This is a genomic window from Terrabacter terrae (assembly GCF_039529575.1).
Lineage (GTDB): Bacteria > Actinomycetota > Actinomycetes > Actinomycetales > Dermatophilaceae > Terrabacter > Terrabacter terrae.
In genome coordinates this window covers 127,641-184,665 of the sequence record NZ_BAAANB010000002.1, presented here as the reverse complement: position 1 = coordinate 184,665, position 57,025 = coordinate 127,641, and the positions used below count along the sequence as shown (strand labels likewise).

Genomic DNA, 57,025 nt, shown 5'->3' with positions numbered 1-57,025 from the left:
GCTCCTCGTCCGTGAACGGCAGGACACCGGCCATTCGGCTCAGGCCTCCACCGGCGCGGCCGACGCGGGCTGCGCGGCGGTGAGGAAGCGGTCGTAGCCCTCGTCCTCGAGGCGGTCGGCCAGCTCGGGGCCGCCCTGCTCGACGACCTTGCCGTCGACGAAGACGTGGACGAAGTCGGGCTTGATGTAGCGCAGGATGCGCGTGTAGTGCGTGATGAGCAGGACGCCGAGGTCGCTCGAGTCCTTGGCGCGGTTGACGCCCTCGGAGACGATCTTGAGGGCGTCCACGTCCAGGCCGGAGTCGGTCTCGTCGAGGATGGCCACCTTGGGCTTGAGCAGCTCCATCTGGAGGATCTCGTGGCGCTTCTTCTCGCCGCCGGAGAAGCCCTCGTTGACGTTGCGCTCGGCGAACACGGGGTCCATGCGCAGGTTGCCCATGGCCTCCTTGACGTCCTTGACCCACGTGCGCAGCTTGGGCGCCTCGCCGTCGATGGCCGTCTTGGCGGTGCGCAGGAAGTTGCTGACCGTGACGCCGGGCACCTCGACGGGGTACTGCATGGCGAGGAAGAGGCCCGCGCGAGCGCGCTCGTCGACGCTCATCGCGAGGACGTCCTCGCCGTCGAGGGTCACGGTGCCGCCGGTGACGGTGTACTTGGGGTGGCCGGCGATGCTGTAGGCCAGCGTCGACTTGCCGGAGCCGTTGGGGCCCATGATCGCGTGCGTCTCCCCCGACTTCACCGTGAGGTCGACCCCGCGCAGGATCTCCTTGGGGCCGTCCTCGGTCTCGACCGAGACCGTCAGTCCCTTGATCTCGAGCGTGCTCATGGGTCAGTTCTCCTTGTTCGTGATGCTGGGGGTCTGCTGGGTGGGAGTCGCGTATGCCGTCGACGCGAGCTCCTCCTCGATCGCCGCGGTGATCTCGTCGCGCAGGTCGGCGAGCGGGATCTCGCGGATGATGTCGGCGAAGAAGCCGCGCACGACGAGACGCTTGGCCTCGTCCTCGGTGATGCCGCGCGACTGGAGGTAGAACAGCTGCAGGTCGTCGAACCGGCCTGTGGCAGAAGCGTGCCCGGCACCCTCGATCTCACCGGTCTCGATCTCGAGGTTGGGCACGGAGTCGGCGCGCGCGCCGTCGGTGAGCACGAGGTTGCGGTTGAGCTCGTAGGTGTCGGTGCCCTCGGCCTCGGCTCGGATCAGCACGTCGCCGACCCACACGGTGCGAGCCGTCTCGCCCTGGAGCGCGCCCTTGTAGGTGACGCGGCTCTTGCAGTGCGCGGCGTTGTGGTCGATGTACGAGCGGTGCTCGAGGTGCTGGCCGGCGTCGGCGAAGTAGACGCCGAGGAGCGTCGCGTCGCCTCCGGGGCCGGCGTAGCGCACGTTGGCGTTGACGCGGACGACCTCGCCGCCGAGCGTCACGGACAGGTGCCGGTAGCGGGCGTCGCGGCCGACGAGCGCGTCGTGCTGGGCCAGGTGCTGCGCGTCGTCGTCCCAGCGCTGGACGGAGACGACCGTGAGGTCGGACCCGTCGCCGGTGACGGCGGAGACGAGCTGCGAGTAGCGGGCCGTGCCGGTGTGCTCGAGGACGACCGTCGCCTTGGAGAAGCGGCCGGCACGCACGACGAGGTGGCCGTGCACCGGCTCGCCGTCGCGGCCGGAGAGCGAGATGCGGATCGGCTGGTCGAGCTCGGCCTCGGCCGGGATGTCGAGCAGCAGGGCGCCGTCCCTCGCGGCACCGGCGACGACCGCTGCGCGGTCCTGCGGGGGCAGGACGCCGAGCGCGCGGGCCTCGTCCGACCCGATCGTGGACGTCGTGACGCCCTCCGGCAGCTGCGTGCCGAGGTCCAGGCGGCCCGGGGCCCCCTCGGCCAGCAGGTCGCGCAGCTTCTTCACGGGCGTGAAGCGCCAGTCCTCCTCGCGGCCCGTGGGCAACGGGAAGTCGGCGACGTCGAACGACGCCGTGCGCTCGGCCCGTGACTGGTCGGGCACGAAGGCCGCGGCCGAGTCGGTGTGGGCGGTCGAGCCGGGCAGGGTGGTGGTGCTGGTGGCGGCGTCGGGCACCGTGGTCTCGCTCTGCTGGGTCTCGGGGGTGTCGGGCGTGTGGGTGGTCGTGTCAGCCAGGAGGCCCATCAGCCGACGGCTCCTTCCATCTGCAGCTCGATGAGGCGGTTGAGCTCCAGGGCGTACTCCATCGGCAGCTCGCGCGCGATCGGCTCGATGAAGCCGCGCACGATCATCGCCATCGCCTCGTCCTCGGCCATGCCGCGGGACATGAGGTAGAAGAGCTGGTCCTCGGACACCTTGGAGACCGTGGCCTCGTGACCCATCGAGACGTCGTCCTCGCGGATGTCGACGTAGGGGTAGGTGTCGGAGCGGCTGATCGTGTCGACGAGCAGGGCGTCGCAGCGCACCGTCGAGGCCGAGTGCGAGGCGCCCTCGAGCACCTGCACGAGACCGCGGTAGCTCGCGCGGCCGCCGCCACGGGCGACGGACTTGCTGATGATCGAGCTCTTCGTGTTGGGAGCCGCGTGGACCATCTTCGAGCCGGTGTCCTGGTGCTGGCCCTCGCCGGCGAACGCGATCGACAGGGTCTCGCCCTTGGCGTGCTCGCCCATCAGGAAGACAGCCGGGTACTTCATCGTGACCTTGGAGCCGATGTTGCCGTCGACCCACTCCATCGTCGCGCCCTCCTCGCAGGTGGCGCGCTTGGTGACGAGGTTGTAGACGTTGTTGGACCAGTTCTGGATCGTCGTGTAGCGCACGCGGGCGTTCTTCTTGACGATGATCTCCACGACGGCCGAGTGCAGCGAGTCGGACTTGTAGATCGGCGCCGTGCAGCCCTCGACGTAGTGCACGTAGGAGCCCTCGTCGGCGATGATCAGGGTCCGCTCGAACTGGCCCATGTTCTCGGTGTTGATGCGGAAGTACGCCTGGAGCGGGATGTCGACGTGGACGCCCTTGGGCACGTAGATGAACGAGCCGCCGGACCACACGGCCGTGTTGAGCGCGGCGAACTTGTTGTCGCCGGCCGGGATCACGGTGGCGAAGTGCTCGCGGAAGAGGTCCTCGTGCTCCTTCAGCGCCGTGTCGGTGTCGAGGAAGATGACACCCTGCGCCTCGAGATCCTCGCGGATCTGGTGGTAGACCACCTCGGACTCGTACTGCGCGGCGACACCGGCGACGAGGCGCTGCTTCTCGGCCTCGGGGATGCCGAGGCGGTCGTAGGTGTTGCGAATCTCCTCGGGCAGCTCCTCCCAGGAGGTCGCCTGCTTCTCGGTCGACTTCACGAAGTACTTGATGTTCTGGAAGTCGATGCCCGTGAGGTCCGAGCCCCAGGCCGGCATGGGCTTCTTGCCGAAGAGGGACAGGCCCTTGAGGCGCAGCTTCGTCATCCACTCCGGCTCGTTCTTGCGGGCGGAGATGTCGCGCACGACCTCCTCGTTGAGCCCGCGACGCGCGGTGGCTCCGGCCACGTCCGCGTCGGCCCAGCCGTACTCGTAGGTGCCGATGCCCTTGAGGCCGGGGTTCAGCTCTTCGATGTGGGTGGTCATGAGGAACCTTCCTGAACGTGCGTGAGCGTGTCGGTTCGTGTGGTGGTGGTGCGGTTCGTTGCGTCCCGGTGGTCAACACCGGCGGGCGGCGTGGTCTTCCGGGCCCGTAGGCCCATTCCGCCGGTCGGGACGAACGTCGTGCAGACGTGGTGCCCACCGGCGAGGGTGGCGAGGCGCTGGACGTGCACGCCGAGCAGTCGTGAGAACGCGTCGGTCTCGGCCTCGCAGAAGGCCGGGAACTCGGCCGCGACCTGCTGCACCGGGCAGTGGCCCTGGCACAGCTGGACCCCCGTGAGGCCACCGGCACCGACCGGTCGGGCCGTGGCCGCGAAGCCGTCCTCGCTCAGCGCCTCGACGAGCGCCTCGGTGCGAGCGGCGGGCTCGTCGCCGGCTGCGGCGAGGCGGGCGGCATACCGCTCCTCCAGGGCACGCACGCGGGTGCGCGCGAAGTCACCGACGGCGGACGGGCCGCCGTGCGCCTCGAGGTAGCGCAGCACCTCGACGGCGAGCGAGTCGTAGTCGGCCTCGAGGGCACTGTGGCCGGCGCCGGAGACGACGTAGGCGCGGGCCGGGCGTCCGCGGCCCCGGCGCCCACCCGTGGGCTCGTGGGGGACGACCGCGCCCTGCTCGACGAGCGCGTCGAGGTGGCGGCGGACGGCGGCGGGTGTCAGGTCGAGGTGGCGGCCCAGCTCGGCCGCCGTGATGGGGCCGTCGGCGGAGACCATGTGGAGCACTCGCGAGCGCGTGCGCGACTCGAGCGGCGAGACGTGCTGGCCGTCCTCGCCGTCCTTCGCCACCCGCGCCGGGCGCTCATCGAAAAACACCACACCATTGTGACGTAATTGGGCGCGCTACTCCAGTTAGGGGGTCCTTACCCGTCGGTACCGGGACCAACGGCACCGAGCGCACACCACCAGCGCACACCAGGACGCATCGGCTCCCGGCCACCACGGACGACCGCGGGACGCGTCAGGACTCCCCTGCCCCGCGCCGGTGACCGACTCCCGGCCGCTTGCACGACCCGCCGTCTAGGCCGTCGGAGTCGTTCTCGCAGTCCTCCGCATCGTCGGACTCATCGGCCTCGTCGTCGGCCTCCGGGGGCATGATCACCGACGGCATGGGCGTGCGCGGCGGAGCCACCGCGCCCTCGCCGAACCACCGTCGGCGCAGCGGTGCGGTCACCCACCCGAGCGGACAGGTGAGGACGTAGCCGTAGGCCAGGGCCATGCCCGTGGCGCCGGGGAACAGGACCAGGCCCAGCACGACCACCACGGCGAGCGGCGCGGTGATGCGCAGGTGCCGCGGCGACAGCAGGTCGCGGAAGGACCGGAACCGGAAGGACGACGCCATCAGCGCCGCCGGGACCACCCCTGCCGCGACCGGCACGAGCGGTGCCCAGTCGTAGAGCGGGTCCCCGATCGCGAGCACGGTGGAGATCACGACGCCGGCTGCCCCGGGACTGGCGAGACCGACGAAGTAGCGCTTGTCGGCGAGCGGGTCGATGGTGACGTTGAAGCGCGCCAGCCGGTAGGCGGCGCACGCCAGCCAGAACATCGCCCCGGCCCAGGCCCAGACGGGGTAGGCCGGCAGCGCCCACGTGTAGACGAGGACGGCTGGCGCGATGCCGAAGGAGATGAGGTCGGCCAGCGAGTCGAACTGCAGGCCGAACGGCGTGATGGCCCCGACCGCACGAGCCACGGCCCCGTCGCAGATGTCGAGGACGATGGAGATGCCGACGAGCACGGCCGCGGTGCGGAAGTGGCCCTGGAACGAGAGGAGCACGGACGAGAACCCGCACAGCATGTTGCCGAGGGTGAACAGGCTCGGCAGGGTGGCCCGGGCGCGCACGCGCGGGTTGAGCCGCTCGAGCGGGATGACCCGGGCGCCCGTCGCCGAGACGAGCCGCATGCCCCTGCTCATGCGGTCGCGCCTTCGTGGCCGCCCCTCCGACGTCGTGTCACCGGTCACGGGAGCTCCGCCTCGCTGCACGGCAGCGGCATGGCGGCCATGGCGGTGGAGGGCCTTGCGGCGGCTGGGTGGGTCTTCACGGGAGGGGTCTCCGTCGGTCGAGGCGGATGCATGCCGGATGAGTTGGTCGTTGGCCCCGAGCCTAGACTCATGAGCCATGACCGCCGCGGTGACACTGTCCGACCTTCGCCGCTCCTTCGGCCCGGTCGCGGCGCTCGACGGCCTCACGTGGTCGGCCCCCTCGGGGCGCATCACCGCGGTGCTCGGCCCCAACGGCGCGGGCAAGACGACCGCCATCGAGTGCGCAGTCGGGCTCGGGCGCCCCGACAGCGGCACCGTTCGCGTCCTCGGCAGCGACCCGTGGCAGGCCGGCGCCGACCACCGGGCCCGTGTCGGCGTCATGCTGCAGGCGGGAGGCCTCCCCAACGGCACGAAGCCGCTGCGCCTGCTCCACCACCTCGCGCGCCTCTACGCCGAGCCCGTCGACGTCGACGCGGTCGCCCGTCGGCTCGGGGTCACCGACTTCGCCTCGACCACCGTCCGCCGGCTCTCCGGGGGCCAGAAGCAACGGCTCGCCCTCGCCGCGGCGCTGCTCGGCAGGCCCGAGCTGCTCTTCCTCGACGAGCCGGCCGCGGGCCTGGACCCCCACGGACGTCTGGACGTCTGGGACCTCGTCGCCGAGCAGCGCGACGCGGGCACGACCGTCATCGTGACGACCCACTCCTTCGAGGAGGCTGAGCGGCTCGCCGACCACCTCGTGATCATGAACGCCGGACGCACCGTCGCCGAGGGAACCCCCGGGTCGGTGACCGGCGGGCGCTCCCTCGAGGACGTCTACTTCAGCCTGACCCGCAAGGGAGCCGCGTGAGCACCTCCGACACCACCGCGACACCGACGGTCTCGCGTGCCGCCTCTGCCCGGCGGCGAGTCCTGGCCCAGGCCGGTTTCGAGGTCGGCAGCCTGCTGCGCAACGGCGAACAGCTCCTCGTCTCGCTCGTCCTGCCGGTCATGGCCCTGGTGGGGCTGCACGCCACGACGTCGCCGTCCCTCGGCCCGGGGTCGCGCATCGACCTCGCGGTGCCCGGCGTCATCGCCCTGTGCGTCATCTCCTCTGCCTTCACGGCGCAGGCGATCTCCACGGGGTTCGACCGCCGCTACGCGGTGCTGCGCTACCTCGGGGTGACACCGCTGGGTCGCGGCGGCCTCGTGGCCGCCAAGGTCCTGGCCACGCTCGTCGTCGAGGCCGTCCAGATCGCTGTCATCAGCGCCCTGGGCCTGCTCCTCGGCTGGCGCCCGCAGCCGTCCGGCATCCCGTATGCCGTCCTGTTCGTCCTCGCGGGCACGTGGACCTTCGTGGCGCTGGCGCTCCTGCTCGCCGGCACCCTCCGGGCCGAGGCCGTGCTGGCAGTGGCCAACCTCGTGTGGGTGGTCCTGCTGGCGCTCGGTGGGGTCATCGTGCCCCGCACCGAACTGCCGGTGGGACTGTCCCACCTCGCGAGCGTCCTGCCCTCCGCAGGCCTCGCGGACGGCCTGAGGTCGGCCCTCGTCGAGGGTCGGCTGAACCTGCCGGCCCTGGGCGTCGTCCTCGCATGGGGCGTCCTCGCCACCGCCCTCGCGGCGCGTCTGTTCCGTTTCGACGACTGAAGCGGCGAGACTGCAGCCACGGCATCGAAGGCTCAGCGCGGGCCCCGACGCCTTCAGGCGACCCGACGGTTCGGAGGGCATGTGTTCGACTACATCTTCGGACTCCCGATGCACGCGCTCGTGGTCCACGCCGTCGTCGTCCTCGTGCCGCTGTCCGTGCTCACCGCCATGGCCTACGCCGTGCGGCCGGCCTGGCGACGACTCCTGCGCTGGCCCACGGCCGCCGGCGCTGTCATCTCGGGCATCTCCGCCTTCGTGGCCGCCGAGAGCGGTGAGGCCCTGCGGCGCCGCGTGCTGGCGGCGCGCGCCGCCACCACCGACGCGCAGCTGCTGGGCCAGCACGTGGAGTGGGGCGACCGCGCCAAGGTGGCCTGCGCCGTGTTCATGGTCGTCGCGCTGCTGGCGGTGTGGTTCGCCCGGCCCCCGGAGGAGGAGGCGCCTCGAGGCCACACGAGCGACGTGGTCGCGAGCACCGCCGTCGTCGTGGCCGCCCTGGCCTCCCTGGTCACCGTGGTGCTCGCCGGACACGCCGGCTCGGCCGTCGTCTGGCACGGGCTGGCCTGAGCGCGGCAGGCGCGCCCGTCACCCCGCGCGCCTCTCCGAGACCGCCGGGCGCGCTGTCCAGCGATTCGGTCAACGGCAGCGGGCGGCATACCCTTTGCTCGTGTCATCCACGCGTACCGTGACCGAGGCCGCCCCCGGGACGAGCCCCAGTCGCCTCGCCCGCGCAGCGGGCCGGCTGCCCTCAGCACCTCCCCGCTGGGTGCGCCCCCTGCTCCTCGCCAACCTCGTGGCCGAGGTGGGCATCGTCGTCACCGGCGGCATCGTGCGCCTGACCGGCAGCGGCCTCGGCTGCAGCACCTGGCCCGAGTGCCAGCCGGGCTCCTTCACGCCGGTGCGCCACGCGGCGAGCGGCTACCACGAGCTCGTCGAGTTCGGCAACCGGCTGCTCACCTACGTGGTCGTCATCCTGGCCGTCGCCACCTTGTGGGCCGTGCTGACGCACTGGCCCGCGCGCCGCCGCCTGCACCTCGCGGCCATCGGTGTGCTGGCCGGCATCCCCGCCCAGGCCGTCCTCGGGGGCATCTCGGTCCTGACCGGCCTCAACCCGTGGACCGTCATGGGTCACTTCCTGCTCTCGATGGTGCTCGTCGCGTTCTCGACCGTCGTGGTCCGGGGCGCCCGGGACAGCGAGTCGGGCCCGGGCGAGCTCGTCGTGCACCCCCTCGCGCGCACACTGGCGTTCGTCACGAGCGCCCTCGGTGCGGTGGTCCTCGTGCTCGGCACCGTCGTCACCGGTTCCGGCCCGCACTCCGGCGACGCCGAGCGCCCGGCGCGCACCGGGTTCGATCCCCAGGCCGTGTCGTGGTTGCACGCCGACGCGGTCATGCTCTTCTGCGGGCTCGTCGTCGCGACGCTCGTGGCCGTGCGCATCGCCGAGCACACCGAGCAGGCGAGCCGCGCCTGGACCATGGTCCTCGTCGTCACGCTGGCCCAGGGCGTCGTCGGCTACGTCCAGTACTTCACCAGGCTCCCCGAGCTGCTCGTCCTCGTGCACATGCTCGGCGCCAGCCTCCTCGTCGTCGCCCTGACCTTCGGAGTGCTGTCGACCAGACGCCAGCCGGTCTGACCACGCCCGGGGGTTGCCCCGTCCCTACGCTGGGGTCGTGACCGCCCAGCCGACCGTGCGTGACGGAGAGCTCGTCCTGCGGCCGTGGCGGCTGGAGGACAGCGACGCCACCAGGCACCTGCACGACGATGAGATCGCGCGGTGGTTCGACGTCCCTGCGGCGCACCCCTCCGAGCAGGAGCACCGGTCCTGGATCGAGCGCACGGGCACCGAGTGGGCCGAGCGGTCCAGGGCCACGTTCGTCGTCGAGTGGCGCGGTCACGCGGCCGGGACGGTCGACGTGCGGCTCCAGGACCCGGCAGTCGGCGTCCTGTCGTGGGCCGTCTACGCACCGTTCCGCGGCCGGGGACTGGGGTGGCGAGCAGTCCGGCTGCTCGTCGAGTGGTCCTTCGACGCCCTCGCCCTCGACCGCGTCGAGGCGCACGTCAACCCCCGCAACCGGGCCTCCGTGCGCACCGCGTTGCGCGCCGGCCTGCGCCGGGAAGGACTGCTCCGGGGCAACGCGCGGCTCGCCGGGGTCACCCAGGACACGCTCGTCCTCGGGCGGCTGCGCGGTGACGCACACCCCGACTCGCGCGAGGGTTTCACCGCGATGCTCGACTCGACGCTGCCCACCAAGCGTGCGATCGCCCAGGGGGTGCTCCGCTCGACGACCGGCAGGATCCTGCTCTGCGAGCTCGTCTACAAGGGCGAGTGGGACCTGCCCGGCGGGGTCGTGGACCGGCACGAGTCCCCCGCCGCCTGCGTGGTGCGCGAGGTCCGCGAGGAGCTCGACCTGACCGTGGTCGCCGGTCGCCTGCTCGCGGTCAACTGGCTCCCGGCGCTGCTGGGCTGGGCCGACGCCACCGTCTTCGTCTTCGACCTCGGCACCGTGGACGCGGCGGTGGTCGACCGGGCGCGACTGCAGCAACGGGAGATCCGTGCCGTCCACTGGACGGGGCCCCTGGACTGGGCAGGACGGGTCGCCCCCTACAACGAGCGCCTGCTGAGGAGCCTGCACGAGCACACCGGCGGGACGCTCTACCTCGAGGACGGTACGCCGACAGGCTGAGCCGCGCGGATGGCATACGCCCTCGGAAGGGGAGGGAGAGCGCCCGGGCAGGTCAGGAGAAGAAGGGCAGCGGGAGGTGCCACACCGGGTCCACCGCGACACCCACGAAGAGGATCGTGAGGTAGGTGATGGAGAAGTGGAACAGGCGCATCGGCTTGAGGACGTCCTCGGCCGCGCCTGCGCGGGCCCGCCGAAGGAGCCGGTGCGCCTCGGTGAGGAACAGGCCTCCCGAGACGAGCGCCGCGACGGTGTAGACCCACCCGACGTGCTGGACGGGGATGAGCGCGAGCGACGTCAGGACCATGGCCCACGAGTAGGCGACGACCTGCTTGGCCACGACGACGAAGCGCTCGACCACCGGCAGCATCGGCACGTGGGCGGTGGCGTAGTCGTCCTTGTAGCGCATCGACAGCGGCCAGTAGTGCGGCGGCGTCCAGAAGAAGATGACGAGGAAGAGGATGAACGCCGACCAGCTGAGGGAGCCGGTGACCGCCGACCACCCGATGAGCACCGGCATGCACCCGGCGGCGCCGCCCCACACGATGTTCTGCGACGTGCGGCGCTTGAGCAGCAGCGTGTAGCCGAAGACGTAGAAGAGCAGCGCGCCCAGCGCCAGCCAGGCGCTCAGCCAGTTGACGAGCAGCCCGAGCCAGAGCGTCGACCCGACGGCCAGCGCGACCCCGAAGACGAGCGCACCCCGCGGCGTGACCGTGCCGGTCACGAGCGGACGGCGGCTCGTGCGGTGCATGACGGCGTCGATGTCACGGTCGATGTAGCAGTTGAGGGTGTTGGCCGCGCCCGCAGAGAGCGTGCCGCCCAGCACCGTCGCGACGACGAGCCACAGGTTCGGAACCCCTTGGTCCGCAAGGAACATCACGGGGATCGTCGTGATGAGGAGCAGCTCGATGATGCGCGGCTTCATCAGCGACACGTACTGTCCGACGAGGAACTTCAGCCCACTACCGTCCGGACCGTGCAGCGCCGAGAGGTCGGCGCGGGGGTCCACCGTTGTCACGAAGATCCTCACCGCTGGTACGTCGCTCCGACCCGGGGGTACGAGAGCATTGCGTCGCAAGTCTAGACCGTCGAGGAAGACGGCTGGCACCGCACCAGCAGAGCACCGAGACGGCCCTCGGGCGGAGGTGTCCTGCCTCACAAGCCGGGGACTAGGCTCGTGGCCGTACGCGATCAACGCTGCCGAAGGAGACCCGTTCCGTGCCCACTGCTGCGTCCAGCGCCGCCACCACGGCGACCAAGCCCAACCGAGCCCGCACCCCCAAGAATGCGACCACGAAGGGCCTGCTGGCACAGCGCGATCCGGGCCTGCCCCTACCGGTCGCGAAGAAGGCGGGCTGGGGCGACCTCGACGTGCGCGCCGTCGACACCGTCCGGCTCCTCGCCGCCGACGCCGTGCAGAAGGTCGGCAACGGACACCCCGGCACCGCCATGTCCCTGGCACCGCTCGCGTACCTGCTCTACCAGAACGTGATGACGCACGACCCGTCCGACCCCACCTGGCTGGGCCGCGACCGCTTCGTGCTGTCGTGCGGGCACTCGAGCCTCACCCAGTACATTCAGCTCTACCTCAGCGGCTACGGCCTCGGTCTCGACGACCTGAAGGCGCTGCGCACCTGGGGTTCGCAGACCCCCGGCCACCCCGAGGTGCACCACACCCCCGGCGTCGAGATCACCACCGGCCCGCTCGGCTCCGGCCTGGCCTCGGCCGTCGGCATGGCGATGGCCCAGCGTCGCCAGCGCGGTCTCTTCGACCCCGACGCCAAGCCGGGCACCAGCCCGTTCGACCACCACGTCTACGTCATCGCCTCCGACGGCGACATGCAGGAGGGCGTGAGCCACGAGGCGTGCGCACTCGCCGGCCACCAGGAGCTCGGCAACCTCACGGTCGTCTACGACGCCAACCAGATCTCGATCGAGGACGACACCGACATCGCCTTCAGCGAGGACGTCGCCGCCCGCTTCGAGGCGTACGGCTGGCACGTCGTCGAGGTCGACTGGCGCCAGGACGCAGACGGTGCCACCTACGTCGAGGACGTCGACGCGCTGCTCGCCGCGATCCGCTCGGGCGACAGGGTGTCCGACAAGCCGACCCTCGTCGTCCTGCACACCATCATCGCGTGGCCCGCGCCCACGAAGCAGAACACCGGCAAGTCCCACGGCTCGGCCCTCGGCGACGAGGAGGTCGGCGCCACCAAGGAGCTGCTCGGCTTCGACCCGAAGAAGAGCTTCACCGTCGAGCCTGCGGTGCTCAAGCACGCCCGCGACGTGGTCAAGCGCGGCAAGGCCGCCCACCGCGAGTGGGACAAGTCCTTCAAGGCGTGGTGCAAGGCCAACCCCGACCGCGCCGAGCTGCTCGACCGCATCCTCGCGGGCAAGGCTCCGGCCGGGCTGCAGAAGGCCCTGCCGACCTTCCCGGCCGACGAGAAGGGTGTCGCCACCCGCGCGGCCTCCGGCAAGGTGCTGACCGCCCTCGCCGACGTCATGCCCGAGCTCTGGGGCGGCTCCGCCGACCTCGCCGAGTCCAACAACACGACGATGGAGGGTCAGCCCTCCTTCATCCCCAAGGGCAAGCAGACCCGCGAGTGGAAGGGCGGCCCGTACGGCCGCACCCTCCACTTCGGCATCCGCGAGAACGGCATGGGCATGATCCTCAACGGGATCGCGCTCGAGGGCCTGACCCGCCCGTACGGCGGCACGTTCCTCGTCTTCTCCGACTACATGCGCCCGGCGGTGCGCCTCGCCTCCATCCAGCAGGCGCCGGTGACGTACGTGTGGACGCACGACTCCATCGGCCTCGGCGAGGACGGACCCACCCACCAGCCGATCGAGCACCTCGCCGCACTGCGCGCGATCCCCGGGCTCGACGTCGTGCGCCCTGCCGACGCCAACGAGACCGCGGCCGCGTGGGCGCAGATCCTCACCAACACCGACGGCCCCGCGGCTCTCTGCCTGACCCGCCAGCCGGTCCCGACGTGGGACCGCACGAAGCTCGGCAAGGTGAGCGGCGTCGCGAAGGGTGCCTACGTGCTCGTCGAGGAGTCGCGCGCGGGTGACCCGGACGTGATCCTCGTGGCCACCGGGTCGGAGGTCCAGCTCGCCGTCCGAGCCGCCGAGCGGCTGGAGAAGTCGAAGGTCGCCACACGTGTCGTGTCGATGCCGTGCCGGGAATGGTTCGAGAAGCAGAGCCGTTCCTACCAGGACAAGGTCCTCCCCCCGGCGGTCCGCGCCCGGGTCAGCGTCGAGGCAGGCGTCTCGATGGGCTGGCACGACGTGGTCGGCGACGCCGGCCGGTGCGTGAGCATCGAGCACTTCGGCGCCTCCGCAGACCAGGCCACGCTGTTCCGCGAGTTCGGCTTCACGCCCGAGGCCGTCGTCAAGGCGGCGAAGGACTCCATGAAGGCTGCGCGCGGGGGCAGCACCAAGGCGCCGGGGGTCACCGAGACCAGCCCGGCCCGCGCAGCCCAGAGCGCCTCCACCGACGTCATGGGCGGCGACGCGCAGACCGGCAGCGGCAACGCAGCCGGCGCAGCAGCCGCATCCGCACCGAGCAAGGAGTGAGCATGACCAACCCGAACACCCAGGCCCTCAGCGAGGCCGGAGTCTCCATCTGGCTCGACGACCTGTCCCGCGAGCTGATCGAGACCGGCAGGATCTCGGAGCTGATCGAGGAGCGCAACGTCGTCGGAGTCACCTCGAACCCGTCGATCTTCCAGGCGGCGCTGTCCAAGGGCGAGCGCTACAACGACGACCTCGCCGCCCTGACGAAGGCCGGCAAGAGCGTCGACGAGGTCGTGCACGAGCTGACGACCTCCGACGTGCGCAGCGCCTGCGACCTCTTCCTGCCGCTCTACGAGTCGACGAAGGGGGTCGACGGTCGCGTGTCCATCGAGGTGGACCCGCGTCTGGCGCACGACACCGACAAGACCGTCGAGCAGGCCAAGCAGCTGTATGCCGACATCGACCGGCCGAACGTCCTCATCAAGATCCCCGCGACGAAGGCGGGTCTGCCGGCCATCACGGCGACGATCGCCGAGGGCATCAGCGTCAACGTGACCCTGATCTTCTCCCTGGAGCGCTACCGCGCCGTCATGAACGCCTACCTCGAGGGTCTGGAGAAGGCGCACGCGAACGGCAAGGACCTCTCGCAGATCCACTCGGTCGCCTCGTTCTTCGTCTCGCGCGTCGACACCGAGATCGACAAGCGCCTCGATGCCATCGGCACCGACGAGGCCCGTGGCCTCAAGGGCAAGGCCGGTCTGGCCAACGCGCGGCTCGCCTACCAGGCCTTCGAGGAGGTCTTCGCGACCTCGCGCTGGGGTTCCCTGGCCGAGGCCGGCGCCAACGTCCAGCGCCCGCTGTGGGCCTCGACCGGCGTCAAGGACCCCGCCTACCCCGACACGATGTACGTCGACGAGCTCGTCGCCGCCGACGTCGTCAACACGATGCCCGGCAAGACGCTCGAGGCCACTGCCGACCACGGCGACATCCACGGCGACACGGTGACCGGCGGCTACGAGCAGGCGAGCAACCTGCTCGACGAGCTCGAGCGCCTCGGGGTCTCCTACACCGAGGTCGTCGAGCTGCTCGAGACGGAGGGCGTCGACAAGTTCGAGAAGGCGTGGGGCGAGCTGATCGACGGTGTCACCGCAGAGATGGAGAAGGTGACCGCATGAGCTCGCTGTCCGTCAGCGCAACAGGGGCAGCGGCGGACGCGATCGGGAGGCACGTGCCGACCCTCGTCGAGGACTCCGTGGCGAGCCGGCTCTTCGCCCAGGACGCCACCCTCTGGGGACCCGAGGCCGAGTCCGAGTCCCGGATCCGCCTGTCGTGGGTCGGTCTGCCGCGCTCGTCCCGGCCGCTCGTCGGCGAGATCGCCGCTCTGCGCGAGTCCTTCGCCGAGCAGGGCCTGACCCACGTCGTGCTCTGCGGCATGGGCGGCTCCTCGCTCGCGCCGGAGGTCATCTGCGCCACCGCCGGCACGCCGCTGGTCGTGCTCGACTCGTCCGACCCGGACTACGTCCGCCGTGCCCTCGGCGACGACCTCGCGCACACCGTCGTCGTCGTGTCGAGCAAGTCCGGCTCCACCGTCGAGACCGACTCGCAGCGCCGCGCCTACGAGCAGGCGTTCACCGACGCCGGCATCGACCCGGCCGCGCGCATCGTGGTCGTCACCGACCCCGGGAGCCCGCTCGACAAGGAGTCGCGCGAGAAGGGCTACCGCGTCGTCAACGCGGACCCGAACGTCGGGGGGCGCTACTCGGCCCTGACCGCCTTCGGCCTGGTGCCGAGCGGTCTCGCCGGCGTCGACATCGAGGCCCTCCTCGACGACGCCGAGTCCGTTGCCGACCTCCTCGCCGCCGACGACGACGCCAACCCGGGCCTGCGCCTCGGCGCCGCCATCGGTGGCACCGAGCCGCTGCGCGACAAGCTCGTCCTGGTCGACGAGGGGTCGGGAATCGTCGGCTTCGCCGACTGGGCCGAGCAGCTGATCGCCGAGTCGACCGGCAAGAACGGCACCGGCCTGCTGCCCGTCGTCGTCGGCGGTGTCGACGACCCCGAGGTGAGCTGGCCCGCGTCGGACGTGACGGTCGCCCGCCTCGTCGCCGTCGACGCGGAGTCGTCGCAGTCCGAGGCCGACTCGGAGGTACGCGTGGGCGGCGCCCTCGGTGCCCAGCTGCTCCTGTGGGAGGTGGCGACCGCCGTCGCCGGCCGCCTGCTCGGCATCAACCCGTTCGACCAGCCCGACGTCGAGAGCGCCAAGAAGGCCGCCCGAGCCCTGCTCGACCAGGGCACCGGGGCCACGGCCGAGGCTGCCGCGACCGACGGCGCGGTCGAGATCCGCGCACTCGGCGGCTCGGGTGACTGGCTCGGCGACGCGCAGACGGTGCCGGCCGCGCTCGAGGCACTCTTCGCACAGCTCGACCCGGCCCACGGCTACGTCGCCGTGATGGCCTACCTCGACCGGCTCGCCGACGCGGACCTCGCCGAGTGCCGCGTGGCACTGGCCAGGCGCACCGAGCGGCCGACCACGTTCGGGTGGGGCCCACGCTTCCTGCACTCGACCGGCCAGTTCCACAAGGGTGGACCCGCGGTCGGGGTCTACCTGCAGGTGACCACGGCCCCCAAGGAGGACCTCGCCATCCCGGGCCGGGACTTCACGTTCGGTGACTTCATCGCCTCGCAGGCGGGCGGGGACGCGGCGGTGCTCGCCGACCACGGCCGTCCCGTCCTGCAGCTGCACCTGACCGACCACGACGCAGGTCTCGCCCAGCTGCGCGAGGCACTGCTGGCAGGAGGACATGCATGAGTCCGGCCCGCGTCTCCCACGGGCACAACCCGCTGCGCACCGCCGAGGACAAGCGCCTCCCCCGCATCGCGGGGCCGTGCGGCCTGGTGCTCTTCGGCGTCACCGGTGACCTGGCCCGCAAGAAGCTGATGCCGGCGGTCTACGACCTCGCCAACCGCGGGCTGCTCCCGCCGGGCTTCTCGCTCGTCGGCTTCGCACGGCGCGACTGGGCGACCCAGGACTTCGGCCAGGTGGTGCACGACGCCGTCAAGCAGCACGCGCGTACGCCGTTCAGCGAGGACGTCTGGCGCAACCTCTCCGAGGGGTTCCGTTTCGTGCCCGGCACCTTCGACGACCCGGCGGCCTTCGACCTGCTCGCCAGGACGGTCGCCGAGCTCGACCAGGACCGTGGCACCGGTGGCAACCACGCCTTCTACCTGTCGGTCCCCCCGAGCTTCTTCGCGACCGTCTGCGAACAGCTCGAGCGGTGCGGCCTCACCCGGTCCGAGGGCGACAGCTGGCGGAGGGTCATCATCGAGAAGCCGTTCGGCCACGACCTCAAGAGCGCCCAGAAGCTCAACGAGATCGTGGAGGGCGTCTTCCCTCCCGACGCCGTCTTCCGCATCGACCACTACCTCGGCAAGGAGACCGTCCAGAACCTCCTGGCGATCCGCTTCGCCAACCAGCTCTTCGAGCCGGTGTGGAACGCCAACTACGTCGACCACGTGCAGATCACGATGGCCGAGGACATCGGCATCGCGGGACGCGCGGGCTACTACGACGGCATCGGCGCGGCCCGGGACGTCATCCAGAACCACCTGCTCCAGCTGCTCGCCCTGACCGCGATGGAGGAGCCGGTCTCCTTCGACGCCAAGGACCTTCGGGCGGAGAAGGAGAAGGTGCTCTCCGCGGTCCGTCTCCCGGCCAACCTGGACAAGGGCGCCGCCCGCGGCCAGTACGCCGGTGGCTGGCAGGGCGCCGAGGAGGTCGTCGGCTACCTGCAGGAGGACGGCGTCGACCCGAAGTCGACGACCGAGACCTTCGCCGCAGTCACCCTCGACGTCGACACCCGTCGCTGGGCCGGGGTGCCCTTCTACCTGCGGGCGGGCAAGCGGCTCGGCAAGCGAGTCACCGAGATCGCCGTGGTCTTCAAGCGCGCCCCGCACCTTCCGTTCGAGCACACCGCCACGGAGGAGCTGGGGCAGAACGCCATCGTCATCCGCGTCCAGCCCGACGAGGGCGTGACCCTGCGGTTCGGCTCCAAGGTGCCCGGGGCGCAGATGGAGGTCCGTGACGTCACGATGGACTTCGGCTACGGATCCTCGTTCACCGAGGCCTCGCCCGAGGCGTACGAGCGCCTCATCCTCGACGTGCTCCTCGGCGAGCCCCCGCTCTTCCCACGGCACGAGGAGGTCGAGCTGTCCTGGCGGATCCTCGACCCGCTCATGGAGCACTGGGCCAGCAACGGGAAGCCCGAGCAGTATCCCGCCGGCACCTGGGGGCCCCCGTCGGCCCACGAGATGCTGGCGCGGGACGGACGCGTCTGGAGGATGCCGTGATCAGGGACCTGTCGGACACCACCACCACCGGCATCAGCAAGACACTCGTCCGGCTGCGCAACGAGGTGGGCGCCATGGCGCTCGGCCGCGTGCTGACCCTCGTGGTGGTCGTCGAGGACACCGACGCGCAGGAGGCCATCGACGCGGCCAACGAGGCCAGCCGCCAGCACCCGTGCCGCATCATCGTGGTCATCCCGGGCGAGCGGCGGGGCAAGAATCGTCTCGACGCCCAGATCCGGCTCGGCGGTGACGCCGGCGCCTCCGAGATCGTGGTCCTCCGGCTCTACGGGGCACTGGCCAACCACGGCCCGAGCGTCGTCATGCCGCTGCTGCTGGCCGACTCCCCCATCGTCGCCTGGTGGCCGGGCAAGGCCCCCGACGACGTCGCAAAGGACCCGATCGGGGCGATGGCCCAGCGCCGCATCACCGATGCCGCGGAGACCCACAACCCGCGCCTCATGCTCAAGAAGCGTGCGGCGACGTACGCCCCCGGGGACACCGACCTGTCGTGGACACGCCTGACCCACTGGCGCGGCCTGCTCGCAGCGGCCCTCGACCAGCCGCCGTACGAGCCGATCACCGGCGCGGTGGTCAGCGGTGCACCGGACTCGCCGTCCTCCGACCTGCTCGCCGGGTGGCTGAGCCGGCGCCTCAAGGTGCCGGTGCGGCGCGTGTCCACCCCCCGAGGGTCCGGCATCGCGTCCGTGCGCCTCGAACGCGAGAGCGGACCGATCGACCTCGTCCGTCCGGGAGACGTCGTCGCGACGCTCTCGCAGACGGGGCAGCCGGACCGCCGGATCAACCTGCCACGCCGAGAGCTGCCCGAGTGCCTGGCCGACGAGCTGCGACGCCTCGACCCCGACGAGGCCTACGCCGAAGCCCTGTGCAAGGGAGTGGCCGAGCTCCGACCGGTCCGGCTGTCGGCTGCCGACGCCGCGAAGGCAGGCAAGGCGCCCGACATCGCCGCCGCGCGGAGGCTTGCCAGCCGTCTGGGACGCGACGAGTCCGCCCAGGACGCCAACGCGATGATCTCCGCACCGCCGGCACCCGCGCATGCCGAGACGTCCGAGGTCAAGGAGGCGACCGCCCGCAAGCTCGCCGGCAAGCGCACGCCCCGCGAGAAGCAGGCCGCCAAGGACCGCAAGAAGGCGGCCGCGGCAGCGAGTGCACACGACACGGCCGGCGGCGACGCCGGGTCCGAGGGCACGTCCGGCTCGTCCGACAGCTCCGGCACGGCGACGGGTCGGCCAGCGGCGCGAAAGACGGCCAAGCGCTCGGCGGCAGCCACCTCGGCCGCCAAGAAGACGACGAGCCGCAGCACCGCCGGCACGCGAAAGGCCACCGCCAAGAAGACCGCGGCCACGCGTGCATCGTCGGCCCCGACGACGAGCGGGACGTCGGACGAGGCGGCGTCCTCGTGACCGCTGGGCCGCGTGTCGTCGTCCACCCGGACAAGCAGTCCCTCGCCGACGCCGCCGCAGCCCGGCTCGTGACGGCGGTCCTCGACGCGCAGACGCGCAACCCGGAGGCGCAGGTGGCCCTCACGGGCGGTTCCATGGGCTCGGCGATCATCGCCTCCCTGGCGAGGACCCCGGGTCGCTCCGCCGTGGACTGGTCCAGGGTCCGCGTCTGGTGGGGTGACGAGCGCTACCTGCCCGCCGGCGACGCCGACCGCAACGACACCCAGAACGACGAGGCAGGCCTGAGCGTCCTGGGCCTCGACCCGGCGAAGGTGCACCGCGTGGCCGGCCCCGAGGCGTCTGCCAGTGCCGAGGCCAGCGCCGACGCCTACGCCCAGACGATCCGTCAGCACGGGCAGAAGGCGTGGGACGTCGTGCTCTTCGGGGTGGGCCCCGACGGCCACGTGGCCTCGCTCTTCCCGCACCACCCGGCGCAGCGCCAGACCGACGCGATCGCGGTCGCGGTCCACGACTCCCCCAAGCCGCCGCCGGACCGGGTGAGCCTCACCTTCGAGTGCTTCGAGCGCAGCCACGAGGTGTGGTTCCTCGTCGCCGGCGGTGACAAGGCCGAGGCCGTGGCCGCCGCGCTCGCTCCCGGTGCGGACCGCTGGGACGTGCCGGCCGCCGGCCCCCGTGGCACGGACGCGACGCTGTGGCTCGTCGACACCGACGCGGCATCGGCGCTGGACCGAGCGGCGCTGGACTGAGCGCGCTGGGCTGCCCGGTGCGTAACGGCATACGGCACAACGGCATACAGCACGACGAAGGGCCCGGGACGATGTCCCGGGCCCTTCGTCATCGGGGTCCCTGCATGGGGACTCCTCAGCTCACTGGATGAGCCCGCGCTGGCGCAGCGTGCTCAGTGCCTCGTCGAGGATGGCCTCGCCGTCAGCGTCGCTGCGACGCTCCTTCACGTAGGCCAGGTGCGTCTTGTAGGGCTCGACCTTCGGCGGGGCCGGGGGGTTGGCCTTGTCCTGGCCCGCGGGGAAGCCGCAGCGCGGGCAGTCCCACGTCTCGGGCAGCACCATGCCGGGCTCCTCGGCGAAGCTCGGGCGCGTCTCGTGCCCGTTGGAGCACCAGTAGGAGATGTGGACGCGAGGGGCGGTGTCGCCGCGCTCGGCCTCTCCCATCGGGCCGGCGCCGACCCGACTTCCACGAATGGCGTTACCGCCTGCCATCTGCTCGTCCTCTCAGCTCGCGAAACGGGCCAGCAGGCCCAGACCGATGATGGATGCCGCCCAGACCAGCGCCACGCCCACCGTGAAGCGGTCGAGGTTGCGCTCGGCGACGGACGAGCCACCGAGGGAGGTCGACATGCCACCACCGAACATGTCGGACAGGCCGCCACCCTTGCCCTTGTGCAGCAGGATGAACAGCGTCAGGACCAAGCTGGACAGCACCAGCAGGACCTGCAGCACGATGCGAACCGCATCCACGTGGTCACTCCAAATCGTCGGGATCTCGGGGGTCGTCGGGCCGGTCGGCCACTCCCCCTCGTGTTCCGGGGCTCGGGCAAGGATACCTGCCCGAGTGCCGATCGGCCGAACGCCGGGGTCCGCGTCCGGTCCGCGGCGATCGGCCGACGGTCGTGAGTCAGGACGTCGCGAGGTGGTCGCGGTAGCGGCAGATCGACGCGAACCCGGTCGGGTCGATCGAGGCGCCGCCGACGAGCGCGCCGTCGACATCCTCCTGCGCCATGATCGCGGCCACGTTGCCCGCCTTGACGCTGCCGCCGTAGAGGAGGCGTATGCCGTCCGCGACGTCGCCGCTGTAGAGCTCGGCGAGCAGGGTGCGGATGGCCGCGCACACCTCCTGGGCGTCGTCGGGGGTGGCGACCTCGCCGGTGCCGATGGCCCAGATGGGCTCGTAGGCGATGACGACCGAGGCGGCCTGCTCCTTGGTGACCCCGTCGAGGTCGGCGCGCAGCTGCTCGAGGACGTGCTCGACCTGGCGACCCTCCTTGCGGACGTCGAGCGCCTCGCCGCAGCACAGGATCGGCGTGAGGCCGTGGGCGTAGGCCGCCTTGACCTTGGCGTTGACCACGGAATCGGTCTCGCCGTGGCCCTCGCGCCGCTCGCTGTGCCCGACCGTCACGTAGGTGCAGCCGAGCTTGGCGAGGAACGCGCCGGAGATGTCACCGGTGTAGGCCCCGGAGGTGTGGGGCGACAGGTCCTGCGCGCCGTAGCGCAGGTCGAGCTTGTCGCCCTCGACGAGGGTCTGGACCGAGCGCAGGTCGGTGAACGGCGGCAGCACCGCCACCTCGACCGCGGTGTAGTCGTGCTTGGCGTCGCGCAGCGTCCAGTCGAGCTTCTGCACGAGGTGCGTCGCCTGGAGGTGGTCGAGGTTCATCTTCCAGTTGCCCGCCATGAGGGGCACACGCCCGACCGGCTTGGTGCTCTTCGCCATCAGGCGTCGCCCTCCTCGAGCACGGTCAGGCCCGGCAGCTCCTTGCCTTCGAGGTACTCGAGGCTCGCGCCGCCACCGGTCGAGATGTGGCCGAAGTCGTCGTCCGCGAAGCCGAGCTGGCGCACCGCCGCGGCGGAGTCGCCGCCCCCGACGACGGTGAGCGCGCCGCGCCCGGTGATGTCGACGAGCGCCTCTGCCAGTGCCTTGGTGCCGGCGGCGTAGGGCGCCATCTCGAACGCGCCCATGGGTCCGTTCCAGAAGACGGTGCGGCAGTCGGCGAGCTTCTCGGCGAAGAGCCGGCTCGACTCGGGGCCGATGTCGAGGCCCATGCGGTCGGCCGGGATGGCGTCGACCGCCACGACCTCGTGGGCGGCGGCGGCGCTGAAGGCGTCGGCGGCCACGACGTCGACCGGCAGCACGATCTCGACGCCCTCCTTCTCGGCACGCGCGAGGTAAGCCTTGACGGTGTCGATCTGGTCGGCCTCGAGCAGGCTCTTGCCCACCTCGTGGCCCTGGGCCGCGAGGAAGGTGAAGACCATGCCGCCGCCGATGAGGAGGCGGTCGGCGGTGCCGAGCAGGTTGCCGATGACGCCGAGCTTGTCGGACACCTTCGCGCCCCCGAGGACGACGGCATACGGCCGCTCGGGGTCCTTCGTGAGGCGGCGCAGCACGTCGACCTCGGTGGAGACGAGGTCGCCCGTGGCGTGCGGCAACAGGCGGGCGACGTCGTAGACGGAGGCCTGCTCGCGGTGCACGACGCCGAAGCCATCCGAGACGAACACGTCTGCGAGAGAAGCGAGCTCACGCGCGAAGTCGGCGCGCTCCTCGTCCGTCCTGGCCGTCTCGCCGGCGTTGAAGCGCAGGTTCTCGAGGAGCAGCACCTGCCCGTCCTCGAGCACGGCGGCCTTGGCCCTGGCGTCGTCGCCGACGGTGTCCTCGGCGAAGACGACATCGGTGCCGAGCACCTCGCCGAGGCGCTTCGCGACCGGGGCGAGGGAGTACCTGGCCTCGGGAGCGCCCTTCGGACGGCCGAGGTGGGCGCACACGAGGACGCGGGCGCCGCCGTCGGCGAGGGCCTTGATCGTGGGGGCGGAGGCGCGGATGCGGCCGTCGTCGGTGATCGTGGAGCCGTCGAGCGGCACGTTGAGGTCGGACCGGACGAGGACGCGCTTGCCGCGCAGGTCCCCGAGGTCGCTGATGGTCTTCACGCGGGATGCCTCTTGATCAGTTGGCGGTGCCGGTGGGCACCGGGGGCACGGATGACATGGCTGCGGCCACCGCCCCGGCCGCTCCCCGCATGACGGCGGGAGCGCCGGGCGCGGTGGCCGGGTGGCTCAGAGCGACTGGCCGACGAGCTTCACGAGGTCGACGAGGCGGTTGGAGTAGCCCCACTCGTTGTCGTACCAGCCGACGACCTTGACCTGGTTGCCGATGACCTTGGTCAGGCCCGCGTCGAAGATGCACGAGGCCGGGTCGGTCTCGATGTCCTTGGAGACGATCGCGTCCTCGGTGTAGACGAGGTAGCCCTTGAGCGGGCCCTCGGCGGCGGCCTTGACGGCGGCGTTCACCTCCTCGACCGTGGTCTCACGGCCGGCCTCGAAGGTGAGGTCGGTGGCCGAGCCGGTGGGCACCGGGACGCGGAGGGCGTAGCCGTCGAGCTTGCCCTTCAGCTCCGGAAGGACGAGCGAGACGGCCTTCGCGGCGCCCGTCGTGGTCGGGACGATGTTGAGCGCGGCGGCGCGGGCGCGACGCAGGTCCTTGTGCGGGGCGTCCTGCAGGTTCTGGTCCTGCGTGTAGGCGTGGATCGTCGTCATGAGGCCCTTGACGATGCCGAACTCGTCGTTCAGCGCCTTGGCCATCGGGGCCAGGCAGTTCGTCGTGCACGAGGCGTTGGAGATGACGGTGTGCTTGGCGGAGTCGTACAGGTCGTCGTTGACGCCCATGACGATGGTGATGTCCTCGTTCTTGGCCGGGGCCGAGATGATGACCTTCTTGGCGCCACCGTCGATGTGTGCCTTGGCCTTGGTGGCGTCGGTGAAGAAGCCGGTGGACTCGACGATGACGTCGGCGCCGACGCCGGCCCAGTCGATGGCGGCCGGGTCGCGCTCCTCGAAGACGCGGATGGCCTTGCCGTCGACGATGATCGAGGTCTCGTCGTAGGTGACCTCGCCGGGGAAGCGCCCGAGGATCGAGTCGTACTTGAGCAGGTGGGCGAGGGTCTTGTTGTCCATGAGGTCGTTGGTGGCCACGACCTCGATGTCGGCTCCGGACGCCGCGATGGCGCGGAAGAAGTTGCGGCCGATGCGGCCAAAGCCGTTGATACCAACGCGAACGGTCACTGCTGTGCACCTCTTCGGTGAGACTGTGTCGGACGGACTGCCAGACCAACGGCCGCCCCGTTGCGACCTCGATCACACGCCAGCCTAGTGCGTGTCCCCGCCCCGCCATGCGGCAGTCTCAGGGCCGGGTGAGCGCCTGCTCACCGCGGAGGCGGCGCCCGCCCCCACCCGGGCCGACTCAGCCTTCGAGCATGTCGGGCGTGAGGTTGGCGTCGGTGCCCGGGACCCCGAGCTCCTCGGCGCGCTTGTCGGCCATGGCGAGCAGGCGCCGGATGCGACCGGCCACGGCGTCCTTGGTCATCGGCGGCTTGGCCAGCTGCCCCAGCTCCTCGAGGCTCGCCTGCTTGTGCTCGACGCGCAGCACCCCGGCCTCACGCAGGTGCTCGGGGATGTCCTCGCCGAGCAGGTCCATGGCGCGCTCGACGCGGGCCCCCGCGGCCACGGCGGCGCGTGCGGACCGACGGAGGTTGGCGTCGTCGAAGTTGGCCAGACGGTTGGCCGTCGCGCGCACCTCCCGGCGCATCCGGCGCTCCTCCCACGCCAGCACCGCGTCGTGCGCGCCCAGCCGGGTCAGCATGGCCCCGATCGCGTCGCCGTCGCGGATGACCACGCGGTCGATGCCCCTGACCTCGCGGGCCTTGGCCTGGATGCCCAGCCGGCGGGCAGCGCCCACCAGGGCCAGTGCCGCCTCGGGACCAGGGCAGGTCACCTCCAGGGCAGAGGAGCGGCCGGGCTCGGTGAGCGAGCCGTGGGCGAGGAAGGCCCCGCGCCACGCAGCCTCGGAGTCGCACGTGGCGGCGCTGACCACCTTGGGCGGCAGGCCGCGTACGGGACGGCCACGTGTGTCGATGAGGCCGGTCTGGCGGGCCAGCGTGGCACCGTCCTCGACCACGCGCACGACGTAGCGGGAGCCCCGGCGCAGACCACCCGCGGCGAGGACCAGCACGTCGCTCCGGTGGCCGTAGACCTCCGCGATGTTGCGGCGCAGCCGCCGTGCCGCATTGGCGGTGTCGAGCTCTGCCTCGACGACGATCTGGCCGCCGATGATGTGCAGGCCGCCGGCGAAGCGCAGCATGGTCGAGACCTCCGCCTTGCGACAGCAGGGTTTGGTCACGTCCAGGCGTGAGAGCTCGTCCTTCACCTTCGCTGTCATGGCCATGGCCGACATCCTGCCATCCTGATCAAGCACCCTCGGCCCGGAGGGCCCTCGGCATCCCGGTCACCGCGTGCCCGCCGCCCCGCGACGACGTATGCCGTGTCGCCGAGCCGGCCGGACGGCATACGTCCTCGGCTCGCCGTGTCGACCGGGGGGTCGGCGGTGCACCCGACCGGAACGAACGCCCACAGAGCCTCGTGGAGGCCGTTCGGGCGGTTGGTTCCGGCCGGTCGACCCGGTGGCGCCTGGGTGCGTCGGTCGCCTCAGGCGATGACGTCGCGCAGGGCGGCGGCCAGCCGCAGGGGGTCGTGGACACCTGCCGCACCTCGTGCCGCCACCGGCGCGACGACCAGCTCTGCGCCGAGCTCGGCGGCGGCGGCGCGGAGCGAGGCTCCGTCGGGAACCACGCTCGGGTCGGCCAGGACGACGTCGAGCCGGAGGTCCGGCGCGTTCGCGGCGAGCGACGCGAGGTGGTCCTCGGCGCGGAAGTCGCGGGTCTCGCCCTTGTGCACCTCGAGGTTGAGGTTGAGCAGCCGCTTGGCGCGGGTCGCGACGAGCGCGTCGGCGAGGTCGGGGACGAGCAGGTGCGGCATCACCGAGGTGAACCACGACCCGGGACCGAGCATCACCCAGTCGGCGTCGCGCACGGCCGTGAGCGCCTCGTGGCACGGCTCAGGGCAGGTCGGCACGATGCCGATCGAGGAGACGACACCCGCCGAGGAGGCGACGCGGTGCTGGCCCCGCACCTCGACGATCTCGTCGGGACGGTCCGGGTCGTGCCCGTGGATCTCGGCGATGATCTCGAGCGGCTCACCGGCCATCGGCAGGACCCGCCCACGGGCGCCCAGCAGGCGCCCGACGAGGTCGAGGCCCTTGACGGTGTCACCCAGCAGGTCCCAGATCGAGACGATCATGAGGTTGCCCAGGGCATGGCCCTTCAGCTCGCCGTCGCTGTCGAACCGGTGCTGGAGCACGTCGCGCCAGGTGTGGCCCCAGTCGCTGTCGTCGCACAGGGCCGAGAGCGCCATCCGGAGGTCGCCCGGCGGCAGGACGTCGAACTCCTCGCGCAGCCGCCCGCTCGACCCACCGTCGTCGGCGACCGTCACGACGGCCGTGAGGTCCTCGGTCAGCAGGCGCAGGGCGGTGAGACTGGCCGCGAGGCCGTGGCCGCCGCCGAGCGCGACGACGCGTCGGTGGTGTGATGAGACGAGGGGTAGGCGAGAGGTCGTCACGGGCAGCCGGTCACTCCCGACCGAGGTCGCGGTGCACGACGAACGTGTCGACGCGGTCGCGGCCGCCCAGCTTGACGCTCAGCGCCTCGGCCACGGCGACCGACCGGTGCTTGCCGCCGGTGCAGCCGACGGCGACCGTGACGTAGCGACGGCCCTCGCGGACGTAGCCGTCGATCATCGTGTCGAGCAGGCTCCAGGCGCGCTCGAGGAAGTCCTCGGCGCCCTCCTGCCTCATCACGAACTCGCTGACCGGCGTGTCGCGTCCGGTGAGGGGGCGCAGCTCGGGCACCCAGTACGGGTTGGGCAGGAAGCGCATGTCGAAGACGACGTCGGCGTCGAGCGGCAGGCCGTACTTGAAGCCGAACGACATCACGGCGATGCGCAGCTGGACCTTCCGGTCACCGGCGAAGAGGGAGGACAGCTTGGCGCTCAGCTGGTGCACGTTGAGCCCGGAGCTGTCGATGACGACGTCGGCCGAGGATCGCAGGTCGAGGAGCAGCTGGCGCTCGCGCTGGATGCCGTCGAGCAGCCGGCCGTCGCCCTGGAGCGGGTGCGGGCGGCGCACGCTCTCGAACCGGCGGACGAGGGCCTCGTCGGTCGCGTCGAGGAAGACGAGGCTCGGGCGCTCGCCGCGGGCACGGGCGGCGCTGATGGCGCCGTCCAGCTGCGCGAACCAGCCCCGCGAGCGGACGTCGACGACCACGGCGACCTGCTGGAGGTGCTCCTGGGGGTGCTCTGCCCGGGCCTGGTCACGCAGCTCGGCCAGGTGGGTCAGCAGCTGTGGCGGGAGGTTGTCGACGACCAGCCAGCCGAGGTCCTCCAGGACGTTGGCAGTCGTGCTGCGGCCGGCTCCGCTCATTCCCGTCACGATGACGATCGGGGCGTCGGCCAAGGACGTCTGCGGCAGCGGCCTGCTGTCGGCGGTCATTCGAGGACTTCTCCTGTCGTGAGGTTCACGGCTGGCTCCTGCGGCGCTCCCTCGGCCAGGTGGCTTACCACGGCCGAGGCGAGGGCACGGCCGAAGCCGGGTACGGCCATGATGTCCGTTTCGTCCGCTGCGCGTAGGCGTTTGACCGAACCGAAGTGGCGCAGCAGTGCCTTCTGCCGGCTGGCGCCGAGACCGGGTATGCCGTCGAGCTGGGACGTCGTCATGGCCTTGGACCGGCGCTGCCGGTGGAAGGTGATCGCGAAGCGGTGGGCCTCGTCGCGCAGGCGCTGGAGCAGGTAGAGGCCCTCGCTCGTGCGCGGCAGGATGACGGGGTGCTCCTCGCGAGGGAGCCACACCTCCTCGAGCCGCTTGGCGAGGCCCACGAGGGCGACCTCCTCGATGCCGAGCTCGTCGAGGACCGCCTGCGCGGCGTTGACCTGCGGCAGGCCGCCGTCGACGACCACGAGGCTCGGCGGGTAGGCGAAGCGGCGGGGACGGCCCGTCTCGGGGTCGATGGGCCCGGAGGGCGACGAACCGTCCTCGTCGTCGACGACGCCGTTGCGGGCGCCGTCTGCGGAGCCCACGGACGAACCGTTCGGCGGGGTCGGGGTGACACCGGCGGGGTCGGAGCCGACACCCACGACCCCGGTGGACAGGTCGAGGTCGCCGGCACCCTCCGCGTCCTCGAGGTAGCGCCGGAACCGACGGGTGAGGACCTCGCGCATCGCGGCGGTGTCGTCGACCGTGACCGGCCCGTCGGCCGCCTCGCCGCTCATCGCGCCACGGACGATGAAGCGGCGGTACTCGCTCTTGCGGGCCAGGCCGTCCTCGAAGACCACCATCGACGCCACCACGTTGGTGCCCTGCACGTGGCTGACGTCGTAGCACTCGATGCGCAGCGGCGCGTCGTCGAGGCCGAGGTAGTCCTGCAGCTCCTGCAGCGCCTTGCTCCGGAGCGTCAGGTCGCCGGCGCGGGCCACCTTGTGCCGGGCCAGGGACTGCTCGGCGTTGCGCCGCACGGTCTCCATCAGGGTGCGCTTGTCGCCGCGCTGGGGCACCCGCACGCCCACCGCCGAGCCACGGACCGACGAGAGCCACTCGGTGACCGCCTGGAGGTCGGCCGGCAACGCGGGCACGAGCACCTCCCGGGGGACGGCGTCGCGGTCGGCTTCGCCGTAGACCTGCTGCAGCAGGTGCTCGACGAGCGTCGGGACGTCCTCGCTCTCCTTCTCGACCACCCAGCCACGCTGGCCGCGGATACGGCCGCCCCGCACGTGGAAGACCTGCACGGCGGCCTCGAGGTCGTCGTCGGCGAGGGCGAAGACGTCGGCGTCGGTGGCATCGCCGAGGACCACGGCCTGCTTCTCGAGCGCCTTGGTCAGCGCGCCGATGTCGTCGCGCAGCCGCGCCGCCTGCTCGAAGTCGAGCTCGGCCGCGGCCTCGCGCATCCGGGTCTCGAGCCGCTTGGCGAACCGGGTGGTGTTGCCGGCCATGAAGTCGCAGAAGTCCTCGGCGATGGCCCGGTGCTCCTCGGCGCTGACCCGGCCGACGCAGGGGGCGGAGCACTTGTCGATGTAGCCGAGCAGGCACGGGCGGCCGCTCGCCGCCGCGCGCTTGAAGACCCCGGACGAGCAGGTGCGCACCGGGAAGACGCGCAGCAGCAGGTCGAGGGTCTCGCGGATCGCCCAGGCGTGGCCGTAGGGCCCGAAGTAGCGGGTGCCCTTGCGCTTCGCGCCGCGCATGACCTGGGCCCGGGGGAACTCGTCAGCCATGGTGACGGCGAGGAAGGGGTAGGACTTGTCGTCGCGGTACTTGACGTTGAAGCGCGGGTCGAACTCCTTGATCCAGGAGTACTCGAGCTGGAGTGCCTCGACCTCGGTGCGCACGACCGTCCACTCGACGGAGGCCGCGGTGGTCACCATGGTGGCGGTGCGCGGGTGCAGCGCGGTGATGTCCTGGAAGTAGGACGAGAGCCGGGGCCGCAGCGACTTGGCCTTGCCGACGTAGATGACGCGCCCGTGCGAGTCGCGGAAACGGTAGACGCCCGGGTCGGTCGGGATCTCCCCCGGCTTCGGTCGGTAGGTCGTCGGATCCGCCACGGTCCCACCCTATGTCGGCCCACGGACGCTGCTGAACGGCGCCCGGACGGCCCCGGCTGGGGGCCAGGGCTCTGGGCTCGGCCGATCAGCTCACGGTGAGGGTGGCACCCGAGACCTTGACGGTCTTGGGCGTCAGGCCGGTCGGGGCCGGCCCGGAGACGACGTCGCCGGTGCTGTCGTCGAAGTGGCTCTGGTGGCAGGGGCAGATGATCTGGCCGCCCTCGACGGACCCCACGGTGCAGCCCTGGTGCGGGCAGATGGCGTCGAACGCCTTGAAGGTGCCGGCGGTCGGCTGGGTGACCACGGTCTTGGAGTCCGCGAAGACCTTGCCGCCGCCGACCGGGATCTCGGAGGTGGGTATGCCGTTTGCCCCGCCGCCGCCCGCGCCCCCGGCCGGTGGCGCTCCGCCGTTCCCCGACGGGACGGCCGGGCTGCTGCAGGCGGCCAGGACCCCGGCACCGGCCGCGACGCCGGCGAGCCTGAGGACGCCGCGCCGGTCGGTGAGTCCGGCCACGCGCTCGGCCAGGCCCTCGGCCGCCGGCGAACCACTGCTCTGCTGCTCGGTCATGGCTTCTTCTTCCGGGTCGGGGCGGTGGACCTCGTCTTGCTGACGGTGGTGCTCGGCGGCGTCGCCTTGGCGGCAGCGGTGGTGGCCGAACCGCGGGTGCGCTTCGCCGGTGACTTCACTGTGCGCGAGCCGGCTGGGCCCACGCCGTCAGCCCGCTGGGAGGAGGCGGCGCCCGTCTTCTTGGCACGCCCACCCGCCGTGGTGCGGGTCGTCGTGCGGGCCGTCCGCTCCAGGATCGGCTTGAGGAACCGGCCGGTGTGGCTGGCCTCGACCTGGGCGACGTGCTCGGGCGTGCCCTCGGCGATGACGGTGCCGCCACCGGAACCACCCTCTGGACCCATGTCGATGATCCAGTCTGCGTTCTTGATGACATCGAGGTTGTGCTCGATCACGATGACGGTGTTGCCCTTGTCGACGAGGCCCTGCAGGACGTCGAGGAGCTTGCGGATGTCCTCGAAGTGCAGGCCGGTGGTGGGCTCGTCGAGCACGTAGATGGTGCGTCCGGTGGACCGCTTCTGCAGCTCGCTCGCGAGCTTGACGCGCTGGGCCTCGCCGCCGGAGAGCGTCGGTGCCGGCTGGCCGAGCCGGACGTAGCCGAGGCCGACGTCGTTGAGCGTCTTGAGGTGGCGCGCGATGGCGGGCACCGCCTCGAAGAAGGTCGCCGCCTCCTCGATGGGCATGTCGAGCACGTCGGCGATGGTCTTGCCCTTGAAGTGGACCTCCAGCGTCTCGCGGTTGTAGCGCGCGCCGTGGCACACCTCGCAGGGGACGTAGACGTCGGGCAGGAAGTTCATCTCGATCTTGATCGTGCCGTCGCCGGAGCACGCGTCGCAGCGGCCGCCCTTGACGTTGAACGAGAACCGGCCCGGCTGGTAGCCGCGCACCTTGGCCTCGGTGGTCTCGGCGAACAGCTTGCGCATGTTGTCGAAGACGCCGGTGTAGGTCGCGGGGTTCGAGCGCGGGGTGCGGCCGATCGGGCTCTGGTCGACGTGGACGACCTTGTCGAGCTGGTCGAGGCCGGTGACGGTCTTGTGCCGTCCGGGGACGTGCCGGGCGCCGTTGAGCTTGTTGGCGAGCACGTTGTAGAGGATGTCGTTGACCAGGGTCGACTTGCCCGAGCCCGAGACGCCGGTGACGGCGACGAGGTTGCCGAGCGGGAAGTTCACCGACACGTTCTGGAGGTTGTTCTCGCGGGCCCCGGAGACGGTGATCTGGCGGCCGTCGTAGCCGCGTCGCACCTCCGGTGTCGGGATCTCGCGACGGCCGGAGAGGTACATGCCCGTCAGCGAGTCGGGGTGCTCGAGCAGGCCCTTGACGGGACCGGAGTGCACGACGTGGCCGCCGTGCTCCCCCGCGCCCGGGCCGATGTCGACGACCCAGTCGGCGGTGGCGATGGTGTCCTCGTCGTGCTCGACGACGATGAGGGTGTTGCCGAGGTCGCGCAGGCGGGTCAAGGTCTCGATGAGGCGGTGGTTGTCGCGCTGGTGCAGGCCGATCGAGGGCTCGTCGAGGACGTAGAGGACGCCGACGAGGCCGGAGCCGATCTGCGTGGCGAGTCGGATGCGCTGGGCCTCACCGCCCGACAGCGTGCCGGCGGGACGGTCGAGCGAGAGGTAGTCGAGGCCGACGTCGAGCAGGAAGCCGAGCCGTGCGTCGATCTCCTTGATGACGCGTTCGGCGATCTGCTTCTCGCGCGGGGTGAAGTCGACGGTGTCGAGGAAGCCGGCTGCCTCGTTGATGGCGAGCCCGCAGACCTCGGAGATGTTCTTGCCGCCGAGGAGCACGGCGAGCGACTCGGGCTTGAGGCGCGCGCCCTTGCAGACTGGGCACGGGACCTCGCGCATGAAGCCCTCGTAGCGGTCGCGGCTCCACTCCGACTCGGTCTCGGAGTGGCGGCGCTTGATGAACGGCACGACGCCCTCGAAGCCGGTCGTGTAGGAGCGGTCGCGGCCGTAGCGGTTCTTGTACTTGACGTGCACCTTGTAGTTCTGGCCGTGCAGCAGCGCCTCCTTGGCCCGCGCCGGCAACGCCCGCCACGGCACGTCCATGGAGAACTTCATGTCCTCGGCGAGGGCGCCCATGACGCGCTGGAAGTACTCGGCGGAGCCGGACCCCTGCGCCCAGGGCGCGATGGCGCCGTCGGCCAGCGAGAGGTCGTCGTCGGGGACGACCAGCTCGGGGTCGACCTCGAGCTCGGTGCCGATGCCGGTGCACTCGGGGCAGGCGCCGAAGGGCGAGTTGAAGGAGAAGGAGCGCGGCTGGATCTCGTCCATGCCGAGCGGGTGGTTGTTGGGGCAGGCCATCTTCTCGGAGAAGCGGCGCTCGCGGTCCTTGGCCTTGGCGTCGCGGTCGACGAAGTCGATGATGACGATGCCGCCGGCGAGCCCGAGCGCCGTCTCGACGGAGTCGGTCAGGCGACGCTTGGAGCCGGTGTCCTCGCCCTTGGCCACGAGACGGTCGACGACGACCTCGATGGTGTGCTTGCGCTGCTTCTCGAGGGTCGGCGGCTCGGCGAGGCTGATGACGTCGCCGTCGACGCGGGCGCGGGAGAAGCCCTTGGTCTGCAGCTCGGCGAACAGGTCGACGAACTCGCCCTTGCGGCCCTGGACGACGGGGGCCAGCACCTGGAAGCGAGTGCGGTCCTCGAGCGTGAGCAGCTGGTCGACGATCTGCTGCGGGGACTGCCGGGTCACCGGCTCGCCGCACACGGGGCAGTGCGGCCGCCCGGCCCGGGCGAAGAGCAGCCGGAGGTAGTCGTAGACCTCGGTGATGGTGCCCACGGTCGAGCGCGGGTTGCGGTTGGTCGACTTCTGGTCGATCGAGACCGCGGGCGAGAGCCCCTCGATGAAGTCGACGTCGGGCTTGTCCATCTGCCCGAGGAACTGCCGGGCGTATGCCGACAGCGACTCGACGTAGCGACGCTGGCCCTCCGCGAAGATCGTGTCGAACGCGAGGCTCGACTTGCCCGATCCCGAGAGGCCCGTGAAGACGATGAGGCTGTCACGCGGGAGGTCGACGGAGACGTCGCGCAGGTTGTGCTCCCGCGCGCCGCGGACGACGAGGGAATGGGTGTTGCCGGTGGGCATAGCAGTCACGCGGAACATGCTAGGTCGGGCGACCGACAGTCCCCGCATCGGAGCCGGCCGCCCGGCACGGGGCTCACGATGCGGCTTACGTCTGGAAGGCCCCGGGACGGCATACTCTGCGCATGAGCGAGCACGTGCCCACACCGATCGAGGACTACGCCGTGCTGGGCGACCTCGGGAGCGCCGCCCTCGTGAGCCGGCGGGGCTCCGTCGACTGGCTGTGCCTGCCCCGGTTCGACTCGCGGGCGTGCTTCTCGGCCCTGGTGGGCAGCCCGGAGCACGGGCGCTGGCTCCTCGCCCCGGCCGACCCCGACGCGGTGACGACGCGGCGCTACATCGGCAGCTCCTTCGCCCTCGAGACGATCCACGAGACGCCGACGGGCCGGGTCCGCGTCACCGACGTGATGCCCCTCGGGGACGGCCGTTCCGACCTGCTCCGCCGCATCGAGGGCGTCGAGGGCACCGTGCGCATGGTCCACGAGTGGACGGTGCGCTTCAACTACGGCCGCACGCGCCCGTGGGTCGCCCGGCACACGGACGACCGCGAGGACCGCACCGACGAGATCATCACGGCCATCGCCGGTCCCGACATGCTGGTGCTCCGCGGCGCGCGCCTCCCGCACGCGGAGGACGGCCACCACGTCGACGAGTTCGACGTGGTGGCGGGCCAGACCCTCACCTTCTCGACGACCTGGTTCCGCAGCCACGACGACGTCCCGCCCCCGTTGCGGGTGCGGGCCCGCATCCGCGAGACCATCGCGCGCAGCGAGCAGTACGCCGCCCGCAGCCACTACCGGGGCCCGTACGCCGAGGCCGTGACCCGCTCGCTCCTCGTCCTGCGCGGCCTGACGCACCAGGACACCGGCGGCATCGTCGCCGCGCCCACGACCTCGCTGCCCGAGGACTTCGGCGGCGAGCGCAACTGGGACTACCGCTTCTGCTGGCTCCGCGACGCCGCCCTGACCCTGGAGGCCCTGCTCGGCTGCGGCTACCTCGAGGAGACGGCGCTCTGGCGCGACTGGCTGCTGCGGGCCGTCGCCGGTGACCCCGAGGACATGCAGATCATGTACCGCGTCGACGGCGGTCGCGACCTCCCCGAGCGGGTGCTCGACCACCTCCCCGGGTATGCCGGGTCGCTCCCCGTGCGCGTCGGCAACGCTGCCGTGGGCCAGCGGCAGACCGACGTGCTGGGCGAGGTGATGATCGCGCTGCACCACGCGCGTTCCCGTGGCCTGGAGGAGAACCTCGACTCGTGGCACCTGCAGCGAGCGCTCGTCAACCACCTGGCCGAGCACTGGCAGGAGCCGGACAACGGCCTCTGGGAGATCCGCGGCCCGCGCCGCCACTTCACCCACTCCCGGGCGATGGTGTGGGCGGCCTTCGACCGGGCGGTCCGGGCCGTGGAGCAGCACGGGCTCGAGGGGCCGGTGGAGACGTGGCGCGAGCTTCGTGACCGGGTCCGCGACGAGGTGCTGACGAAGGGCTTCGACACGGAGCGGGGCACGTTCGTCCAGCACTACGACACGGCCGAGGTCGACGCGTCGCTGCTGACGCTCTCGGCCATCGGCTTCGTCGACGGCGACGACCCGCGGATGCTCGGCACCATCGCCGCCGTGGAGTCCGACCTGCTGCGCCACGGCCTCGTCCTGCGCTACCGCACCGACAGCGGCGTCGACGGGCTGGCCGGCGACGAGCACCCCTTCGTCGCGTGCTCGTTCTGGCTCGTGACCGCCTACGCGAAGGCGGGTATGACGACGGAGGCCACCGAGCTGATGGACCGGCTCGTGGCCCTGGGCAACGACGTGGGGCTGCTGTCGGAGGAGTACGACCCGGTGGCGCGACGCATGGTGGGCAACTTCCCGCAGGCGTTCTCGCACCTGGCACTCATCGGCGCGGCGCTCGCGCTGGCCGAGGCGAACGGAGAGGACACAGATGCGGCACGCTGACGTCACACCGGCCCTCGTGGCCGCCGAGACGGACCGGCTCGTCTCCACCGCGCTGGGCCTGCACGATCCTGACGGGTCGTCCCCGTCGTTGTGCGAGGGCTGGACGCGAGGCCACGTGCTGGCCCACGTCGCGCGCAACGCGGACGCCCTCGCCCGCGTCTGCGACGTCGCCCTGACGGGCGTTCCGGGAACGATGTACGACGACGTCGCCTCGCGCGACGCCGACATCGACCGGGACGCCGGGCGCCCGCTGTCCGAGCACGTCGCCGACCTGCGTGAGTCGGCGGCCCGCCTCACCGGGCGCCTGGAGCTGCTGAGGCCCGAGCACTCGGACGTCCGCGTCGAGCGAACCCCCGGCGGCTTCCCGATCGCCGTCGGCCTGGTGGCGTTCATGCGGCTGCGCGAGGTCGTCTTCCACCACGTCGACCTCGACGCCGGCTACACCTTCGCGAGCACGCCGTCCGAGGTCGTGTCGCTCTTCCTGCGCGACGCCGTCAACCGCCTCGCCCACGCCGACGCGCCACCGTCGCTGCGGATCCGCACCGACGAGGGCGACGAGCACACCGTCGGGGACGGCACCACCCTCGTCACCGGTCCGGGCGCCGACGTGCTGGCGTGGCTGGCCCGCGGGGCCACCGACGGCGTCCGCTTCGACGGGCCCGTCCCCACCCTGCCCTTCGGAGGCTGACGTGACCGACACCCACCACCCCCACCACGACCACCCAGACCGGCCCGACCGGCCCGACCGGCCCGACGACCAGCGGCCCGACCCCTCCCCCGCGGGCTACACCGGCCACGTCACCGCGGGCGGCCCACCCGCGGTCCGCGAGCTCCCCGCCCTGACCATCCGCAAGCTCGAGGTCGGCGGCTTCGGCAACAACGCCTACCTGCTGACCTGTCGTGCCACCGGCGAGCAGCTGCTCGTCGACGCGGCGGCCGAGCCGGACCGGCTCCGGTCGCTCGTCACCTCCGACAGTGGCGGCCTGGCCACGATCGTCACCACCCACTCGCACCACGACCACGTCGGGGCGCTCGCCGACCTCGTCGACGCGACGGGCGCCCGCACGGTGGCCGGGGCCGACGACGCCGACGCGCTGCCCGTCCCCGTCGACGTGCGCGTCGGGCACGGCGACACCATCTCCGTGGGTGACGTCGAGCTCGACGTCATCCACCTGCGCGGGCACACTCCCGGCTCGATCGCGCTCGCCTACCCCGACCCCGACGGCCACACCCATCTCTTCACGGGCGACAGCCTCTTCCCGGGCGGCGTGGGCAACACGAAGAACCCCGGCCAGAGCTTCGCGTCGCTCATCGAGGACGTGACGACGCGGGTCTTCGATGTCTACGACGACGACACGTGGTTCTACCCCGGCCACGGCGACGACTCGACGCTGGGCGCCGAGCGCCCGCACCTGCCCGAGTGGCGCGCCCGCGGCTGGTGACCGCCGACGCCGGCTGACGGCATACGCCACCGGCTGCCACCGAAGGTCACCGAGCCCGTATGCCGCCCCGCGGGCTCGCGAGCGCACGGACGCTCCTGGGCTACTGGGCGTCCTCGAGGTCCGAGCTGGGGTTGGTGTCGAGCTCGGAGATCAGCGACTCGAGCTCGGTCCGGAGGAACGCGAGGTCGTCGGGGACGTTCGTCAGCAGGATGTGCCGACGCGGGTTGTGGGCGACGCAGAGCCCGACACCGAGGCGGGAGCGCCCGTGGCGCTCACGCCACGCGCGCTCGAGGTCGGGACCGCCGGTCCAGTCGACCGGTGCGTGGAGCCAGCCCTTCACGTCCACGAGATCGCCGTCCGGGCCGTGACGACGGTTCTTCGGGGGATCGAAGCCCTCGAGGGTGATCCGCTCTTCCATACCTCTGACGGTACGGCTCCCGGGGCCTCCCGACCAGAGCTCGCCCGACCTCGGGCCTCCTGAGTGAGTGGGCAGGCACGCGCAGTCGCACCGGGCGAAGCGGTGTCGCAGGCTGGTGCGAGGATGTCCGGCGTGAGCTCGCCCGTCGCCGTTCCCGCTGCCGTCCGCCCCACGCACCTCGTCCGCGTGCCCGTCACGACCGTCTGGTCGGCACCAGACAGCCCGCGCCCCGTCGACGAGCCGATCGTGCGCGACGTCCCCGACGCCCGGGAGTGGCTCGCCGCCCTCGACGCCGACGCGGGCGACGACGAGTCCGGCAACGGCCGCCTGGGGCTGCACGGCCGGGTCGAGACCCAGCTCCTCGAGGACGAGCCGGTGACCGTGGTCGGCACGGACCGGTCGGGCTCGTGGGCGCAGGTCGTCGCGCCGTGGCAGCTCTCTCCCAAGGACGAGCGCGGCTACCCCGGCTGGGTGCCCGTCGCGCACCTGGACCCCGTGGCGCCGGAGGACGCGGTTCCCGCGCCTCGCGCACGGCTGGTGGCCGAGTCCGTCGACGAGGACGCCACCCACCCCGCGGTGGCCGAGGCGCGGCTCCACCTGGGGCTCCCCTACCTCTGGTGCGGCATCACCCCGCTCGGCTTCGACTGCTCGGGGCTGGTCCTGCACGCCTGGCGGCTGCTCGGGCTCGTCGTCGCGCGCGACGCCTACGCCCAGGCCGAGTTCGCGGCGCCGGTCGACCTCGGGGCCGAGCGGGCGGGCGACCTCTACTTCTTCGCCCGTCCGGGGCGACGCATCCACCACGTCGGGATCGTCGTGCGTCCCGGGCGGATGGTGCACGCGTCGGAGACCGGTGGCGTCCTCGTCGAGGAGGACCTGCCGGCCGACCGCGTCGCCACGCTGGTCGCTGCCGGGCGCCTGCCGATGCCGTGAGCGTCGACCAGCGCACCGCCCCTCTCCTCGTCCTCGGCGGCGTCGTCTCGGTCCAGTTCGGCGCGGCCCTGGCCGCCACGCTGGTCCCGCGCATCGGCGCCCCGGGATCGGTCCTGCTCCGACTGCTCTTCGCGATGGTGATCCTCTGTCTGGTCGCCCGCCCCTCCTGGCGCGGCCACCGGCGGTCGGACTGGGGCACCGTCGCGCTCTTCGGGCTGGCCCTGGCCGCGATGAACACCTCCTTCTACGCCTCCCTCGCCCACCTGCCGATCGGGGTCGCCGTGACGGTCGAGTTCCTCGGCCCGTTGGGGCTGGCGGCGGCAGCGAGCCGACGAGCCCGTGACCTCGTCGCCGTGGCGGCGGCAGCCCTCGGGGTCGTGCTCGTCTCGGGAGTGCTGCACACCTCCTTGGCGCAGCTCGACCTCGTCGGGGTGGGCTTCGCGGCGCTCGCGGGTGTGATGTGGGCGGCCTACATCGTGCTGAGCCAGCGCACGGGCAGGGTGTTCGGCGGTCTCGACGGACTGGCGCTCGCCCTCGTCGTCTCCACCGTGGTCATCGCCCCCTTCGGGCTGTCCTCGGTCGACCGGTGGAGCGCGCGCGACGTCGCCCTCGGGCTCGGCATCGCGGTCCTCTCGTCGGTCCTGCCCTACTCCCTCGAGCTCATGGCCCTGCGCCACCTCGCGCAGCGGGTGTTCGGCATCCTGCTCAGCCTCGAGCCGGTCGTGGCGGCGCTGGCCGGCCTCGTGGTGCTGCACCAGGTGCTCGCGGGCGGGCAGGTCGCGGGGATGGCGCTCGTCGTGCTGGCCAGCGCCATCGTCCTCGGCACGCAGGCGCGTCCGGAGACTCCCGACGCGGCGCTGGGTCCAGGCTGATGAGCGCTCCCGTCAGGGCACCCCGCAGCGGCCCCTCGCCCCGCTTGACCTCGAGCACGCTCGAGGTCCTACGTTCGTCGCATGACCTCGAGCACGATGCGCCCTGACGCCCGGGACGCCGTCCCCGACGAGGGCGGCGGGATCCTCTCCCCAGCACTGCGGGCCACCACCATCGGCGTCCTCGCGCTCGTCTCGCTGCACGCCTTCGAGGCCCTCGCCCTGACCACCGTCATGCCGACCATCGCTCGGGAGCTCGACGGGGCCTCGCTCTACGCCATGGCCTTCACCGCGACGCTGGCCTCCGGCATCGTCAGCATCGTCTGGTCGGGCAACCTCGCCGACCGGCGCGGTCCGAGACCGCCCCTGCTCATCGGTCTGTGCCTCTTCGCGGTCGGCCTCGTCGTGGCGGGCCTCGCCCCCTCGATGGGCCTGCTCGTCGTCGCCCGCGTCGTGCAGGGCCTCGGCGCCGGCATGACGAGCACCGCGCTCTACGTGCTCGTGACCCGCGTCTACCCGCAGCGGCTGCACACCGCGATCCTCGCCGGCTTCTCGGCCGCCTGGGTGGTGCCGTCGATCGCCGGGCCCTTCGTGGCCGGCCTGATCGCGCAGACCATCGGGTGGCGGTGGGTCTTCGGACTGGCTCTCGTGGTGCTGGTCGTCGCCGCGGTCCTGCTCGGGCGCATCGTCAGCGGCCTGCGACAGGAGCTGGTCGACGTGCCGTGGCGCCGCCGCTCCATCGCCGCCTCGGTCCTGCTCGCAGCCGCCGTGCTCGGCCTCAACGCCGCCTCCGACCGCCTCGACGCGCTGGGCATCGCCCTCGCCGTGACCGCCGTGGTCCTCGTGGGCCTGACGCTGCTGCCGCTGACCCCGCGCGGCACCCTGCGAGCGGCGCGCGGCCTGCCCACCGACATCGCCCTGCGGGCTCTCGCCTTCGCGGCCTTCAGCGGGGCCGAGGTCTACCTCCCCCGCCTGCTGACGGACCGCGACGGCCTGAGCCCCGCGCTCGCCGGCGTCGCCCTGACCATCACCGGCGTCACCTGGTTCGCCGGGTCCTGGGTGCAGGGCCGCTGGGACCACCGCTTCGAGGTCGGGCGCACCGCCGCCGTGTCGCTGGCCGCCATCACCCTCAGCCTGATTGGGCTCGGCGCCGCCGTGGGTGCGGGCGCTCCCACCTGGGTCGTCATCTCACTCTTCCCGCTGGTCGGCCTGGGCATCGGCACGCTCTACCCGCGCGTCACGGCCCAGGCCCTGTCGCGCGCCGACGCGACCGAGCAGGGATTCGTCAGCTCCGCCCTGCAGATCGGCGACTCGTCGGGGGCAGCCACCGCCATCGCCGTGTCGGCCATCGTCTTCGCGGGCGCCGGGTCGGCTGTGCCCAGCGCGTATGCCGCCGTCTTCGCCGTCATGGCCGTCCCCGCCCTGCTCGGCTGGCTCGTCGCCCACCGCGTGCGATAGGGGCACCTTGGCCAGACGTCGCGGGCGGTCGCTGGCGGCCTCGTGCGTTCGTGTCGCGGCCGGCTGGGAGCCGCACCCGCAGCGGCCACGGACACACCCCGACAACGCCGGCACCCGGCCTACGCGGTGTCACGGGCCCGGAGGTGCGGGGTGCGGCCGGGCGGCTCGTGTTTGGTCCACGGCGCATGCGGGGACGATAGGAGCATGACGGTCAGGGCGCTGGGCCAGGAGCAGTTCGCAGCCCTGCGGGCGGAACCGCTGACCTACCCGCGAGACGCCGTCGCAGCGGCCGGGCCCCCGCCGCCGGGCTACCGGCACTTCGAGAAGAGCGTGCGCCTGCAGCGGCGGGACTTCGAGGGCTCGGCCCGGGACCTGCTCGGTTGGCGGGTGCAGGACCGGGCCGGCCTCCAGGTCCGCGCGTCCGGGACCGCAGCAACACCGGGCACGGTCGTGGAGCTGCGTCTCGGGGTCGGACGGCTGGCGGTCCGGATCCCGTGCCGCGTCGTCGAGGTCATCGACGAGCCGGACCGCCGGGGCTTCGCCTACGGCACCCTCCCCGGCCACCCGGAGTCGGGCGAGGAGCGGTTCGTCCTCGAGCGACAGCCGGATGGCGGCATCCGGTTCACGGTGGCCGCCGTCTCCTGCCACGCCTCCCTGCTCGCGCGGCTGGGCGGCCCGGTCAGCCGATGGGTCCAGGACGGGATGACCCGGCGCTACCTCCACTCGCTGGACCGGCTGTGAACACCGGTCGGGGCCGGCGCTGGGGCGCGCGTGCAGGGTCCGTGGCGTGAGGCAGCTCTCCTTCGCGCACGAGCAGGCCGTCGAGCGTCTCAGCCGACAGGTCGGCGAGCTCGTGGCCGCGGCCGGCTCGATGAGCGACCTGGAGCTGCTCGGTTCCTCACTCTGCCACGGCTGGAGTCGGCTCGATGTCGTCGTGCACGTGCGCATGGGACTGCAGGAGATGGCACTCGGGACGATTGCCGCCAGCGGTGAGGAGCCGGACCACGACGCGGCCTCCTACTGGGCGGCCCACCCGGACGACCGGGACGACGACCCGGTGCTCCACATCCTGTGGCTGCGTCGGACGGCGGCCGCCTACAGCCGCCCGAGGGCTGCCGTCACCCACCTGCGGGAGGCGGCCGATGCCGCGGTCCGCGCCGCGCAGACCATGCCGGAGGGGACTGTCGCCTTCCAGGGCAAGCACCTGCGCAGCGGTGACTTCCTGGCCACCTGGGTGGTCGAGCTGGCCGTGCACCAGCTGGATCTCGGGGTGACCGACGACGGCTCGTCGGGGCTGGCATGGACGCGGGCGACGCTCGAAGCGATCGCTGAGGCAGAGCTGCCGGCCGCCCTCGAGGACCGGACGGCTGTCCTCGTCGGGCTCGGACGCCAGCAGCCCCCGCCGTCCGCACAGCCGGGTCCGGCGTTCCCCGTCTCGCTCTGAGCGGCGAGGCCCAGCAGCCGGCTCAGGGCCGGACGACCGGCCTGCAGATCGACCCGCAACGCACCTCCTGCCGAACGGATGGCCCGGTTCGGGACCTAGGTCCCTGTCGCGAGGGCCACGAAATCCGTAGGTTCTCGATCAGCACCTCGTACGACGCTGGGACGCCACACGGACCACCCCGACCGGGGGCCGCCGCGGCCAGCCTGACCCCTCCATACGCACCTACGCCCGGCTGTGGCCAGCCTTGGCATTGGAGTACTGCATGTCGCTTGCACCGAACCTGCCCACCTCCACCGACGACACCGCACAGCAGCTGTCGACGATGAGCATCCGCGAGCTGATCGGCGCCCTGAGCGCCACCGAGGATCGCTTGCGGCACCTACCGATCTTCGTCCCCTTCGGCGGGCGGCTCGTCACCAACCCCGAGCGTCGCCTGCTGCTGCGCCGCCAGCGAATGGTGATCGCGAACCTGCGCAGGCGCCGTGCCACACTGCGGGCGACCATGGCGGCCCACTAGGACCGATCCCTCCAGCTCGCCCGGCGGCCGCGGCGGCGCCTCGCCGCGCTACCTCGCGGTCGCGACGGAGGTTGCGCCAGGCCCGACCATGGTGGTCGTCTCGGCATCGAAGATCCACGCGGGCGGGTCTGGCACCAGGACGCCGACCACGTGGGGGCCGTTCCCGACGCGACCCAGGTCGACGACAGGGCCCGACGCGGCTCGGGCGATGAGCTGCCGGCACTCCGCAGGGCGGCACCAGTCCGGGAGCAGTCCGTCCTGGTCGGCGCGGATGGCCATTCGCATGGTGCCGGCCATGATGCCGCCCTCGCGCGAATGGCGTAGGGCCGGGTCCATGTAGACGACGACGACCGGCCGCTCGCCGTCCGGGCCCACGCGCGTGGCCTGCGCGGCGATCGCCGCGTACTCGCCTCGCGTCGCCTGGTGCTCGCCCACGTCGGACCGCCAGGCGAGCACCCCGCCGACGGCGAGGAGGGCCAGCGCCAGGGCGCCGACGCGGTCGCTCTGGAGGCCGCGCAGACGGCCGCCTCCCGCGCCTTCCGTGACTCGCACGAGCAGGAGGGCCGCGGGCAGCACGGCGACGTACCAGGTCCACAGCTCGCCCCGGGAGTCGGTGACGACACCGGTCACGAGCACCTGGGCCGCATCGATACCGCCGGCGACGGCCAGGGCGGCCAGCAGGCGCAGCAGGCGCGGACGCACCGCGGCGTCGCGCAGGCCGAGCGCGACCGCGATGACCGCGACCACTGCGACCCACCACTGTGCGGCCCACAGGGTTGCGGCAGCCTCCGCCCAGCGTCCGGTGTTCGTGACCAGCGCGTCCCACGACGTGAGCGGGTTGGGATTGCGCCAGTAGGCGATCTTGATCCCGAAGTAGTCGTTGCCGATCCAGTTCAGCAGGTACGCGACGCCGACCCCGAGGGCGAAGCACGCCACCCAGCCCACGACGACGGCGAGCACGCGTCGCCAGGACGCCCGGCGCAGCAGCACGACGGCGAAGAGCACGAGCAGCACGCCGACGGGTGGGTAGGTCAGCACGACGCAGACCTCGGAGACGACCAGCCACAGACCGAACCGCAGGCGCGAGCGCGCCGCCCACGGCAGCGCCCACACCGCACCCGCGGCGACGAGCACGGAGGCCGTCAGCGCGCCCGGCCAGTAGAGGAGCTGGACCCACACCGCGGAGGCGTAGAGGGCCAGTCCGAGCAGGGCGTCGACCAGCGGCCGCGGGCGGATGCCGGCGAGGTGCAGCACGCGCCACAGCCCGGCGACGAGCAGGGCGTAGCCCAAGGCATACGTGATCGCCGCGGAGGTCGGGGTGCCGTGCTGGCCGACCACGGCCCACCACAGGTGGTTGAGCCAGCGCCCCTCGTAGAGGTCGTGCTCGGCGACGGACGTGACACCCGCGGTGTTCTCCGGCACCAGGAAGGGCCAGTCGTCATGTCGGATGAACGGGGTCACGGCCTGGTTGAACGCCTCCGTCAGCACGAGGGCAACCGCGAGGACGGCAGGAACGAGGTAGCGCCGGCGCGTCGGCCCGGGGTCGACGCGGTGGGACGCCCCGGTGGCGGTGGGGGTGAGCGTGCTGGTCGTCATGAGGTCGTCGTCATGGTGCCGCCGTCGGGATCTCGTTGGTCGTCGTCATGGGAGGGAGTGGTCGTCACGTACGGAATACCCGGCCGGGGCCGGGTAGCATCCGCACGCTAGCGGCCCGACCTGGGACGACGCCAAGAGGTCCCGGCGTCGCCCCCCGTGTGGCCGGGGTCAGGAGGCGTCGTGGGACGCCTCGGAGGACGGGACGGTCCGGCTCTCCAGCTGCGCGTCCCGCTTGGACTTCCAGAGGCTGGCGACCGTGGTGACGCCGAGAATCAGGACGATCGCCCCGAGGGAGACCAGGATGGGGATGTCGGGGACGCCCTCGATCGGCCGGCCGCCGTTGACGAACGGCAGGTTGTTCTCGTGCAGGGCGTGCATGACCAGCTTCACGCCGATGAAGGCGAGCAGCACCGCGAGGCCGATGCTGAGGTAGACAAGCTTCTTGAGCAGGCCGCCGATGAGGAAGTAGAGCTGCCGCAGTCCCATCAGGGCGAAGATGTTGGCCGTCAGGACGAGGAACGGCTCCTTGGTCAGGCCGTAGATCGCCGGGATGGAGTCGAGCGCGAAGAGCAGGTCGGTGGTGCCGAGCGCGAGGATCACGATGAGCATCGGCGTGACGAGCCGCTTGCCGCCCTCGACGACGCTGAGCCGGGTGCCGTTCCACTCCTTCGTCGCGCGGAAGCGCTTCTCGACCCAGAGCAGGAACCGGTTCTCGTGGAACTCGTCGTCGTCGCTCTCGCCCTCGGTCGCCAGCTTGACCGCCGTGTAGACCAGGAAGGCGCCGAAGATGTAGAAGACCCACGAGTACGCGTTGATGACGACAGCGCCCAGGGCGATGAAGATGCCGCGCAGGACGATGGCGATGATGATGCCGATCATCAGGGCCGACTGCTGCAGCTTCTGCGGCACCTTGAAGCTGGCCATGATGAGCAGGAAGACGAACAGGTTGTCGACCGAGAGGGAGTACTCGGTCAGCCACCCGGCGTAGAACTCACCGGCGAACTGGCCGCCCCACTCGAACCAGACGAAAAGACCGAAGAGCACGGCCGCGGTCACGTAGCAGGCGAGGTAACGACCGGCCTCGGCCATCGAGGGCACGTGCGGGCGCCGCGCGATGACGAAGACGTCGACGAGCAGGAACACGGCCATCAGGCCGATCGTGAGGAACCAGCCCCAGGCGGGAACGTTCATGGGCACAACCTTCCGGTCACCAGATCAGCAACCGGAGGTCTCTCCCGCCCGGCGCCGTGGCCGGACCGACGGGACCGGGAGCGGCGGTGGGTCCCTGCTCCGTGATGACGAGCCCGTCGTGTCGGGGATACTCCCCTCCGTGAACGCCTGAGTCTTTCACTCCGGCAGGCCCTGCCCAAATCCGGTTCCGACGGGTGGGCGGAACACGTCGCCCGACGGGACGGGGGCCTTCACGAGGCCCCGGGGCGTCGGCTGCGGGGCAGCCCCGACACCACGATCTCGTAGGAGGTCTCGAGCGCGTCCAGGAGCTCGTCCTCCTCGATCGCCCCCGTCGTGCGCAGGGTGTTCCACCCGTGCCGGCCGATGTAGGCCATGACGCTCGCGTCGTCGGGGTAGCGCTCGAGCCACTCGTCGGCCTCGGTGCGGCCGCGAGCGCACTTGACGCCGATGGACTCGGAGCCGAGGAACACGAAGATCTTGTCGCCCACCTTGGCCACCGTGTCGCCCTCCCAGGGCGAGTCCTCCCACGCGCCGGGCAGTGCGAGGGCGGCGGCCCTCAGCCGCGCTGTGACGGAATCGCCGGAAGCCACGAGCTCAGCCCCTCACCGCGTGGCGGCACTCATCTGCCGCAGCTCCTTCTTGAGCTCGCCGATCTCGTCGCGCAGACGGGCCGCCAGCTCGAAATGGAGGTCGGCGGCAGCCTGGTGCATCTGCGTGGTGAGCTCCTGGATGAGGCCGGCGAGGTCGGCAGCCGCCATGTCGGCCGGACGGCTGGCCGCGCCGCCGGCCGAGACGCCGACGTCTGCGGCGACCGCACCGCGCCCCGCGCCGCTCCTGCCCCGCGACTGCATGCGCCCGGAGCCCAGCAGCTCCTGGGTGTCGGCGTCCTCGCGCTCGAGCAGGTCCGTGATGTCGGCGATCTTCTTGCGCAGCGGCATCGGGTCGATGCCGCGCTCGAGGTTGTAGGCGATCTGCTTCTCGCGCCGCCGGTTGGTCTCCTCGAGGGCCTGTTCCATGGACGGCGTCATCTTGTCGGCGTACATGTGCACCTGGCCGGAGACGTTTCGGGCGGCTCGACCGATCGTCTGGATGAGGGAGCGGGCCGACCGCAGGAAGCCCTCCTTGTCGGCGTCGAGGATCGAGACCAGCGACACCTCCGGGAGGTCGAGGCCCTCACGCAGGAGGTTGATGCCGACGAGGACGTCGAAGACGCCGGTGCGCAGCTCGCGCAGCAGCTCGACGCGGCGCAGGGTGTCGATGTCGCTGTGGAGGTAGCGGACCCGGATGCCCTTGTCGAGGAGGTAGTCGGTGAGGTCCTCGGCCATCTTCTTCGTGAGCGTGGTGACGAGGACGCGCTCGTCGCGCTTGGTGCGCTCCTGGATCTCGTGCATGAGGTCGTCGATCTGGCCCTTCGTGGGCTTGAGGACCACCTCGGGATCGACGAGGCCGGTGGGCCGGATGATCTGCTCGACGGGCGGCCCGGACTTGGCCAGCTCGTACTCCCCCGGTGTGGCCGAGAGGTAGATGGTCTGCCCGATGCGCTCGAGGAACTCCTCCCACTTCAGTGGGCGGTTGTCCATGGCGCTCGGCAGACGGAAGCCGTGCTCGACGAGCATGCGCTTGCGCGACATGTCTCCTTCGTACATCGCGCCGATCTGCGGCACCGTCTGGTGCGACTCGTCGAGGACGAGGAGGAAGTCCTCGGGGAAGTAGTCGAGGAGGCAGTTGGGCGCGGAGCCGGCCGTGCGGCCGTCGATGTGGCGGCTGTAGTTCTCGATGCCGTTGCAGAAGCCGACCTGGCGCATCATCTCGATGTCGTAGGTCGTGCGCATGCGCAGGCGCTGCGCTTCGAGCAGCTTGCCCTGCTTCTCGAAGAGCGCGAGCTGGTCCTCGAGCTCGAGCTCGATGCCGCGGATGGCCCGCTCCATGCGCTCGGGGCCGGCGACGTAGTGCGACGCCGGGAAGACGTACATCTCCTGCTCCTCGTTGACGACCTCGCCGGTCACCGGGTGCAGGGTGTAGATGCGCTCGATCTCGTCACCGAAGAACTCGATGCGGATGGCGAGCTCCTCGTAGACCGGGATGATCTCGACCGTGTCGCCACGGACCCGGAACGTGCCGCGCGTGAAGGCCAGGTCGTTGCGGGTGTACTGCATCTCGACGAAGCGGCGCAGCAGCTGGTCGCGCTCGATCTCCTGGCCGACCTTGAGGCGCGCCATGCGGTCGACGTACTCCTGGGGGGTGCCGAGGCCGTAGATGCACGACACCGACGCGACGACGATGACGTCGCGGCGCGTGAGCAGCGAGTTGGTGGCCGAGTGCCGCAGCCGCTCCACCTCGTCGTTGACCGAGCTGTCCTTCTCGATGTAGGTGTCGGTCTGCGGGATGTACGCCTCGGGCTGGTAGTAGTCGTAGTAGCTGACGAAGTACTCGACGGCGTTGTTGGGCAGCAGCTCGCGGAACTCGTTGGCCAGCTGCGCTGCGAGGGTCTTGTTGGGCGCCATGACCAGCGTCGGGCGCTGCACCTGCTCGATGAGCCAGGCCGTCGTGGCCGACTTGCCGGTGCCGGTGGCGCCGAGCAGGACGGTGTCGGTGTCCCCCGCCTTGACCCGCTGCGCGAGCTCGGCGATGGCCGCCGGCTGGTCGCCGCTCGGCGTGTACTCGGAGATCACCTCGAAGGGTGCCACCGTGCGCTGGAGGTCGGTCGTCGGACGCATGGCTCAACCGTACGTCGGAGCACCGACAGCGCCCATTCCGGAAGCGTGACGGCTCACGGGACCCGGTGCGTCCACTCGGGGGTCGCGAACTTCTCGTCGACCAGCGCCCGCGCCGCCTCGAGCTCCTCCGCCGTGTAGTCCGAGACCGTCGCCCGGTACCGGCGGGCGAAGGACCTCGCGAAGGACTCGAGGATGGCGTCGCGGGTCATGCCCGTCTGCGACCGCATCGGGTCGACGCGCTTGTTGGCCGACTTCGTGCCCTTGTCGCTCATCTTCTCGCGGCCGATGCGCAGCACCTCGAGCATCTTGTCGGCATCGATGTCGTAGGCCATCGTCACGTGGTGCAGCACGGCGCCCGAGGCGAAGCGCTTCTGCGCCGCCCCGCCGATCTTGCCCTTGTCGCTGGCGATGTCGTTGAACGGCACGAAGTGCGCGTTGACGCCGATGTCGGCGAGCGCCTCGATGACCCACTCGTCGAGGAACGAGTAGGACCGCTCGAAGCTCAGGCCCTCGACGAGCGAGGTGGGGACGACGAGCGAGTAGGTGATGGTGTTGCCCGGCTCCATGAACATCGCGCCACCGCCGGAGATGCGGCGCACCACGTCGATGCCGTGCCGCTGGGCCCCCTCCGGGTCGATCTCGTTGCGGACCGACTGGAACGAGCCGATGACGACGAGCGGGCTGTCCCAGTCCCAGAAGCGCAGCGTCGGCGGTCGGCTGCCCGCCGCGACGGTACGCGCCAGGACCTCGTCGAGGGCCACGTGCAACGCCGGGTCGAGCACCTTGGCGGGGATGACCTCGAAGTCGTGGTCGTCCCACCCCGTCGCCTTGCCCAGGGCGCGGCGGATCGCGATGCCGATGGACTCGGCGGTGAAGCCGATGAGTGCCACGCCGTCACCAAGCGCACCGGTCACCGCGGCTGCGAGCTGGTCGACGCCGGCGTCGACGGGCATGCCGGTCAGTGCGGCGTTGATGTCGCCGAGCGCCTCGTCGGGCTCGAGGAAGAAGTCGCCCGAGACGCTGACCCGCGCCAGCCGGCCGTCGACCTCCTCGACGTCGACCGCCACGAGCTTGCCACCGGGGACCTTGTACTCACCACGCATGTCCCCCACAACACCGCAGACCGCCCGCGTATGCCGCGGAGCACGTCCACCGAGGACCGGGCGGCGCCGACCGGCATACGCAAGCGCGCCGCGGCGCACTTCCGACCGGGCTTGAGGGGTCGCGAAGGCTGGAACTGCGCCGTGGCGCACTCCCCAGCGGAGGGCGTATGCCGGGTGCCCCCTACCGCGGCCGCCAGCCCGTGCGCTGCGCCCAGGCGTTCGCGCGCTGCCACGCGCCCTCGAACCACGGCTCCTTCGCGACGACGTAGTCGGACGTTGACTCGTGCTCCCGGAGCAGCCGCCGCTTCTCGGCGGCATAGGCGTCGCGCTCGGCCGGCTCGTGCCGGAGCCAGTCACGGAACAGCAGCGCGAACCGCCAACCGGCGCAACCGTGCTCGCGGACGTGGACGTGGACGTGGTTGGCGGGATCGCAGCCGCCGAGGAAGCGCTTGGCCCAGTCCGAGGCGTCCGCCCCCTGCGGGTGCGGCGTGTCGGTGTGGTTGCCATAGGAGAACACGTAGCCGGCGTCCGTGAGGGCGTCGCGCACCTCCTGCCGGTCCGCGTCGGCGAGGCGTCGCACCCCCACCTGCACGTCGATGACGTCCTTGGCGAGGAGGCCGGGGACCGAGGTCGACCCGACGTGGGACACCTCCGTGACGACGCCCGTGGGCGCGAGCGCTGCGGCCAGACGGGCGACGACGCGCTCCGCACGAGCCTCCCAGTCCGGTCGCGGGACGACGACGCAGTCGGCGGCCCGGTCGGGGCGCCGGGACCGCGTGCCTCCGACGAGGCTCGCCTCGTACGGGAGGAGGCGACGTGCCCAGAGCTCGTCCACGGCGGCCACGAGCGCTTCCGGGGAGCCGGAGTTGTCGAGCACGACGTCTGCGGCCGCACGTCGCTGCTCGTCGGTGGCCTGCGCCGCGATGCGGTGTCGCACGTCGTCCTCAGCCAGGCCGCGCTGCTCGACCAGCCGGCGCACCCGGGTCTCGACATCGGTCTCGACGACGACCGTCAGGTGCTCGTGCACCCAGAGGGCGCGCTCGACGAGCAACGGCATGTCGTAGACCGAGACGACGCCCGCCGGGACCCGATCTCGCTGCTGCGCCACTCGGTCCGCGATGGCGGGACCCGTGATGGCGTTCAGGACGTCGAGCGCCTCCGGGTCGGGGAACACGAGGGCGGCGAGCGCCGCCCGGTCCAGCGTCCCGTCGGCGCGGACCACCCCCTCACCGAAGCGCTCCCGGATCCGCCCGAGCGTCGGCTCCCCAGGCTCGACCACCTCGCGTGCGACCGCATCCGCGTCGACGACGTGTGCCCCCAACTCGCCGAGCCGGCGCGACACGGTGGACTTGCCCGACCCGATGCCCCCGGTGACCCCGACCCGCAGCACGCGCTCAGGCCAGCCGGGCGGGGAAGCCGCCACGCGCGACCGGGCCCCACCGGGTCGGGGTGACCCGGAGCAGCGACTTGCCCTGGTCGCGCATGGCCTGGCGGTACTCGTCCCAGTCGGGGTGCTCGCCCGAGATGGCGCGGAAGTAGTCGACGAGAGGCTCCACGGACTCCGGCAGGTCGATGACCTCGCAGTCGCCGTCGACCTGGACCCACTCCCCACCGAAGTCGTCGGAGAGCACCAGGACGCTCACCTGCGCGCGGCGTCGCGCGTTGGTGGTCTTCGCCCGCTCGGGATAGGTCGAGACGACGATGCGGCCCTGCTCGTCCACCCCACCGGTGACGGGCGAGGCCTGCGGACGGCCGTCGGATCGCTCCGTGATGAGCACCATCGAGTGCCTGGGACGCACGAAGTCAAGCATGGCCTCACGGTCGACCTCGGTGTTGGTCGCGATCTGGCGGGGCATGTCAGTCCTCCTGGGTTGCGATGCTGGCGCGGTCGAACACGGCGACGAGCGCCTCGGCCAGCCAAGCGGCATACATCTGGTGTGTCCAGCCGCACCGGCGCACGAAGCGGTCGTAGATCTCCGGGGCCGTGATGGTCCACACGATGTCGATGAACCGCTCCCGGTCGAGGCGCGGCGGGAGCCCGTGGGCGGCCTCGAGCGCATTCAGGGCGTTCGAGTTGCCGACGCGGCGCTCGCGGTCGATCGTCGCGACGAACTCCTGCAGGCCCGCGTCACCGCCGCCACCCTGCGCCAGCAGGACGCCCAGCAACGGGCCGACCCGCTCGTAGATCGTCGCGCACAGGGCGGCATACGCCCGCATGAACGCCTCGCGGTCGACGGCGCGGGACATGGCGCGGAACTCCGGCCGGTCCTGCATGGCCACCGGCTCGTCGTCGCCGGCGAGCATGACGTCGTAGGTGGCCTTGACCACGGCCGACTTGCCGCCGATGGCGTTGTAGACCGTCTGGGCGCTCACGCCGGCCGACGACGCGAGGGCACTGACCGACATGGCGTGGTAGCCGTCGCGAAGGAGCATCTCGCGCGCCGCATCGATGATCCGGCGACGGGTCTGGAGCGCGGCCTCCGCACGCGAGCTGTTGTCGTACGCCCGGTCTGTTGACATCGGAGTCCTTCAAACGCATCATGAGTTCGCTGGAACGGCGTTCCAGCGAATGGGTGGGGTTCAGGGGTCCCCATCCAGCTGCTGCACCGGAGCCGCAGCGTCGACCTCGTCGACGTGGCCACCCGCCCGTCGTGCTGTGGATGGGCCCGAGTGTGCCACGAGCGCCTGAGCCCCGGCCCGCAGGGGCCGCCGGTGCAGCGAGGGGCCGGTCCGTCTCAGCACGGACCGGCCCCTCGGCTGCGGCCGAGGCACCGGCCTCAGGCCGGGGTCGATGACAGCAGGGCGACCGCACGGTCGGGGTAGTCCGAGACGAGGCCGTCGACCCCCGCCTCGATGAGCTCCACCATCCGGTCCGGCTCGTTGACCGTCCACGGCAGCACCGACAGGCCCGCGGCGTGGGCTCCCTCGACGAAGGCGGCGTCGACCATGGCGTGGTCTGGCGAGACCACCGAGGCTCCCACGGCCGCCGCACCATCGCACAGGTCGACGTGCGACTCGCCCACCCGGACGCTGCCGGTGAGCGGGCTGCCAGGGACCCACGTGAGGGAGGACTCCACGAGCGCTGACCGCAGGACGTCGGGCGCCAGCTCGGCCGACAGCTCGAGGACCGCCCAGTCGAACGAGTGCACGAAGCACTGCCCTTGGATCCCGGCCTCGTGCACACCGGCCAGCACGCCTTCGAGGAGCCGGCGTCGCCCGGCCGCCTCCCCGGCGTCGAGCGGGTTGACCTTCAGCTCGATCGTCCACCACACGTCCGGCGCGTGCTCTCGACCGTGCGCCAGCACCTCGTCGAGCGTGCAGATGCGGGCGCCCGGTGACGGGCGCTGGTCGGGAAACGCGGCCAGCGTCCGGCTGCCGACGTCCACCGTGCGCAGCTGCTCCAGGGTCAGGTCGGCCAGCCGGGCGCCGCCGAGGTCGGGACCGGTGGAGACGCATTTGTCCGGCTGCAGCTCCGCGTCATGCCACACCACGACCTCACCGTCGGCCGTGAGCCTGACGTCGAGCTCGACGCCCGTCACCCCGGTGTCGAAGGCAGCCGTGAAGCCCGCGAGGGTGCTCTCGACCACGAGGCCCCTGGCGCCGCGGTGGCCCTCGACGTCGAAGCGACCCGACGCCCACGGTCCGGGGCGTGCCGTCATCCTCAGGCCTCGATCCGCTCGCCGGACGCCGCGTCGAAGACGTGGACCTCGCCATGGTTGGGCTGGACGTGGACGACGTCGCCCACCGTGAGGTGCGTGCGCTTGTCGAGGCGCACCGTGACGCGGTCGGCACCCTCGGCGGCGTCGACGGGGCGCCCGTAGACGAACGACTCGGCCCCGAGGGACTCGACGAGCTCGACGGCGAGCGCGAGCGACCCGTCGGTGCGGATGCCAGTCGCGCCGTTCGAGCTGCTGGAGCCGTTCGATCCGTCGGACCGCTGGTCCGGCGTCGGCACGACGTGCCAGGACTCGGGACGCAGCCCGACGACGACCTTCTCCCCCGCGCGGCCGGCCACCGCCCGGTCGAGCGGGACGGGCACGCCGTGGACGTGCGCGACGCCCTCGCGCACCTCGGACTCGACCAGCGTGATGGCCGGAGATCCGATGAAGGCCGCGACGAACGTGTTGACCGGGTGGTCGTAGAGGCGCTCCGGGGTGTCGACCTGCTGCAGCCTGCCGTCACGCAGCACGGCGACCCGGTGACCCATCGTCATCGCCTCGACCTGGTCGTGGGTCACGTAGACGGTGGTGATGCCGAGGCGGCGCTGCAGCCCGGCGATCTGGGAACGCGTCGAGACGCGCAGCTTCGCGTCGAGGTTGGACAGCGGCTCGTCCATGCAGAAGACCTTGGGGTTGCGCACGATGGCGCGACCCATCGCCACGCGCTGGCGCTGGCCGCCCGACATCTGGCCCGGCTTCCGGTCGAGCAGCTGCTCGAGCTCGAGGATCTTGGCCGCCTCGGCGACGCGCTGCTTCGTCTCGGCCTTGCTCACCTTGGCGTTGTCCAGGGCGAAGGCCATGTTCTGGGCGGCGCTCATGTTCGGATAGAGCGCGTAGCTCTGGAACACCATGGCGATGTCGCGGTCGCGCGGTCGCACGCCCTTCTGGTCGTGGCCGTCGACGAGGATGCGGCCGCCGTCGACGGGCTCGAGACCGGCGAGCATGCGCAGCGTCGTCGACTTGCCGCAGCCCGAGGGACCGACGAGGACGAGGAACTCGCCGTCGGCGATGTCGAGCGTGATGCCGTCGACCGCTGGGGCGTCGTCCTTGGAGAACCGACGAGTCGCCTCGTCGAAGTACACGGTGGCCATGGATGCCCTTCGCTGTCGTGCCGTTCGTGGTGTGGTCGTCCCGGGGTGGAGCCGGTGAGGTGGGAGGCAGCGGGCGAGCTCGCCCGCTGCCTCCCACCTGCTTGCGTATGCCCTCCACGCACGTCCCGGGGACGGCGCCGACGGCATACGGCGGGGGCCGTGCGGTGCGCCTCAGGCGCCGAGCTTGCTCTTGATCTGCGAGTCGAAGACCTGCTGGCTCTCGGCGTCGAGGGACTTGAAGACCGTCGCGACGTCCTGGCCGGCCACGATTTGGTCGAGGCCCTTGCCGATGCGGGCGCCGCCGCCCGGCAGCAGGACGCGTGCGTTGTCCTGCGAGCGGGTCTTGGGCAGCTGCTCGATGGCCGTCTTCGCGTTGGGGTTCTTGTCGAGGAACGCCTTCTCCTCAGGCAGGTCGACGGCCGACTTGCGCACGGGCATGTAGCCGGTTGCCTGCGTGAACGTGACGGTGTTCTTGGCGTTGGTGAGGAACTCCATGAACTTCAAGGCATTCTTCTTGCGCTCGTCCGAGATGCTGGCCGGGATGCCGACACCCGCGCCACCCGTCGGGCAGTTGCCCTCGCCCGGGAGGAACGCCGTGCCGACGGGGAACTTCGCGTCCTTGGCGACGCCACCCAGCGACCCGGTCGACATCATGCTGCACGCGACGATGCCAGCCGTGAAGTCGGGGGCCGGGTCCTTCGACAGCTTCAGGAAGCCCTGCTTGGCGAGGTTCTGCAGGTAGGTGCCGGCCTTGACGGTGCCCGGGTCGGAGAAGGTGGGCGTCCACTCCTTGGAGTATGCGCCGCCGTAGCCCCACACCATGTTCTGGAACACCCAGTCGAGGTAGTTCGAGCCGTCGGGCAGCTCCATGACGATCTTGTCCGAGCCGGCCGCCGCCTTGAGCTTGGGCGCCCAGGTGAGGAACTCGTCCCAGTCCTTCGGTCCGCGGTCCTCGAGGCCGGCGGCCTTCCAGAGGTCCTTGTTGTAGTAGAAGAGCGGCGTCGACCGGGCGAACGGCAGCGCGTAGTGCTTGTCCTTGAGCTTGTAGTCGTTGAAGAGGGCGTCGACGTAGTCGGACGTCTCGACCTTGGCGCCGGACAGCAGGTCGTCGAGGGGCGTCAACTGCTTGTTGAGCGCGAAGTTGAACCACGTCACGTCGGAGACCACGACGACGTCGGGCAGCTGGCCGCCCGCGAGGGAGGCGTTGAACTTCTGCGCGACCTCCTCGTAGTTCTTGCCCGCGTCGACGAGCTTGACCTTGAGCCCCGAGTTGGCCGCCTCGAAGGCCTTGATGATCTCCTGCTCGACCGGCTTGCTGTTGCCGGGGTGGTTGCTCCAGAACTCGATGGTGTTGCTCGAGCCGCCCCCGTTGCCCGACGTCGCGGACGTGCCGGTGCCCGCGCAGGCGGACAGGCCGGCGATGCCGGCAGCCCCGGCGAGGCCGAGGAAGCCCCGGCGTGAGAACTCGTTCATGGGTGAGTGCCTTTCCCTGTGTGGTGTGTGGGAGTCGAAGGTGGGTGGAGAGGTCTGTCGGTGTGTCTCGTCAGCTCTTGACCGCGCCCGCGGTCAGGCCCTTGATCATCTGGCGCTGCAGGACCAGGAAGAGCACGAGGATCGGCAGCATGGCCAGGACCGTGCCGGCCATGACCGGACCCCAGTTCGTGACGCCGTCGTTGTTCTGCAGGAAGGTCAGGCCGACCGGCAGGGGTGCGGTGGACTCGTCGTCGGACATCAGGAACGGCCAGAGGTACTCGTTCCACTCGTTGACGACCGTGATGAGCGAGAACGCCACGAGGGTCGGCCACGACATCGGCATGACGACGCGCCACAGCAGCTTGAGCGGCCCGGCGCCGTCCAGGCGCGCGGCCTCGATGATCTCGCCCGGCAGGTTGAGGAACTGGTTGCGCATGAGGAAGGTGCCGAAGGCGACGCCGGCCAGCGGGATGATGATGCCCTGGTAGGTGTTGCGCCACCCCAGCTGGGCGACGAGCGCATAGTTGCTGATGACGGTGATCTGGTTGGGCACCATCAGGGCGGCGATCACGACGAGGAAGACCACCGAGCGCCCCGGGAACCGCAGCAGCGACAGCGCGTAGGCGCTGATGACGCCGAGCACGATCTTGGCGATCGACGTCGCCGAGGTGATGATCACCGAGTTGCGGACGTAGTCGAAGAACGGGATCCGGGTGGTGAGCTCGCTGTAGTTCTGGCCGGTCGCGGGGTCGGGCCACCACTTCGCGGGCCGGACGTAGATGTCGCCGCGTTCCTTGAACGAGGTCACGAGGATCCAGAAGAGCGGGACCGCGACCACCAGCACGATGAGGGCCATGCCGACGTAGCCGGCCACGGTCCAGACGGGCCCGCGGTGGTGGCTGGAGGCCTCGACGTTGTGCGCCTGCTGCCGACGCCTGCGCCGCCCCGGGATGGGCGAGCCGCCCGCGCGCTCCTCGTCGGCGCCCCCGACAGGACCAGTGCTGCCGACCGTGGTGGACGTGCTCATGACTGCTTCCCCCTGTCCATGAAGCGCACCTGCACCACCGTGACGGCGAGCAGGATGACGAACATGACGGTGGCGACGGTGGCGCCGTAGCCGGCGCGCTGGTTGACGAACGTCTCCTGGTAGACCTGGTAGACGAGCGTGGCGGTGCCGTTGCCCTGCGGGCCACCACGGGTCATGACGTTGATGATGTCGAAGACCTGCACCGAGCTGAGCAGCACCGTGATCGACAGGAAGAAGGTCGTCGGGCGCAGCTGCGGCATCAGGACCCTGCGGAAGCGGGTCCAGGCCGACGCGCCGTCGATCTCGGCCGCCTCGTCGAGGTCGGCGCGGCGCCCCTGCAGGGCGGCGAGGTAGATGACGAAGGTGTAGCCCAGGTTCTTCCAGATGTAGGTGAAGGTCACCATGAACAGCGCCCAGCCCGGCTGCTGGTAGAAGTCCGGCGACTGCACGCCGATGCGTGCCAGCAGGTCGTTGACGAGGCCGAAGCGCGGGTCGAAGACGAACTGGAACGCGATGCCGATCGCGGCCCCGGAGATCACGAAGGGGGCGAAGACGACCGAGCGCACGAGGTTGCGGCCCTTGAGCTTCTGGTCGAGCAGCAGGGCCAGCCCGAGGCCGAGCGCCATGGAGATGCCCACGGTCGCGACCGTGAAGACGAGGGTGTTGCGGACGATCACCTTGGTGTCGTCGCGCCCGAACCACTCGACGTAGTTGGCCAGGCCGACCGGGTTGGCGATGGGCGAGCTGATGTTCCAGTCCGTGAACGACAGCCGGATGTTGTCGAGCAGCGGGCGGTAGGTGAAGACGATGAGGAGCACCAGGTTGGGCAGCAGCAGCAGGGCCGCCAGGGACCACTCCCACGCGCGGCCGCTCGAGCGCCGTGGGGGCGGCCCGACTGCTGGAGGGGGGCCACCGGATCCCGGTGCGGCGCCACGGGGTTCGGTCAGCGATGACTGCACCCGGCCAACCTAGCGGCGGCAATGCACGGAGTGCGGCTTTTGCGCGGCGTGCTTTCGACTCGAGTCTGAACGTGCCGTGAACGCGTGACCGGCCTCGACGGCCGCTCCGTCGGCCGCCGGCCACGCTCCGCCCGAGACGCCGGAGAG

51 protein-coding genes are annotated in these 57,025 nt (G+C 71.4%); 20 read left to right on the top strand and 31 right to left on the bottom strand.

The genetic code is table 11. The features are described 5' to 3' along the window. Window positions 1-39: 39 nt before the first annotated feature. The 5 genes from sufC to ABD194_RS05185 form a co-directional block, all read right to left on the bottom strand. Window positions 40-825 carry a Fe-S cluster assembly ATPase SufC gene (gene sufC / locus ABD194_RS05205; protein WP_343988692.1) on the bottom strand — a complete coding sequence of 262 codons (786 nt, stop codon included), beginning with the start codon at window positions 823-825 and terminating at the stop codon, window positions 40-42. Window positions 826-828: 3 nt separating this feature from the next. Continuing rightward, window positions 829-2,127 (bottom strand): Fe-S cluster assembly protein SufD, encoded by a 1,299-nt coding sequence (gene sufD, locus ABD194_RS05200; RefSeq protein WP_425579952.1) that lies wholly within the window; start codon window positions 2,125-2,127, stop codon window positions 829-831. After that, window positions 2,127-3,548: a Fe-S cluster assembly protein SufB gene (gene sufB / locus ABD194_RS05195; RefSeq protein WP_343988689.1), complete on the bottom strand. Its 1,422-nt coding sequence runs from the start codon at window positions 3,546-3,548 to the stop codon at window positions 2,127-2,129. Before sufB ends, sufD begins: the two co-directional genes overlap by 1 nt. Then, a complete protein-coding gene (locus tag ABD194_RS05190; RefSeq protein WP_343988686.1) occupies window positions 3,545-4,372 on the bottom strand; it encodes a helix-turn-helix transcriptional regulator in 828 nt (275 codons plus the stop codon). The genes sufB and ABD194_RS05190 overlap by 4 nt, the downstream gene beginning before the upstream one ends. 145 nt (window positions 4,373-4,517) lie before the next feature. After that, complete coding sequence (locus ABD194_RS05185) at window positions 4,518-5,468, bottom strand: CDP-alcohol phosphatidyltransferase family protein (protein WP_343988683.1); 951 nt, start codon at window positions 5,466-5,468, stop codon at window positions 4,518-4,520. Between the two features lie 205 nt (window positions 5,469-5,673). Here ABD194_RS05185 and ABD194_RS05180 point away from each other — a divergent pair, with 205 nt between their 5' ends. The 5 genes from ABD194_RS05180 (at window position 5,674) to ABD194_RS05160 (ending at window position 9,841) form a co-directional block, all read left to right on the top strand. Further along, complete coding sequence (locus ABD194_RS05180) at window positions 5,674-6,384, top strand: ABC transporter ATP-binding protein (RefSeq protein WP_343988680.1); 711 nt, start codon at window positions 5,674-5,676, stop codon at window positions 6,382-6,384. Beyond that, on the top strand, window positions 6,381-7,160 hold the full coding sequence (locus ABD194_RS05175) for an ABC transporter permease (RefSeq protein ID WP_343988677.1): 780 nt from the start codon (window positions 6,381-6,383) through the stop codon (window positions 7,158-7,160). Before ABD194_RS05180 ends, ABD194_RS05175 begins: the two co-directional genes overlap by 4 nt. A gap of 81 nt (window positions 7,161-7,241) precedes the next feature. Continuing rightward, window positions 7,242-7,724, top strand: coding sequence for a DUF2231 domain-containing protein (locus ABD194_RS05170; RefSeq protein ID WP_343988674.1), 483 nt, complete (start codon window positions 7,242-7,244; stop codon window positions 7,722-7,724). Window positions 7,725-7,824: 100 nt separating this feature from the next. After that, the gene (locus ABD194_RS05165) at window positions 7,825-8,790 is read left to right on the top strand and encodes a COX15/CtaA family protein (RefSeq protein ID WP_343988671.1); all 966 of its coding nucleotides are present in this window, start codon (window positions 7,825-7,827) and stop codon (window positions 8,788-8,790) included. Between the two features lie 37 nt (window positions 8,791-8,827). Then, window positions 8,828-9,841, top strand: a complete 1,014-nt coding sequence (locus tag ABD194_RS05160; protein WP_343988668.1) for an NUDIX hydrolase — start codon at window positions 8,828-8,830, stop codon at window positions 9,839-9,841. 52 nt (window positions 9,842-9,893) lie between these two features. Here ABD194_RS05160 and ABD194_RS05155 read toward each other — a convergent pair whose 3' ends face one another. Continuing rightward, window positions 9,894-10,868 carry a heme o synthase gene (locus ABD194_RS05155; protein WP_425579951.1) on the bottom strand — a complete coding sequence of 325 codons (975 nt, stop codon included), beginning with the start codon at window positions 10,866-10,868 and terminating at the stop codon, window positions 9,894-9,896. 188 nt (window positions 10,869-11,056) lie between these two features. Between ABD194_RS05155 and tkt the strand changes: the two genes are divergently transcribed. Genes tkt through pgl form a run of 6 tightly spaced genes read left to right on the top strand, consistent with a single transcriptional unit; the run spans window position 11,057 to window position 19,871 of the window. Next, entirely contained in the window at window positions 11,057-13,417 is a 2,361-nt protein-coding gene (gene tkt, locus ABD194_RS05150; RefSeq protein ID WP_343988662.1) for a transketolase, read from the top strand. A 2-nt stretch (window positions 13,418-13,419) separates the two neighbouring features. Beyond that, window positions 13,420-14,532 carry a transaldolase gene (gene tal, locus ABD194_RS05145; protein ID WP_343988659.1) on the top strand — a complete coding sequence of 371 codons (1,113 nt, stop codon included), beginning with the start codon at window positions 13,420-13,422 and terminating at the stop codon, window positions 14,530-14,532. Further along, complete coding sequence (locus ABD194_RS05140) at window positions 14,529-16,166, top strand: glucose-6-phosphate isomerase (protein ID WP_343988656.1); 1,638 nt, start codon at window positions 14,529-14,531, stop codon at window positions 16,164-16,166. The genes tal and ABD194_RS05140 overlap by 4 nt, the downstream gene beginning before the upstream one ends. Beyond that, a complete protein-coding gene (gene zwf / locus ABD194_RS05135; RefSeq protein ID WP_343988653.1) occupies window positions 16,163-17,704 on the top strand; it encodes a glucose-6-phosphate dehydrogenase in 1,542 nt (513 codons plus the stop codon). Before ABD194_RS05140 ends, zwf begins: the two co-directional genes overlap by 4 nt. Further along, entirely contained in the window at window positions 17,701-19,125 is a 1,425-nt protein-coding gene (gene opcA, locus ABD194_RS05130) for a glucose-6-phosphate dehydrogenase assembly protein OpcA (protein WP_343988650.1), read from the top strand. Before zwf ends, opcA begins: the two co-directional genes overlap by 4 nt. Then, the gene (gene pgl / locus ABD194_RS05125; RefSeq protein WP_343988647.1) at window positions 19,122-19,871 is read left to right on the top strand and encodes a 6-phosphogluconolactonase; all 750 of its coding nucleotides are present in this window, start codon (window positions 19,122-19,124) and stop codon (window positions 19,869-19,871) included. The genes opcA and pgl overlap by 4 nt, the downstream gene beginning before the upstream one ends. 120 nt (window positions 19,872-19,991) lie before the next feature. Here pgl and ABD194_RS05120 read toward each other — a convergent pair whose 3' ends face one another. The 11 genes from ABD194_RS05120 to uvrA form a co-directional block, all read right to left on the bottom strand. Next, the gene (locus ABD194_RS05120; protein ID WP_142185231.1) at window positions 19,992-20,342 is read right to left on the bottom strand and encodes an RNA polymerase-binding protein RbpA; all 351 of its coding nucleotides are present in this window, start codon (window positions 20,340-20,342) and stop codon (window positions 19,992-19,994) included. 12 nt (window positions 20,343-20,354) lie between these two features. Continuing rightward, entirely contained in the window at window positions 20,355-20,600 is a 246-nt protein-coding gene (secG, locus tag ABD194_RS05115) for a preprotein translocase subunit SecG (protein WP_343988640.1), read from the bottom strand. A gap of 157 nt (window positions 20,601-20,757) precedes the next feature. Then, window positions 20,758-21,570 carry a triose-phosphate isomerase gene (tpiA, locus tag ABD194_RS05110; protein ID WP_343988637.1) on the bottom strand — a complete coding sequence of 271 codons (813 nt, stop codon included), beginning with the start codon at window positions 21,568-21,570 and terminating at the stop codon, window positions 20,758-20,760. Further along, window positions 21,570-22,778 carry a phosphoglycerate kinase gene (locus ABD194_RS05105; protein ID WP_343988634.1) on the bottom strand — a complete coding sequence of 403 codons (1,209 nt, stop codon included), beginning with the start codon at window positions 22,776-22,778 and terminating at the stop codon, window positions 21,570-21,572. The genes tpiA and ABD194_RS05105 overlap by 1 nt, the downstream gene beginning before the upstream one ends. Window positions 22,779-22,904: 126 nt before the next feature. Further along, window positions 22,905-23,909: a type I glyceraldehyde-3-phosphate dehydrogenase gene (gene gap, locus ABD194_RS05100; protein ID WP_343988631.1), complete on the bottom strand. Its 1,005-nt coding sequence runs from the start codon at window positions 23,907-23,909 to the stop codon at window positions 22,905-22,907. Between the two features lie 178 nt (window positions 23,910-24,087). Continuing rightward, window positions 24,088-25,068: a DNA-binding protein WhiA gene (gene whiA / locus ABD194_RS05095; protein ID WP_343988628.1), complete on the bottom strand. Its 981-nt coding sequence runs from the start codon at window positions 25,066-25,068 to the stop codon at window positions 24,088-24,090. Window positions 25,069-25,328: 260 nt separating this feature from the next. Beyond that, complete coding sequence (locus ABD194_RS05090; protein ID WP_343988625.1) at window positions 25,329-26,297, bottom strand: gluconeogenesis factor YvcK family protein; 969 nt, start codon at window positions 26,295-26,297, stop codon at window positions 25,329-25,331. 10 nt (window positions 26,298-26,307) lie between these two features. Next, window positions 26,308-27,225: an RNase adapter RapZ gene (gene rapZ, locus ABD194_RS05085; protein ID WP_343988622.1), complete on the bottom strand. Its 918-nt coding sequence runs from the start codon at window positions 27,223-27,225 to the stop codon at window positions 26,308-26,310. Next, window positions 27,222-29,324 (bottom strand): excinuclease ABC subunit UvrC, encoded by a 2,103-nt coding sequence (uvrC, locus tag ABD194_RS05080; protein WP_343988619.1) that lies wholly within the window; start codon window positions 29,322-29,324, stop codon window positions 27,222-27,224. The genes rapZ and uvrC overlap by 4 nt, the downstream gene beginning before the upstream one ends. A gap of 85 nt (window positions 29,325-29,409) precedes the next feature. Beyond that, a complete protein-coding gene (locus ABD194_RS05075; RefSeq protein ID WP_343988616.1) occupies window positions 29,410-29,892 on the bottom strand; it encodes a Rieske (2Fe-2S) protein in 483 nt (160 codons plus the stop codon). Next, a complete protein-coding gene (gene uvrA, locus ABD194_RS05070) occupies window positions 29,889-32,996 on the bottom strand; it encodes an excinuclease ABC subunit UvrA (RefSeq protein ID WP_343988613.1) in 3,108 nt (1,035 codons plus the stop codon). Before uvrA ends, ABD194_RS05075 begins: the two co-directional genes overlap by 4 nt. A 104-nt stretch (window positions 32,997-33,100) precedes the next feature. Between uvrA and ABD194_RS05065 the strand changes: the two genes are divergently transcribed. The 3 genes from ABD194_RS05065 to ABD194_RS05055 all read left to right on the top strand — a co-directional run bounded on the left by ABD194_RS05065 (window position 33,101) and on the right by ABD194_RS05055 (window position 36,366). Beyond that, entirely contained in the window at window positions 33,101-34,924 is a 1,824-nt protein-coding gene (locus tag ABD194_RS05065; protein WP_343988610.1) for a glycoside hydrolase family 15 protein, read from the top strand. Then, window positions 34,911-35,612 (top strand): maleylpyruvate isomerase family mycothiol-dependent enzyme, encoded by a 702-nt coding sequence (locus tag ABD194_RS05060; RefSeq protein WP_343988608.1) that lies wholly within the window; start codon window positions 34,911-34,913, stop codon window positions 35,610-35,612. Before ABD194_RS05065 ends, ABD194_RS05060 begins: the two co-directional genes overlap by 14 nt. 151 nt (window positions 35,613-35,763) lie before the next feature. Then, complete coding sequence (locus ABD194_RS05055) at window positions 35,764-36,366, top strand: MBL fold metallo-hydrolase (protein ID WP_343988817.1); 603 nt, start codon at window positions 35,764-35,766, stop codon at window positions 36,364-36,366. 100 nt (window positions 36,367-36,466) lie between these two features. Here the strand turns inward: ABD194_RS05055 and ABD194_RS05050 are convergent, their stop codons facing one another. Next, the gene (locus tag ABD194_RS05050) at window positions 36,467-36,784 is read right to left on the bottom strand and encodes a hypothetical protein (protein ID WP_343988605.1); all 318 of its coding nucleotides are present in this window, start codon (window positions 36,782-36,784) and stop codon (window positions 36,467-36,469) included. 132 nt (window positions 36,785-36,916) lie between these two features. Between ABD194_RS05050 and ABD194_RS05045 the strand changes: the two genes are divergently transcribed. From ABD194_RS05045 to ABD194_RS05020, 6 genes are all read left to right on the top strand, one after another. Beyond that, window positions 36,917-37,714 (top strand): C40 family peptidase, encoded by a 798-nt coding sequence (locus ABD194_RS05045; RefSeq protein ID WP_343988602.1) that lies wholly within the window; start codon window positions 36,917-36,919, stop codon window positions 37,712-37,714. Beyond that, complete coding sequence (locus tag ABD194_RS05040) at window positions 37,711-38,586, top strand: EamA family transporter (RefSeq protein WP_343988599.1); 876 nt, start codon at window positions 37,711-37,713, stop codon at window positions 38,584-38,586. Before ABD194_RS05045 ends, ABD194_RS05040 begins: the two co-directional genes overlap by 4 nt. Window positions 38,587-38,667: 81 nt before the next feature. Beyond that, window positions 38,668-40,041 (top strand): MFS transporter, encoded by a 1,374-nt coding sequence (locus ABD194_RS05035; protein ID WP_343988596.1) that lies wholly within the window; start codon window positions 38,668-38,670, stop codon window positions 40,039-40,041. Window positions 40,042-40,245: 204 nt separating this feature from the next. Then, entirely contained in the window at window positions 40,246-40,782 is a 537-nt protein-coding gene (locus ABD194_RS05030) for a DUF1990 domain-containing protein (protein ID WP_343988592.1), read from the top strand. A gap of 46 nt (window positions 40,783-40,828) precedes the next feature. Beyond that, window positions 40,829-41,485, top strand: a complete 657-nt coding sequence (locus ABD194_RS05025; RefSeq protein ID WP_343988589.1) for a maleylpyruvate isomerase N-terminal domain-containing protein — start codon at window positions 40,829-40,831, stop codon at window positions 41,483-41,485. Window positions 41,486-41,747: 262 nt separating this feature from the next. Further along, on the top strand, window positions 41,748-42,002 hold the full coding sequence (locus ABD194_RS05020) for a hypothetical protein (protein WP_343988586.1): 255 nt from the start codon (window positions 41,748-41,750) through the stop codon (window positions 42,000-42,002). Between the two features lie 48 nt (window positions 42,003-42,050). On the opposite strand, the gene ABD194_RS05015 is transcribed toward ABD194_RS05020, so the two are convergent. From ABD194_RS05015 to ABD194_RS04955, 13 genes are all read right to left on the bottom strand, one after another. Beyond that, the gene (locus ABD194_RS05015) at window positions 42,051-43,598 is read right to left on the bottom strand and encodes a hypothetical protein (RefSeq protein WP_343988583.1); all 1,548 of its coding nucleotides are present in this window, start codon (window positions 43,596-43,598) and stop codon (window positions 42,051-42,053) included. Between the two features lie 168 nt (window positions 43,599-43,766). Next, a complete protein-coding gene (locus ABD194_RS05010) occupies window positions 43,767-44,789 on the bottom strand; it encodes a TerC family protein (protein ID WP_343988581.1) in 1,023 nt (340 codons plus the stop codon). 230 nt (window positions 44,790-45,019) lie between these two features. Further along, window positions 45,020-45,379: an MmcQ/YjbR family DNA-binding protein gene (locus tag ABD194_RS05005; protein ID WP_343988578.1), complete on the bottom strand. Its 360-nt coding sequence runs from the start codon at window positions 45,377-45,379 to the stop codon at window positions 45,020-45,022. 12 nt (window positions 45,380-45,391) lie between these two features. Beyond that, window positions 45,392-47,506, bottom strand: a complete 2,115-nt coding sequence (uvrB, locus tag ABD194_RS05000) for an excinuclease ABC subunit UvrB (protein WP_343988575.1) — start codon at window positions 47,504-47,506, stop codon at window positions 45,392-45,394. A 53-nt stretch (window positions 47,507-47,559) separates the two neighbouring features. Then, complete coding sequence (gene lplAB, locus ABD194_RS04995; protein WP_343988572.1) at window positions 47,560-48,609, bottom strand: lipoate-protein ligase LplAB; 1,050 nt, start codon at window positions 48,607-48,609, stop codon at window positions 47,560-47,562. 181 nt (window positions 48,610-48,790) lie between these two features. Further along, window positions 48,791-49,999 (bottom strand): dephospho-CoA kinase, encoded by a 1,209-nt coding sequence (gene coaE / locus ABD194_RS04990; protein WP_343988569.1) that lies wholly within the window; start codon window positions 49,997-49,999, stop codon window positions 48,791-48,793. A gap of 4 nt (window positions 50,000-50,003) precedes the next feature. Further along, complete coding sequence (locus ABD194_RS04985) at window positions 50,004-50,465, bottom strand: PPOX class F420-dependent oxidoreductase (protein WP_343988566.1); 462 nt, start codon at window positions 50,463-50,465, stop codon at window positions 50,004-50,006. A gap of 1 nt (window position 50,466) precedes the next feature. Then, window positions 50,467-51,129, bottom strand: coding sequence for a TetR/AcrR family transcriptional regulator (locus tag ABD194_RS04980; protein ID WP_343988563.1), 663 nt, complete (start codon window positions 51,127-51,129; stop codon window positions 50,467-50,469). Between the two features lie 257 nt (window positions 51,130-51,386). After that, on the bottom strand, window positions 51,387-52,268 hold the full coding sequence (locus tag ABD194_RS04975) for a glycerophosphodiester phosphodiesterase family protein (RefSeq protein ID WP_343988560.1): 882 nt from the start codon (window positions 52,266-52,268) through the stop codon (window positions 51,387-51,389). 2 nt (window positions 52,269-52,270) lie between these two features. Further along, window positions 52,271-53,419: an ABC transporter ATP-binding protein gene (locus ABD194_RS04970; RefSeq protein WP_343988557.1), complete on the bottom strand. Its 1,149-nt coding sequence runs from the start codon at window positions 53,417-53,419 to the stop codon at window positions 52,271-52,273. Window positions 53,420-53,590: 171 nt separating this feature from the next. Continuing rightward, complete coding sequence (locus ABD194_RS04965; protein ID WP_343988554.1) at window positions 53,591-54,892, bottom strand: ABC transporter substrate-binding protein; 1,302 nt, start codon at window positions 54,890-54,892, stop codon at window positions 53,591-53,593. 70 nt (window positions 54,893-54,962) lie between these two features. After that, a complete protein-coding gene (locus tag ABD194_RS04960) occupies window positions 54,963-55,919 on the bottom strand; it encodes a carbohydrate ABC transporter permease (RefSeq protein WP_343988551.1) in 957 nt (318 codons plus the stop codon). Continuing rightward, window positions 55,916-56,878: a carbohydrate ABC transporter permease gene (locus tag ABD194_RS04955; RefSeq protein WP_343988548.1), complete on the bottom strand. Its 963-nt coding sequence runs from the start codon at window positions 56,876-56,878 to the stop codon at window positions 55,916-55,918. Before ABD194_RS04955 ends, ABD194_RS04960 begins: the two co-directional genes overlap by 4 nt. Between the last annotated feature and the right edge of the window lie 147 nt (window positions 56,879-57,025).

What these genes read in the sequence shown, in the direction of transcription:
- ABD194_RS05020 (WP_343988586.1), top strand. Translation starts at nt 41,748, where the DNA reads ATGTCGCTTGCACCGAACCTGCCCACCTCCACCGACGACACCGCACAG.
- ABD194_RS04975 (WP_343988560.1), bottom strand. Translation starts at nt 52,268, where the DNA reads ATGACGGCACGCCCCGGACCGTGGGCGTCGGGTCGCTTCGACGTCGAG.
- ABD194_RS04985 (WP_343988566.1), bottom strand. Translation starts at nt 50,465, where the DNA reads ATGCCCCGCCAGATCGCGACCAACACCGAGGTCGACCGTGAGGCCATG.
- ABD194_RS05010 (WP_343988581.1), bottom strand. Translation starts at nt 44,789, where the DNA reads ATGAACGTTCCCGCCTGGGGCTGGTTCCTCACGATCGGCCTGATGGCC.
- uvrA (WP_343988613.1), bottom strand. Translation starts at nt 32,996, where the DNA reads ATGTTCCGCGTGACTGCTATGCCCACCGGCAACACCCATTCCCTCGTC.
- ABD194_RS04965 (WP_343988554.1), bottom strand. Translation starts at nt 54,892, where the DNA reads ATGAACGAGTTCTCACGCCGGGGCTTCCTCGGCCTCGCCGGGGCTGCC.
- uvrB (WP_343988575.1), bottom strand. Translation starts at nt 47,506, where the DNA reads ATGCGTCCGACGACCGACCTCCAGCGCACGGTGGCACCCTTCGAGGTG.
- ABD194_RS05180 (WP_343988680.1), top strand. Translation starts at nt 5,674, where the DNA reads ATGACCGCCGCGGTGACACTGTCCGACCTTCGCCGCTCCTTCGGCCCG.
- ABD194_RS05185 (WP_343988683.1), bottom strand. Translation starts at nt 5,468, where the DNA reads ATGAGCAGGGGCATGCGGCTCGTCTCGGCGACGGGCGCCCGGGTCATC.
- ABD194_RS04980 (WP_343988563.1), bottom strand. Translation starts at nt 51,129, where the DNA reads ATGTCAACAGACCGGGCGTACGACAACAGCTCGCGTGCGGAGGCCGCG.
- tpiA (WP_343988637.1), bottom strand. Translation starts at nt 21,570, where the DNA reads ATGGCGAAGAGCACCAAGCCGGTCGGGCGTGTGCCCCTCATGGCGGGC.
- ABD194_RS05065 (WP_343988610.1), top strand. Translation starts at nt 33,101, where the DNA reads ATGAGCGAGCACGTGCCCACACCGATCGAGGACTACGCCGTGCTGGGC.
- ABD194_RS05015 (WP_343988583.1), bottom strand. Translation starts at nt 43,598, where the DNA reads ATGACGACCAGCACGCTCACCCCCACCGCCACCGGGGCGTCCCACCGC.
- ABD194_RS05030 (WP_343988592.1), top strand. Translation starts at nt 40,246, where the DNA reads ATGACGGTCAGGGCGCTGGGCCAGGAGCAGTTCGCAGCCCTGCGGGCG.
- sufB (WP_343988689.1), bottom strand. Translation starts at nt 3,548, where the DNA reads ATGACCACCCACATCGAAGAGCTGAACCCCGGCCTCAAGGGCATCGGC.
- ABD194_RS05120 (WP_142185231.1), bottom strand. Translation starts at nt 20,342, where the DNA reads ATGGCAGGCGGTAACGCCATTCGTGGAAGTCGGGTCGGCGCCGGCCCG.
- ABD194_RS05035 (WP_343988596.1), top strand. Translation starts at nt 38,668, where the DNA reads ATGACCTCGAGCACGATGCGCCCTGACGCCCGGGACGCCGTCCCCGAC.
- ABD194_RS05060 (WP_343988608.1), top strand. Translation starts at nt 34,911, where the DNA reads ATGCGGCACGCTGACGTCACACCGGCCCTCGTGGCCGCCGAGACGGAC.
- tal (WP_343988659.1), top strand. Translation starts at nt 13,420, where the DNA reads ATGACCAACCCGAACACCCAGGCCCTCAGCGAGGCCGGAGTCTCCATC.
- sufD (WP_425579952.1), bottom strand. Translation starts at nt 2,127, where the DNA reads ATGGGCCTCCTGGCTGACACGACCACCCACACGCCCGACACCCCCGAG.
- ABD194_RS05140 (WP_343988656.1), top strand. Translation starts at nt 14,529, where the DNA reads ATGAGCTCGCTGTCCGTCAGCGCAACAGGGGCAGCGGCGGACGCGATC.
- zwf (WP_343988653.1), top strand. Translation starts at nt 16,163, where the DNA reads ATGAGTCCGGCCCGCGTCTCCCACGGGCACAACCCGCTGCGCACCGCC.
- rapZ (WP_343988622.1), bottom strand. Translation starts at nt 27,225, where the DNA reads ATGACCGCCGACAGCAGGCCGCTGCCGCAGACGTCCTTGGCCGACGCC.
- lplAB (WP_343988572.1), bottom strand. Translation starts at nt 48,609, where the DNA reads ATGCGTGGTGAGTACAAGGTCCCCGGTGGCAAGCTCGTGGCGGTCGAC.
- ABD194_RS05075 (WP_343988616.1), bottom strand. Translation starts at nt 29,892, where the DNA reads ATGACCGAGCAGCAGAGCAGTGGTTCGCCGGCGGCCGAGGGCCTGGCC.
- whiA (WP_343988628.1), bottom strand. Translation starts at nt 25,068, where the DNA reads ATGGCCATGACAGCGAAGGTGAAGGACGAGCTCTCACGCCTGGACGTG.
- ABD194_RS04970 (WP_343988557.1), bottom strand. Translation starts at nt 53,419, where the DNA reads ATGGCCACCGTGTACTTCGACGAGGCGACTCGTCGGTTCTCCAAGGAC.
- ABD194_RS04960 (WP_343988551.1), bottom strand. Translation starts at nt 55,919, where the DNA reads ATGAGCACGTCCACCACGGTCGGCAGCACTGGTCCTGTCGGGGGCGCC.
- ABD194_RS05050 (WP_343988605.1), bottom strand. Translation starts at nt 36,784, where the DNA reads ATGGAAGAGCGGATCACCCTCGAGGGCTTCGATCCCCCGAAGAACCGT.
- sufC (WP_343988692.1), bottom strand. Translation starts at nt 825, where the DNA reads ATGAGCACGCTCGAGATCAAGGGACTGACGGTCTCGGTCGAGACCGAG.